Source organism: Streptomyces sp. NPDC001292 (genome assembly GCF_042896465.1).
Lineage (GTDB): Bacteria > Actinomycetota > Actinomycetes > Streptomycetales > Streptomycetaceae > Streptomyces.
The window spans coordinates 57,151-99,291 of sequence record NZ_JBIAXG010000034.1; the positions used below are offsets into that span (position 1 = coordinate 57,151).

The window sequence follows — 42,141 nt, forward strand, 5'->3', positions numbered from 1 at the left end:
GAGGCGCCCGCGCGACCCGACCGGCTCGTCCCGCAGACGGTGCGCCCGAACGGTGCGGTGGCGCTGCTGAACTGCCTCGATGCGTTGTCCACCCCGCAGCAACGGCGCGCGCCGGAGCCGATGGAGGCCCTGGGCCAGTCACTCGGGCTGATCCACTACCGGACACGGCTGCGCGGCCCGTTCCCCGACGCGACACTGCGCGTGCACGGTCTGGCCGACCGGGCCCAGGTGTTCCTGGACGGTGAGTTGCTCGGCCTCCTGGAGCGTGACGGACCGTTGGACGCGCTGCCGGTCAGCGTCCCCGAGAGCGGCGCTGAGCTCGACTTGCTGGTGGAGAACATGGGGCGGGTCAACTACGGCCCCTGGCTGGAGGATCGCAAGGGTATCAGCGGCGGCGTCCGGATCGACACCCAGTACCAGTTCGGCTGGGAGATCCGTCCTCTCCCGCTGACCGATCTGGCCGCCCTGCGGTTCGGGGCCGCGGAAGCCATGGAAGGTCCGGCCTTCCACCGGGCGGAGGTGGAGGTCCCGGCTCCGGCCGACGCCTTCCTCGCCCTGCCAGGCTGGACCAAGGGCCAGGTCTGGCTCAACGGCTTCGCTCTCGGCCGCCATTGGGATCGCGGCCCGCAGCGCACGCTCTACGCCCCTGCGCCGGTGTGGCGGCCCGGTCGCAACGAACTCGTGATCCTCGAACTGCACCGGACGGGCGAGCGGATCGAGATCCTCGACACGGCGGATCTGGGCCCCACAGGCTGAACTGCCGCCCGACGGCGTGGCTCCGGTCCGCCCCCCTTCCGGGCCGGAGCCACCGCGCCCCTGAGCACTCAGTGTGTCTGCGTGTGCGCTGTACGTCGCCACCAGGGTCGCCAGCGCCCCGTCGGCGGGCTCACCTCTGACCGTGAGCGAAGTATGCGGCCACTTCCGGGTCCACGGGAGCCACGTCGAGGGCCCTGCCTCCGTCCCGCAGCGACATGGTGGCCGCGTAGCCGGCGGCCACCGCTTCGCGGGCCGCGACCGGCGAGGTGACGGTGGCCCCGCCCTCCCGCACGAACCGCAGGAACTCCGCGGCCAGGAGCGGATCGGCACCACCGTGGGTGCCGGTCGGTGTGTGGACGGGGACCACCAGATCGGCGTCGGCGCGGTATTCGCCGCGGCGGTTCCACACCCGGACCTCCGCTCCCTCGGAGTCGCCGAAGTTCTCCAGCCGCCCCTCGGTGCCGATCACCGTGTAGCTGCGCCAGTAGTCGGGTGTGTAGTGGCACTGCTGATAGCTGGCGAGGACGCCGTTGTCCAGCTGCATCTGCATCATGCTCAGGTCCTCCACGTCCACCACCGGGTTGAGACCGGTCAGGCTGAGGGGCGGCCAGTTGTTGGTGGACAGCCAGTCGGTCATGCGCTGCCCGCTGCGGTCGCGGCGCGAGGTGATGTCGCCGTAGACCGTCAGCCCGCCCATGGCGTTCACGCGCCGGGTGTAGCCGCCGGCCAGCCAGTGGATGACATCGATGTCATGTGCTCCCTTCTGCAGCAGCAGACCGGTGGTGCAGCGCCGGTCGGCGTGCCAGTCCTTGAAGTAGAAATCTCCGCCGTTGCCGACGAAGTGGCGGCACCAGATGGCTTTCACCTCGCCGATCGCCCCGCTGTCGATCAGCTCGCGCATGGCCACCACGACCGGCATGTGTCGCATGTTGTGGCCGACGTACAGCGGGGTTCGGCACGCGCGGGCCGCCGTGAGCAGCCGGTCGCAGCCCTCGATGGTGATCGCCATCGGCTTGTCCAGGAACACCGGGACACCGGCCGCGAGGAAGTCCAGGCCGATCTGCTCGTGCGTGTGGTCGGGGGTCAAAACGAACACGCCGTCAAGCCCTGCAGCGAGCAGTTCGTGGTGGTCCAGGGCAGTCCTCACCCGGGTGCCGAAGCGTTTCTCGGCGAGCGCGAGCATCCGCGGATCGCGGTCGCAGGCCGCGACCACCACGGAGCCCGAGCCCGGCCGATGGGCCAGCTCGACCAGATCGCTGCGATTGCCCAGGCCGATGACGCCGACTCTGATGTCGTCCAACGCGCTGTCCTTTCGAGGGATTTCGACACGTTACGGTTGCTGCTGGTGAAGGCGATGCCCTGGATGAAGTGCCGCTCGGGCAGTACGAGGGCCACGCTCATCGGCGCGGAGACCATCGGCGATCCGGTGGTCAGCCCCGAGTGGCCGGTGAAGGGCTTGCCCCGGAAGCTGGTGAGAGGGGCCGTTGGCGGCACCGTGGAGCAGGTGGTGGATCACCACCGTGCTGCGAGGCTGGTTGCTGGTCCCGTAGGCCGGCTGGACCGGCAGGCGTGCCTACGGCTACGCCGAAGGTACATGGAGACACCCCATCTGCGCTACGATGGAGAGGATATAAATCAGATACATATCGAATCCGCGAGACTGAACTGCGCTGGCTTTCCTGGACGCCATGCGCCGTCGCGAGGGTTCGAAGGTGGCAGTCCGGGGGTGACGCCGCGGCCGGGCCGGGGTGGTATCGCCTAGCCATGGCCGGGTGGTGCGACGCAAGCGGTACGGGGGAGAGTCTTGTGGGTACCGGATCCTGGCGTCAAGGGTTTGAGTGTGATTCACTGATTGTGGGACTCGTTATGTATCTGAAACATATGGGCCAGAGTCGAGGCGGCGGTCAGCGGACCAGCGGCCTCAAGAGGGAAGCGAGGGAGAGTCGTTGACCCACTCAGAGAAGATCTCCGCGCCCGCGCCTGCGTCGACAGGCATGGTGCGCGGTTACCGCCCCGGGTACGAGGTCGCAGCCGAACGGATCCTCGAGTACGTCGTCCGGGCGGGCCTGCAGCCCGGCGACCGGCTGCCCACGGAGAAGGACCTGGCCGACGAGGTGCAGATGAGCCGGACCGTGGTGCGCGAGGCGGTGAAGATCCTCTCCGCCCTGGGACGGCTGTCCGTGCAAAAGGGCCGCGGCATCTACGTGGCCGAGCCCGAGCAGTCCTCCTGGCAGCAGTCGCTCGCCAACTTCCTGCCCGCGGACCTGCGGCAGGTGGACGAACTCTTCGAGTTCCGCCGTCATCTGGAGACCACCACCGCGAACCTGGCCGCGCAGCGAGCCACCCCCGCGCAGGTCAAGGCGGTACGCGAAGCTGCACAGCAGTCCGCGCATGCGGCACAGCAGGGCGACATCGATGCCTTCACCGTTGCCGACGAGGCCTTCCACACCGGCATCGCGGCCGCTGCGGCCAACATGTTCTTCGCCTCTACCGTCGACGCTGTGCGACGTCTGCAGCGCCAGGTCATGACGATAGGACTGGCCGGCATCGCCGGCGGATCCCTGCAAGTGGCCGCCGAACAGCACGAGGCCATCGCTGAAGCCATCGCCGCCGGAGAGACCGACCGTGCCGAAACGCTGATGGCCGAACACATCGACATGACCGCTCAGCAATTCCAGCAGGAGATCTGGCGCCGGGTCGTACCGGGCGACGACAGTCACGCCTGAAGCTCAGGCGGACGCCGAGGCGGAACAGCCGTGGCTTGCCACCGAGTACGTGGAGGGGCCCGACCTCGGACGCCACGTGAAGTCGCACGGCCCGCTCCCCTCTCTCCTCACGGCCGCGCTCGGTGCGCTCCCGAGACGCTGTCGGCCGTGCACACGCCGGGCCTGCTCCATCGCGACCTCAAACCGGCGAACATCCTGCTCGGGCCCAACGGCCCGAAGATCATCGAACTCGGTCTGGCGGCGTTCGTCGAGCCGAACGTCTCGCTCACCGTCCCCAACGAGGCGGTCGGCACCCCGGGGTGCATGGCGCCCGAGCGGGCGGCCGACGTGAACCCGCTGACGCCCGGCGTGGAAGTGTACGCGCTGGGCGCGGTGCTGCTGTTCGCGGAGACCGGCCACTATCCCCACGAAGCGGCGACCCCGTACATGGTGTTCCGTCTCGTCACCGACCCCGCCACCGCGCCGCATGTGTTCCGGGGCGCCCGCCGAGCTGGTGCCGCTCCTGACCGGCATGCTCGCCCACAGCGCCGACGACCGGCCTTCGCTGGGCGACGTGGTGCAGCAGTGCCGGGCGGTCGTCGAGGCCCAGGGTATGAAGATCGCCCAGGCTCGTCGGCGGCTCACCGCGCACACGGCGACGCACCCCCGACGTATACCCGCCTTCCCGACGACGGTCCTGCTCATCTGTACGGCGTCCGCCAGACCCTTCTCCGCCGGCAGGCGGGCGCCGGGCTCGAGTCGCTCGCGGACGACGTATCCGAGGATGCGCTCCGCTGCGATCTCGTAACCGGGGCGATAGCCACCGCTCGCCGCGCTGGGCTGCTGCGGGACGTGCGATGACGGGTCGGGTCAACCTCTGTCCCGATCTCCTCTGGCGACTCCTCTCGTGGTCCCGAGAACGGACACGCCAGCGGAATCTACTTCGCATCTATTGCCGTGGCATACATAAAGTGAATCACACCTACGGGCTTGACGAGATGGGTTGCCGCATCCAGACTCACCTCACTTGCGTCGAGCCATCGTGGCGTACCACGACCAGTACGTACCATCCGAGATCGGCCTCGGTCCGAACCGGTCCCATGGACCGGGGAGCTGTGCAGGCTGGACGCCTCGGGAGTGCCTCAGCCACAGACAGCAACTGGAGAATCAGATCTATCTTCGGAAGTCGCAGGGAGGGAGAGGCGGCGCGTAGACAGGGCGCGCTCGACGCCGAGATAGGCGCCTACCGTCACGCCCGCGCCGCTCCGACGGCCGCCGCACGCGGACTCTGAACACGCGCCTTCCCATGGCGCAGAGGTAGTAGATCTCTGACCAAGCTGTTTGCTATTAATCAGATCTATCCCTTGACGGCTCGGAGTTATGGCTCTCATACTCGACCGTACTTGAGCCGCCGGCGGGCTACCTGATGGGGCGCGCACCTCCCTCGATGGCACGCTGCTAGACCACCGACGAGCGGAGATCTCATCCGTGGGAAGAGTGTGAACTGTATGCGGATCACCCCTGCCCGCCGGGCGGTTCCAGACACGATGCTCGGCCAGCCCTCGCGTACGGGGTCTACGGCTGCGGAGCGGCACTCCTTTGAAGACGCCACCGCCGCCCGGTGGATCCAGGCTCTCCGCGGACTCTCCAGTGCGTGCGTTTCGAGATCTGGTCCACACACCACGAGCCTCATGTCGGGGCAGGTTATTCCTTCTTGGCCCGCAAGGGTCTCGGCCTTTGAAGGAATCGTGTGCCTTTTAGGTGATCAAGCATGCACGTGCTTTGCCGGCATCCAACTCTGTCGAGGAGAAGATTGTGGGCAGACATCGTCTTCTGCTCTCTCTGCTCGCCGGCATCTTGAGTTCACTCATGGCGATGGCCGTCGCCGTCGCTCCCGCCATGCGACGCAGGCGTCCAAGCAGTTGGGGATCACCGCGGGGTTCCTGGCGGTAGGGGTGAGTGAGGCCGACCGGGTGACCAGCCTTGTGGACCCGCGCAGCACTGACCCTGGCTCGGCGGAATTCTCCGGGCTGAGGCCCGGCGAGATCCTGACCCGTTCGTTCCGTGTCACCGCCAAGGATGACGCCTCGCTCGGTGAGGCCATGCTCACGGCTCATGCCCGGGTGGCCGGGAAGCCGGTGGCGTCGGCTGAGGTCCCGCTGACGATCGTCAAACCGGTCGAGATCACCGGTCCGGCGAGCCCGGACCTGGTCGCAGGGCGTCCCACAGCTGTCGCGGTCAAGGTCACCAGCAACCTGGCCGACACCTCGACCACGAAGGTGCAGGCGGTCGTTGCGTCCGGATGGACGGGGAACCAGCCGGACCTCATCACCCTCAATCCCGGTGAGACCAAGACCGTCAAGATACCCATCACGCCCGCCAAGGACGCGTTCGGCAACGCCACCGTCACACTGGCCGCGAAGGGTGAGTTCCCCACCGTCAGCAGCACCCTGCCGGCAGTCGTCAGCAAGCCGGTCACCATGGTGGGGGAGGCCGATCTGAGCACCCACGAGTTCGCGCTGAATCCGGATCGGAACAACGACTACCCCTCCGTATTCCCCAACGACGTCACGTTCACCGCAGGCAAGAGTGACCCGGCCACCAACTGGAGTTACGTCCAGCCCGGCCCGGCCGACGCCTGGGCCGGAAGCAAGCAGCACACCTTCAGACTGACCTTCAACCTCGGCCACGCCCCCAGCAGCGATCTGACGTTCACCGCCTGGCTGTACGACACCCACGACGCCCTCCCACCCGCGCTCACGATCGGGCTCAACGGCGCCACCGTGCGCAACGTCCAGACCGCGCCAGGCGCCGGCCGCGGCCACCGAGGGGCCGACGGCATCAAACCATCCACGCTGAACGTGACCCTCCCCGTCGCCACCCTCAAGTCCGGCGACAACACCCTCACCGTCACCACAACCAGCGGGTCCTGGATGGTCTACGACGCCTTCGGCATCCGCCAGCTCCCCTGACCAACATCACCACACCCGTCGAGATCCGACCGCGCACGGCTGCCGGCAGGCACCACGGCCAGTCGACAGCCGCGCCCGGCGGGACTCATGACGAGCACCCATGTCCGTACTTCTGGCCGGCCCACCGGGCTGGATGAGACAAAGGAGAATCCACATGGCTCCACGAGGGATTGCGCGCGTTGGCGCGATGCTCCTCGCGGTCGCGTCTCTAGTGACGATGAACGCGTGCAGTCCAGGCAAGGAGAGTGGCGACAGCGCGAGCAGTGGCTCGAGTTCGGTGAGCCTCGACTTCTGGGGTTGGGCGCCGGGCTATGACAAGTCGGTGGCGCTGTGGAACAAGACCCACCCGAACATCAAAGTCAACTTCAGCAAGGTGCCGTCCGGCTCCTCCGGTGGCTATACGAAGATGCAGAATGCGGTGACGGCGGGTAACGCACCGTGTCTTGCGCAGGTGGGCAACGAGTCCTTGCCGACATTCGTGGTCACCGGCGCGCTGGAGGACGTCTCCGCGTACGCGAATGCGAGCAAGGATCAGTTTGTCGAGTGGACGTGGAAGCAGTCCAGCTTCGGGGACAAGGTCTTCGGCATCCCGGTGGATACCGGTCCGACGGCATTGTTCTACCGCACCGACCTGTTCGCCAAGTACAAGCTGTCCGTGCCGAGAACATGGAAGGACTTCGCCGCAGCCGCGGAGAAGTTCCATGCCGCAGACCCAGCGAACTTCCTGATCAACGCGCCGGTGGATTCCTATGACATGGCCGGTTACGCCTGGCAGGCAGGCGGACACTGGTTCGGCACGGCGAACGATCGGTGGCAAGTAACGATCGACGGTCCTCAGACGCAAAAGGTCGCGCAGTACTGGCAGGGCCTGCTGGACAAGAAACTGCTCAAGACCGGTGCCGCGCCGCTTGACACCGCGTGGTTCAAGGAAGCGCAGGATGGACACATCGCCACGGTGATAACCGCGGTGTGGGCGGCGCCGCTGATCGAGCAGAACCTGCCGAAACTGTCCGGCAAGTGGGCGGTCGCGCCCATGCCGCAGTGGAACGCGGGAGAGCAGGCTGCGGGGAACAACGGGGGGTCCACCACGGCGGTGCTCAAGGGCTGCAAGCATCCGAAGGAGGCCGCCGAATTCGCGACCTGGTTCAGTACGAACACGGACAGCCTCACGAATCTGATCAAGAACACCGGTATTTACCCGGCGGCCAAGAGCGGTCTGGGCCTGCCGGCCGTCGACAAGCCGTCTCCCTACTTCGGCGGACGGAACATCTACAAGGTATTCAAGACCGCGGCAGAGAACACCAGCCCGAACTGGGTGTGGGGCCCGACGATGACCCAGGTCGAGGCGGACTTTGTCGACGGGATGAAGAACGCCGCACAGGGCAAGGGCTCGATCTCCGATGTAGCCAAGACCGTACAGACCAAGACGGCCGCGGCGATGAAGAGTCAGGGATTGTCCGTCGGCTAGGCCGAATCAACGGCGTTGCCGCCCCATCGCACGCCGCAGCGGACCAGGACCGCGAACGATCGGGCCACGCTGCGGCGGGCGACCGGGGAAAACACCCAGGAATGGTTGCGTGAGCGACGTCGGCCGTGAGGAGCGGCGCTCCATCGCGTTCGGCGCGGACGAGGAACCAAAATGACGATCAACATGGTTGAGCAAGACCTCCCGGTCACGAAACACAGGGTCAAGGCCCAGCGGTCGTCGGCCGGACGACGGCGCACCCTCTCGGCGATTTTCTTCCTGTTGCCGTTCGGGCTGTTGTTCGCGGCGATGATGCTTGCGCCGATCGGCTACGCCGTATACGAGAGCTTTTTGACGTTGCACCGTTCGGGACTGGGGCTGTCACAACCCACAGCGATATTTGCCGGCTTGTCGAACTACACGACGGCACTGCACGACAAGAACTTCCTGATGTCGATTCTGCGTGTTCTCCTGCTCGGGGTGGTCCAGGTGCCGGTCATGCTCGGGCTCGCGTTGCTGCTGGCGTTGCTGCTCGACTCGCGGTCTGCCCGGTTCAAGCGGATCTTTCGGGTGATCTTCTTCCTGCCTTTCGCGATGCCCGGCGCGATCGCAGCGATCATGTGGTCGTTTCTCTATGCACCCAGCGTCAGCCCGTTCACGGCCGCGCTCAAGCACATCGGTATGAACGTGGACTTCCTGTCCGGCGGACTGGCGCTGGTCTCGATCGGCAACATGCTGACCTGGGCGTGGACGGGCTACAACATGCTCATTCTCTACTCCGCGCTGCAGGCGATTCCCGGGGAGCTGACCGAGGCGGCGGTGATGGACGGGTGTTCCGGGTGGCGGCTGGCCTGGCACGTGAAGATCCCGCTGCTGCGACCGGCACTGATCCTGACGACGGTCTTCTCGATCATCGGCACCGCGCAGTTGTACACCGAGCCGGCGATCCTGCAGCGAGAGGCGGCCGCGGTGACCGCCACCTACACGCCCATTATGGCCGCCCAGTACGCCGCCAACATCAACAACTACAACTTGGCGGCAGCCGAATCCGTCATCTTGGCGGTGCTCACCTTCGTGGCCTCCTTCGGATTCATGAAATTCACTCAACGCAGGGGGCTCGGCGCATGACCACCATCAGGTATGCCACTCGATCCGGCACCGCACGTAAAGTGCCGCTGGCCAGCCGATCCGGCGTCTTCCTGGTGCTGCTGCTCTTTGCGATCTACACGCTGATTCCGCCTTGGTGGCTGCTGGTAAGCGCCACCAAGAACAAAGGCTACCTATTCACCACCAATGGCCTGTGGTTCTCTCACTTCGATCTGTGGGCGAACGTCCGCGACGTCTTCCATGAGGAGGACGGTGTCTTCAGCCGATGGATCGTCAACAGTGTTTTGTACAGCGTCGGTGGCGCTGCTGTCGGCACCCTCATATCCGCGATGGCCGGCTACGCGCTGGCGAAGTACTCCTTCCGTGGACGCGACCTGATCTTCGACATCGTGCTCGGCGCGGTACTGATTCCCGCATCGATGTTCGCGCTTCCGCTGTATCTGATGTTCAGCTCGCTCGACCTGGTGAACACCTATTGGGCTGTCTTCCTGCCCAGCATCGTCAGCCCGTTCGGCGTCTACCTCGCCAGGATCTACGCCGCAGCGGCGGTGCCCTACGAGTTGATCGAGGCCGGCCGGATCGATGGCGCCGGCGAAGCTCGCATCTTCTGGCGGATCGCGATGCCGGTCATGTCACCGGCCATGGTCACCATCTTCCTCTTCCAGTTCGTCGGCATCTGGAACAACTACCTTCTCCCGGTGTTGATGCTCAGCGACAACAAGCTGCAACCCATCACCGTGGGGCTGGCGAACTGGCGCGCGGAATTCAACAACGGCGTGCCCTACAACGTCACCATTACCGGCGCTTTCCTGTCGGTGATTCCACTGGTGATAGCTTTCCTTGTGCTGCAGCGCTTCTGGCGTTCCGGCCTGACTGCGGGGAGTGTGAAGTGACACTGGCGATCGGGTCGGACGGATTCCGTCGCGATGGCAGGCCGCACCGGATCGTGTCGGGGGCGATGCACTACTTCCGGGTGCACCCGGAACAGTGGCGGGATCGGCTGCTGCGGCTCCGCGCGATGGGTCTCAACACCGTTGAGACTTACGTGGCGTGGAACTTTCACGAACGCACGCCGGGCGAGTTCGATTTCGATGGATGGCGGGATATTGCCGGGTTCGTGAGACTGGCCGGCGAAACCGGCTTGGACGTGATCGTACGCCCCGGCCCGTACATCTGCGCGGAATGGGAGTTCGGCGGGCTGCCGGCCCGGTTGCTCAGCGACCCGTCGGTGCGCCTGCGTTGCGGCAGCCCGGCCTACCTGGACGCTGTGGATCAGTGGTTCGGCGCGCTGCTGCCACAACTCGTGTCGCTGCAGGCCACGTCCGGCGGTCCGATCGTGGCCTGGCAGGTGGAGAACGAGTATGGAAGCTTCGGCGACGACGCCGCGTACCTTCGCCATCTCTTCGAGGGGTTGCGGGCCCGCGGGGCAGTCGGTCCGTTCGTGACATCGGACGGGCCGGCCGACTCGACGCTCAGCGCGGGAATGGTCGACGGGGTCCATGCCACGGTGAACTTCGGATCGCGCACTGACGAAGCGTTCGCCGTGCTGCGACGCTTCCAGCCGGTCGGTCCGGCGATGTGCATGGAGTTCTGGAACGGGTGGTTCGACCACTGGGGTGATCCGCATCATGTCCGTTCGGCGGAGGGCGCAGCCGCCGAACTGGACGCGATTCTCCGCACAGGGGCGTCGGTGAACATCTATATGGCGCATGGAGGGACGAACTTCGGGCTGTGGAACGGCGCGAACTGCCAGGACGGCGTGTACCAGCCGACCATCACCAGCTACGACTACGACGCGCCGATCGGCGAATCCGGGGAGCTGACCGAGAAGTTCCACCGGTACCGCGAGGTGATCGCCCGACACCTGCCCGTCCCGGACACGCCGCTGCCGACGGTGCCGGCGCGGCTCGCCCCGCAGTCGGTTCCGACGCGAGCGGTCGGCGCGCTGCTGGGCGGTCCGGCTCCGCTGCGAGACCCGGTCGAGTCGCCGACGCCGCTGAGTATGGAGGAACTGGGCCAGTCCACTGGGCTGGTCCACTATCGGGCCCGGGTGTCCGTACCACCGGGGGACACCACGCTGGCGATACGCGAGTTGCGTGATCGGGCCCAGGTGTTCGTCGACGGCGCGCTGGTGGGCGTGCTCGAACGCAACGCGCCGCAGCAATGCCTGGCGATCTGCGGCAATGGAGCCGAAGTAACCCTGGATGTGCTGGTGGAGAACCAGGGACGAGTCAACTTCGGCCCGGACCTGGCCGACCGTAAGGGGATCCTGGGTGGTGTGCTGATCGGGCAGCGGTACGTGTTCGGCTGGCAGCACCGGCCGATCCCGCTGGACACCCCACCGGCGCCGACCGGCCAGAACAGCCCGGGGCCGTCGCTGCACCGGGCACCGATCATCATCGATGAACCCGCCGACGGCTTCCTCGCCCTCGAGGGCTGGACGAAGGGATTCTGCTGGATCAACGGATTCCTGCTCGGCCGGTACTGGCGCATCGGCCCACAACGCACCCTCTACGCCCCGGCCCCGCTGTGGCAGGCGGGCGCCAACGAGATCACCATTCTCGAACTGGACAAGCCGGGCAAGGTGGTCGAACTGCACGCCACCTCGGATCTCGGCTCACCGGCACATCGGCCTGAGCCCTGAAATGCCGCACGGTCAGCGTCCCGTAGTGCAGTGGGGCCAGAGCATGGAGGACGACAACGGGCAGATCATCGAAACCGAAGTGAGCCTCAATCACGGAAACTCAGGCATCCGTTCTACTCCACCTTCACGGCCAGCCAGGTTCGACTCCGCAGCGTCGTCTCCAGTGTGGGGGACTTCCACGGCGACCGGGACAACTCACTTGCCACCGGTGAGGACATGATCAGCCAGATCAACTGGGGCCTGATCTACTTCTCGCCGCCTTTGGGGAGCATGCGAAACATCCTCGCATCCCTGGGTGCGGCGGTGTGGGCAGGCAGGAGGCTTCGATCCCGCGACTTGAGGACGGCTGTATGGGCGGATGGGCTGCTGAAGATCTGCAACGGCGGGACATCAGCTATCTCGACAATTACAAGGACGTAGCATGAAAAGTTTGCGCAAGATCCAGTGCAGCGTCGTGGCGGCCGCGCTCGCGCTCGCCTTTGCGATTGGCGGTGTACTCACGGGGCCGCAAGCCCACGCAGCTCAAACCGGAGGCACGGCGCCGTACCTGAACCAATGGGTGGTCTCCGGTCCCTACACCAATCCGGTGGTCGAGCGGTCTCCCGTACCCGTTGTCCCCTCCATCGGCACGTCTCTTGCGGACCCGAGCAGCAACGAGACGTCAACCTGGCAGTACTTCGACGATCGCATCTTCAATCGGAACTACGACGACTACAACGATCTGATGGGCTACTTCGACGTCAAGCAGGGCCAAGCCACAACCAACAAGTGGGTTGTGGCCGCAAGCTACGTCTACAGCCCGACCACGCAAGACGTTCAGTGGCAGGTTGGCGGCTCGGGTGTGTACCGGCTGTTCGCAAACGACGCTCAGGTTGGTCAGCAAGGCAGCGTCGTGAACAGGGTCAACAAGAACGGCACGAAGTATCCCATTCAGCTGAAGCAGGGCTGGAACAAGCTTCTGATCGAGATTCAGCACAAGAACACCAGCAAGAACAAGAACTTCCTCGGCTTCTACACGAGACTGTGCGACGGCAACGGAGACCTCATCCCCGACCTAACGCACTCTGTGGCCGGACCGAATGTGTCCAACAATCAGCTCTCTGTTGTCACGACGGGCCTCAGTGTTGATCGGGGTGCCTTCGAGGAACGCAACGCGAATGTGCCGGCGAACGACTATCCGTCCAACAGCTTGCCGTACGCCTACGACGAGAACCCGTACGTCGGAATGGTCGCAACGATCGACGGCAAACGAAACACGTCGAGTATCGCCCCTCAGGCTGCTCCGTTCACCTTCCAGGCCGCCGGTGGAGCTCCTGGTTACTCGTGGACCGTCGCCGATGGCCAACTGCCGCCCGGGCTCACACTGGCAGCCGACGGTCACATCGACGGCACGGTCTCGGACGGTGCGCAAGGAAAGACACAGAAGGATTACACCTTCACCGTGAAGGTGACGGACGCTCAGGGCGGCTCCGCGACGAAGCAGTACACCATCACGGTCAAGAGGAACCCGGTCGATTGGTTCATCAACGGGAAGATGGCGGCCCTGTCGCACACCACAGGGACCATGCCGAACCTGTACGACCCGAACTACAACTACGACGAATGGGCCCAAAAGGCCAAAGAGATGGGCATGACCATGCTTTCGACGGAAAGCATCCAGAACACCATCTACTACTGGCCGTCGCCGAATGCGAACCTGACCCCGAGCGACAGCAACAAGCTGTACAAGTACAACGCGCTGTACAAGGCCGATGACGGCACCTGGCATGTGAAGGACCGCGTAAAGCAGGCCAAGGAGGCTGCCGAGCGTTACGGTTTGAAGTTTGGTGTCTACCTCTCCTCGCTGCACGAGGGATCCGAGATTCTTGAAAGCGACATCCAGGGCTTGGTCGCGCGATATGACCCGTGGTATGTGTTCGCCGATGGTGGCCCCGAGTCCTATTCCAACATCGACCTCGCCTGGAGCTCGGCCCGAAACTACAACGACCGGGTACTCATCGACGCGAACCCGAATGCGCAAACCGGCGATCAGGACATCACTCTGCACGAGCGGCCGTTCTGGAACAGCGAACCGTACACGGACGGCGGCTGGCGTACCGGAATCCTGCCGCAAGGCAGGAAGGTCGCCCATGAGGAATGGAATGACCCCTACACCACGGCCCTGGACGTCTGGACCATATACGCCAAGGGCAACGAGCGGGACAACTGGGCCGAAGCGACAAAGGAGCTGATCAACCAATACGGCCACGGCTACGTCATGAACTATGACTCCTCGATCACCGTGACCCGCGGCATGGACAACCTGAGCAGCAACCTGGACAACACCAACATCTTCTCGATGGTGCCGATCTCCTCACAGCAACTGTCGGACATGCGCGCGTCGATCGTGAAGTGGATGGACAACAGCGCCGGGCCTGATCTGCGCGAGTCCATGTACGGCACCACGCCGTACACCATGGACTACACGCTCAAACCAGGATGGTACACCGATCCGCAGAAGGCCATCGCTCACGGTCAGGGGCCCGAGTGGGGCTACGCCATGGCTCGCGACCAGTACGTCTACATGCACATGATCAAGAACCAGATCTCCGGCGTGGCGAAGTCGGGCTTCAGCGGCCAGGATCAGATGAACCGGATCGGTCCGTTCGACTACAAGGTCGACGCCGTGGAGTGGCTGAACAAGGGGATCGCGTTGCCGTTCACCATGGAGCGGGACGGCAATAAGCACTACATCAACATTGACACGTCCAAGGTGACCACGGATCCCGTCGACACGATCATCAAGATCAGGACGAAGAGCCCGGTCAGGGACTACAAAATGACGAGCGTCAAGCTGTTCAGCAGTCAGACCTCGACAAAGGCCCTGCAGCTCAGGGCCGAGAGCTACATGAACGACTACACCAACGTCTTCGCGCCGGCGAAGCTCAAGTTCACCAGCGACAACGAGCGGGTCGCAACGGTGGGCGGCTCCGGTCGGGTCAGGGCTGTCGGCGACGGGACCGCGACCATCACGGTGACCGCAACCTACGACGACGGTGTGAACGATCTCCAGGTCAAGACCGACACGTATCCGGTCAAGGTTCGCAACGGCGCGATCTCGGCGGCACTCCCGCTTGTCGGCGTGAACATGTTCACGAAGGGGTCGTCGTTCTGGGGTCAGTTCTCGACGAACAAGGACGTCCCTGTGACCTTCAAGGCCTTCACCCGCAAGGGCGGCACGGTCGACATCCTCAATGCTTCCAAGATCAGGTACCACTACGCAACCGTCGACGGCAAGCGCGACAACGCTGCCGGCAAGATCGTGGTCACCGAGGTACCGGCCGACGAATCGCCGTTCGTCGTCGAAGGCAACACCATGAAGTTCACCGGCAAGGTCGCCAAGCCGACGATGTACAGCTACTGGGCCGACATCACGGTGGATGGGAGGACCTACACCTCAACCCGTAACTACGTCACGCTCGTCCCCGATTTCAATGTCACGCAGTTGATCACGCCGGAGGTGTCTACCGACAGCGAGCACGCCGGCATGTTGTCCGACGGCACTATCAACGATGCGTCGGGAGGCAATTTCGAAAAGTGGGTCGCGCCGGCCGGTGATGAATCTCCGAGCATCACCTACGACCTGCGGAAGATGCAAGAACTCACTCGCGTCAACGTCTTCTTCAACCATCGCATGCCGAATGCCGACAATGTGACCTACCACAACGTGCCGAAGAAGGTGAAGATCGAGTACAGCGAAGATGGTGTCAAGTGGGCCACGGGCAACGAAACGTCGGTCCTGTCTGGGGCGGGTTTGCCCACGTCGAGAGACACGCAGGCCGTTCCGAAGAGTGACACGACACTGTATGCCTGGGAACAGGAAGGCCTCTACTACAACTATCCGGTCGATCCGGACCAGTCCAGCGTGCAGGCGCGTTATGTGAGGGTCTCGTTCCCCGGCGGTGGCCAGAACGGCAGCCAGATCGACGTGCTCGAAGTCCAGGCCTTCTCGTCGAGAGATCTCACCGCACTCGGCAGCATCAAACTGGATCCGAAAGTCGATGCGGATGGCCGCACCGCCGCGATCGGTGTGGCAGGCTTCTCCTTCCTCGGTCAGCCGATCGACCTGGGGGATGCAAAGCTTGCTTTCACCAGCGACGATCCGTCCGTGGCCGAAGTGGGGCCGGACGGCGTGGTATCGGCCGCCGGGACGGGGCGTACCAGAATCAACGTGACCGCGGACTTGGATGGCTACCGCGCAAGCGGTCACTTCTACGTCGACGTGGATGCATCCGGCCGGCTGTCCCTTCCGGCATTCCTCAAAGAAGTGAAACTGTCGCTCAACAAGAGCGACATCAAGACGAATGAGCCGATTGTCGGAGCGGTTGAGGGAACCATGAGCACCGGCGAGAAGGCAAATCTGTCGAAGGCGACGGTCGCCTACGAGTTCAGCGATGACCGTCTGGAGAACGTGCCGGGCAGTAACACCATCGTGCTGAAGGAGCCGATCTCCGGCACATTCAAGGCGACTGCGGAATCGGCCGTGACGTTGGATGGGGTGGAGGTGCGGTCGAACCAAGAAGCGATCGTTGCGCGCAGCACCAACATTGCCGATCAGGCAAAGGTGACGGTCTCCTCGGTCCGAGATCGAAACGGCGTCCCGGACGGCGACAATCAAGACGACCGCTATCTCGGGACGAAGGCGATCGACGGTTCCAAAGCCACGTCCTGGGCGGCGAAGAAGGCTGACCGGACTCCGTGGATCAAACTCGACTTCCCCACTGCGGTGGAGATTGATCGCATCAATCTGATCGATCGCGGAGGATCTGGTGACCGGATCATGGAAGGAGTCCTGGAATGGGAGGGTGGCAGCAAGCGGGTCACCGATATCCAGTGGGATGGTCAACCGGACAATGTCGTGACGCTTGATGTGCCCGTCAAGACCAGCTGGCTGAAGTTCACCATCGATCCCGATGGCAAGTACGAAAACCCAGGCGGTGCGGAGTGCGGTTTGGCCGAGTTTGAGGTTTACGAGGCGCAGAAGGTGACGTCCATCGTCGACTTCAAGACCGTTGCCGTCGATACGAAGGTCGGCGTCGTGCCAACGCTGCCTGCACAGACCGAGGCCGTCTACAGCGACGGCACGACCAGGTCGGTCGATGTGACCTGGGATCCCATCTCGGAGGACAAGGTGGCCAACGAGGGATGGTTCACCGTGGCTGGAGCGGTCGCCGACACGTCGGTCATGGCGCGAGCGGTCGTCACCGTGATCGACGAGTAGCTGGCCCGATGGCTCAGTAGGTGTTTTTCATCTCCGATTTGGCAGCGGTGCATCCCGTGGGCACTACGCAGCCCACGGGATGCGCCGCTGGTGAACTGGGTGCGAGGTGGTGTCACGCAACCGGTGTGTCGGTCATGCGATTTTGGTCAGACGCCATAGAGACGTGGTCTCGGCACTCCGTGCGGCGTGGAGTGGGTCGGTGGTGTCCTTGGACCGCGGGTGCCGGGGCTTTGTGTCGATCTTGTCCTCGACCTGGAGGTGTGCTGTCTGGATCGCGTCGAGCAGTTGCGGGCGTGTTCTGAGGCCGAAGTGCTCTGCCAGGTCCGAGAGGATGAGCCAGCCCTCGCCGCCCGGCCGGAGGTGGGCGGACAGCCCAGTGAGGAAGCCCCGGAGCATGGTGCTGTCTGTGTCGTAGACGCCTTGCTCGATGAGGCTGGCTGGACGGGCGGGGAGCCAAGGCGGGTTGCAGACGATCAGGTCGGCGCGGCCCTCAGGGAACAGACCGGGACCCGTCACGTTGATGCGGTCGGTCAGTGCGAGTCGGCGGACGTTGTCCTTGGCGCATGCCAGAGCGCGTGGGCTGATGTCCGTGGCCATGATGCGGGAGATGCCTCGGCGGGCCAGGACGGCAGCCAGGACGCCGGTCCCGGTGCCGAGATCGAATGCGGTACTGGTGGCGGTGCCGATTCGGGTCACTGGCGGCAGCGGTGTATGGGCGACCAGGTCGACGTACTCGCCTCTGATGGGGGCGAACACACCGTAATGGGGGTGAATGCGGGTTCCCAGCGCTGGCACATCGACTCCGTTAACCCGCCACTGGTGCGCGCCGATCACTCCCAGCAACTCCTTGAGGGAGACTGCCACGGGTCCGTCGGGCGGGCCATAGGCTTCCCGACACGCCTGGCGGACGTCGGGAGCCCGGCGCAACGCCAGGGTGTGGTCGTCGTCCAGCAGCACCAGGAGTTTGCCGAGGACACGGGCGCGCTGGCTGCTGGCTCGTCGGTGCAGGTGGAAGGACTCGCTGGTGGAGGTTGCGGTCCCGCGCCGTTTGCGGTCGATGCGGCGGCCCATCGCCTGCAGAAGTTGCCGGGCGTTGTGGAAGTCGCCTCGCCAGAGCAGGGCCGTTCCTTCACATGCCTGGCGGTAGGCGTCGTTGGCCCTCATCCGGTCGTCAGCGACGATGACGCGCTGTGGAAGGGAAGCGCCGTTCTCGGAATGCCAGCGGGCGGTCTGGTGGGTGGGGCCTTCTGTCCAGTGGATCGTGGACACCACGTACTCCTCGTGGTCGAACGTGCAGGGGCACGAAGAGCGCTTCTACGAGGAGCAGGCTGAACCGACACCTGTCCGCCGGACAGGCGTGTGAGTTGAGGCAGGTGGCCGCTACCGCCCTCGCGTCGAAGCGCGAGAGCAGACGTCCCAAACGACCATGCCAAGCATCAGGGTCAGTCCTTTCAGATGAGAGTCAGTAGAGTCGCACACGTGTTGCCCGGCTGCCAAAACACGCTGTCCCGGGAGATCTCCAACGGGGAACAAGACAGCATCGGTCCTATTGCTCCCAGGCCAGGTCAGCGGGCTGCCGGAGGTTTCTTGGTCCACTGGCTGGTGCGGGGGCTTTTGCGGGTGAAGCGTCGCGTCATCATGGTGATGAGTGCCCAGTTCAGGTGGGCTTCGGAGCGCTGGGGCAGGCGTTCGTAGTCGCGTGCGTTGCGGCGGGCGTTCATGCACCAGCCGATCGTGCGCTCGACTTTCCACCGGCGGGGCAGGACGACGAAGCCCTTGGGGCCGTGTGGGGTGCCATAACTCTCGTACCTGCTTCGACCTGGGACTGCGAGGCCCGCGTCCGATCATGGCATGCTCGAGCGCCGTGGCGCTCCGCATGGTCTATCTCGCCTTTGTCCGCATCCTCGGGCTGCTCCTCCTGCTCTCCCGTTCCCAACGAGCCAAGGACGTCGAGCTGCTGGCGCTGCGCCACGAAGTCGCCGTGCTGCGCCGCCGGCTCGTCACCCGGCCACGGATGTCCTGGCTGGACCAGGCCATACTCGCCGCCCTCGCCCGACACCTCCCCGCTTCGCTGCGCCGCACCAGATTCATTGGCAGCATCCGCGCCGAGTGCACCGATCGGATCCTGATCTACAACGAGCAGCCCGCCCGGCGGGTCCTCGCCGAGTACGCCGAGCACTACAACTCCGGAAGGCCGCACCGGGCCCTGCAACTGCGAGCCCCTGCCGACGACCCGAACGTCATCCCGTTCCCGGCGCAGCGCGTCCAGCGTCACGACGTCCTCGGCGGACTCATCCACGAGTACAGCGATGTAGCCTGACGGAGATCACGAGGAACTGGCGAACGCCGAGGTCAGAGGACATGCGGACTTATGGCACCCACAGGCGTTCGAGCAGGCTGGGGAAGAAGCTGCCGGTGCGGACCTTGGGAATCGCCAGGTCGAGGTCCCCGGCCGGCGTGGTCAGCGTCTTTCCACGGTGGCTGTTGCGCAGGTTGGTACGGGTCTCGGTGTGCTCGCCGGGCTCCGCCCCGATGAACGAGGTGGCCTCCGCCTCGATCAGCTCCTGCAGGATCCGCTGGGCCAGGACCCGGACCAACTCGATTCCGTCAGCCGTACGCAGTGACTCCATCAGCCGGAGTAAGTCATGCTGGGACAAGGCCATCGCGTCACCTAAGCGGTGGCGAGCTCGTGGCCGTGCGTGAACTCATTGATCGTTCCCTCGATCCTGACCGCCGGCGATCACCAGCCCGGTCGTCGCCGAGCTGGTGATCGTGTAACTGGTTCCCTTGAAGACGAGTCCCGACAGTGTGCCGCCGAAGCCGCGGGTGACGGCGGCGTCGCGCAGTTTCGGGTGTGTGCCGTCGGGAGCGAAACCGAACAGGTCACTGATGATCACGTCAGCGAACTTGCCCGCGCCCACGAGGTTGAAGGTCATGACGTCCCCCGCGGCCACCGCGGTGGCGGAGGAGGCGGAGAACGTCAGGGCCTTGCCGAAGCCCGGCCTGCTACTGGCCCAAGCGGCCCCGTTGATCGGGACTGTGGTACCCGTGACGCCTTCGCGGGTGGTGGTCCCGGTGCCTTCGTCGAAGGCGAACCGGAGCACCAGGCCAGGGTCGAGCGTGCCGCCCGAGGTGACGCCGACAGTAGGGTCGGTCGCCGCAGCGGCCGCGGAGATGTCGCTGGCGGTGAGCGCGCGGTTGTAGACGCGCGCCTCGTCGATGCTGCCGAGGAAGGCGCGGGTCGAGTCGGCCGGGGAACTGCCGACGACGGCGGGGATGCCGGTCGAGGGGGTCAGCGCGCCGGTCTGGGCGCGGGTCGCCTGGAGCGCTCCGTCGATGTAGATCTTCATGGTGTCGCCGTCGTAGACGGCTGCTACGTGGTGCCATCCGCCGGTGGGGACGGTTGCCGTGGTCTTCAGTTCGACCCAGTTGCCGTCGATCACGAGCGCGAAGGAGATCTGCCCGCCCGCGCCGCCGCGCAGGACGTAGCCGGCGTTGCCGGAGGCCCAGGTGTCCTTGGCGATGATGCTGCCCTGGAAGATCTGGGTCGGCCAGCTGGTCGCGTTCACCCAGGCCGAAACGGTGAGGGCGGAGGCAGGGTTGAGCGCGGGCCGGTCGCCCAGCGCGACGCCCAGGTATGCCAGCTCCTCGGCCTGGCTGATCGGCCCTTGGGTGGTCACCCCGGCGAAGGAGGTGAGCTGGCTGAGGAATGACGGATAGTCGCCGAAGCGGGCGAAGGTCTGTGCGGTCAGGGCGGGCCAGGAGGCGTAGGCGCCGATCGTGCCGTGGTCGGGGCGTGCAACGGGCGCCTCGGAGTCGCTGAGCGACAGGGCCCGCATCCAGTCCGCGACGAGCAGCTCGTTGGTGACGAAGGTCTTCATCTCGGCCTGCTGCTGGGCCGTCAGCTTGTCCGCGAGGAGGTTGCCGCCGATCGCGAAGTCGAGGACCGTCCGCACGGGCACCAGGGTTCCGTCGGCGTGGCGGCAGTTCCACACGCCCTGTCCGGCCACGTACAGCTCCAGCACGTTCGGTAGCAGCTTGTTCGCCGAGGCGGTGAGGCTCTTCGCGGTCGAGGCGTTGCCCGCGTTCTGCTGAAGGGTCGCGGCCCGGTTCATCATCCAGACGTTCGCTGCGTTGAACGACGCGACCTGGTTGGTGTACTTGGGCAGGACTTCCAGCAGGTTGTGGTTGGCGCCGTAGTCCGCCAGCGTCTGGCCTGCGGGAACGAGTGACTGCCAGTGGGTGGCGTTGTCGGTCAGGTGTTGCAGGACCGTGGCGGAGCCCACGGTGGTCTGCAGGAAGGCCGTGTCGCCGCTGTAGTTGACGTAGTTGTCGACCGTGGTGAACACGGTGAGGTCGTTGGCGGAGTACCACGGCCCTACGCCTTCGCCCTGGACCTGGTCGACCGCGTAGCAACCGTAGATGTTGCGGCCGAGCCAGTCCGTGGTCTGGGCGCGCATCACGGCTGGGTCGAGCAGGGCGAGCATGACGGACGCGTAGGAGGTGTCCCAGAAGTAGGTGACTGTGTTCGAGAACTCCGGAGCGCCGGTGACGTAGACCCGGTCGTAGCCGCTGAACGAACCGGTGCGGCCGAGCAGGGCGTTGAACGACGGTCCGAGGTTGGTGCGCTCGCAGGCCAGGACGGACAGGACGCTCATGTAGTACAGCCGGGCGACGGCGTTGCCGGTCGGACTGTTCTCGGGGGTCAGGACCGGCAGGCAGCCCGAGTAGTGGGTGTTGCCGGCGGTGAACGCCTGGGCCCAGCGCTTGGACCAGGCCTGCCCGGCTTTGCCGAAGACGGAAGCGAACGACCGCAGGGTCACGTTCGCGGTGTCGACGACGTGCTGACCCTCCGCGACCGCGGCGAGCGGCTTGCCGGTCGAGGTGTCACCGACTGCCATGACGAGGTTCACGGTCCGGGTCGCGCCAGGGGCGACTCTGAGGCTCCAACTCGCGGTGCCGGAGGCTCCGGAGGCGGTGAACACGACGTCGGAGTCGGCCGCGAACACGGTGACGGCGGCGCTGGAACCGTCCGAGACCATGACGTTCACAGCGGGGGAGCCGACGGTGCGTGCGGTGAAGTTCGTATCGCCCGGCCGAGGGGCGGCCCAGGACCAGTCCGTCGTCGCCTTGCGGATCCGGGGGCTCAGACTCATGGACAGCGTGGTGGACACGGCCGCCGAGGTCGGGTTGGTGACTGTGATCCGCACGAGCAGTTGGTTCGACTCGAACGCCAGCCGGGTGGCGGTCTGCACGGTCAGCCCGGATTGCGTCGCGGCCTTGCGGAGGATCTCGTAGGCGGACCAGCGGGACGTGACCGTGGTCAGCGTGGAGCCGTCGACGGTGAGGTCGCCGCAGCGGCCGTCCTGCACATAGGGGGCGAGGGTGAAGTTCTCGAAGCCCGCGACGTTCGCGTCGACGTTGACCGCGCCCCAGAAGTTGCTGACGGCGGGCAGATGACGCAGGTTCGTCTGCGGGATCCAGTCGCTGGTGAGCGACTCGAGCGACGGGATCGTGCCCGTGGCCGCGTTGGCGAGGGCTGCTGGCAGGGCAGGCGCGAGCCAGGCCGCGGCAGCGGTGACCGCCGACCACTTCAAGACACTGCGACGGGTGGGGTGATGAGCCACGACGGGCCTCCTCAGGGCTGGGTGGAGCCGGGACGGGTGGGAAGGGAGTCCCCTTGCCCGCACCCGGCCTCACTCGTCGGTTGAGGCCGGGCACGGGCAGGGGGTTGCGGGGTTCTGTCGCGATCTGCGCCCGCGGTGCTCACGGACGCCGGGGTGGTGAGAGAGCGGCGGTGCGGTTCACCGAACGAGGGCAGCCGTGAAGGATTTGGCGCGCCGGGTGACATCCGCCCAGTCGCTGTTCGCGACCGCGTCCGGGGGACCACGTCGGTGCCCGCACAGACGGCGGCGGCGCCGTGCGCCAGGTATGCGGCGGCGTTGTCGGCGTTGACGCCGCCCGAGGCGATGAGCGGGACGCCCGGGTAGGGGCCCTGCAGGTCCTTCAGGTAGTGGGGCCCGAAGCCCCCGCCGGGAAGATGTTTCGGTCTTGGTTGTGTTTGCTGGTTATGGGGTGGTTTCGCGGATGGCGATGGCGTCGTAGACGTGCCATGAGCCGGTTTGGGTGGTGATGGTGATGACGTTCTGACCGGTGCGGAGTTGGTTGGTGGGCAGGGGGAAGTCGATGATGGTGGGGCGGATGGTGCCGCCGCGTCCGTCGCCCCAGTGGTAGCCGTCCCCGCCGCCCGCCGGGAGCTGGATGGTGGTGGCGGTGTGTTCGTTCAGGCTGAGGGCCAGTTTCGGAGGGCTGGCCTGTTGGGTGTCGACCAGCCATGCGGTGAGGGCGAGATCGTTTTCGGGGGTTTGGGGGAGGTCGAAGCGCAGGGTGAAGGTGTGGGATCGGTTTCCGGCCCAGGCGTCGTCGGGTCCGGGGTGGATGTAACTCCACGCGGATGCGGGGTCGCTGCTGCCGACGGTGAAGTCGACACCGTTGGGGAAGGTGCTGGGGTAGGCGGAGTAACGGTTGGGGGTGAGAGCGAATCCCGCCGTCGCCACATCGACGGACCCGACCAGAGCGATCGCGTGGTGGACGGTGGCGGAGACCTCGTGGTGGGACGTGCCTGTCCCATCCTTGACCTTCACGACGAGGGTCTGCGCCCCCGAGGCGTTCGCCGGCGGGGTGACGGTGAAGGTTGGGGTAGCAGTCGCAGCGGCGGCGAGTTGCAGCGGTCGGGTTGCGGGTTCGACCTGCCAGCCCTCAGGTGCTTGCAGCGAGACTTCCGTGTCGCGGGCTTGGCTGTCGTTGTTGACCAGCCGGACCTGGAACGTGGCCGGGGTGTCCTGCAACAGGCGGAGTTCCGCAGGCGCGGTCGACACCGAGATCGCCGGCACGCCGTGCACGTAGAGCACGCCGTCGGGGAGTTCGGTTCCGTCGGCGGCGTTGGCGGTGAAGGTGATCCGGTGAAGCTCTTCGGGAGTGTCCTCGGCAACCCGCAGGGTAAGGTCCTGGCCGGTTGTGCCGTTGGCTGGGACGTTCAGGGTGCCGGTGGCCGGCTCGGTACGCAGGCCCGCGGGGGCGTTGGTCTGCCAGTTCACTGTGACCGTTTTGCCGGTGAGGTTCTTCGCCTCCAGCCTGACCGTGCCGTTCTCGCCGGGACCGACCCGAACCTGATCAGGCGTGGAGTAGATGACCGCGGGTGCCTGCGGGGACTGGGAGAACGGCAGTTGCTGGACGCCCCACGCCTTGTTCGGCTGGTCGCCCATCCACAGCTCCAGCGTTCCGCCGTCGGTCAGCTGGTCGTGGTAGAACCAGGCGTTGTCCAACTCCTGCCCGTTGAGCGTGGCGCGCTGGATGTACATGTTGGCCGCGGAGTTGTCGTGGGTGACGATGCGGAACTGCTTACCTGGATAGTAGTCTCGGTTCAGGCCGATGGTGACCTTGTCGAAGATCGGTGAGGTGATGTCGTAGACCGGCCGTTGCAGGCTCGCTCCGGTGACTTCGAACAGGCCGATCGCCATCAGTGCGCTGAGCGATCCCATCTGGCCCTGGTCCTCGTCATGGTGGCCGTACCCATCAGTGGTGGCAGTAGAGGAGTAGACCTTCTCCTTCACCTGCCGCACCCAGTACTGGGTCAACCACGGATAACCCACGTAGTTGAACAGGTGGCCCGTTTGCAAACTTGGCTGGTTGCCGTAGTTGATGTAGGCGCCCTCGTTGCCGTTCTGCCCTTCGCCAATAAAATTGCTCTTTCTGGACTGCTCGAAGGCGTAGTTGAGTTTGTCGGCGTAGGCGGCCCTGCCGCCCAGCCGGTTCGCCAGACCCATCACATCGTGCACGCTGTACCAGGTGGCCTGCCAGGCGTTGGCCTCCACGAAATCGTCCTCGGACAGCGGGTTGAACGGCGACAGCCACCGTCCGTCGGCACCCCTGGGGCGGATCAACCCGGTGGACCTGTCGAACAGGTTGTGCCAGTTGCCCGACCGCTCGATCAGGTAGGCGCCGGCGTCGGTGTCGTCCCACACCTCGATCTCGTTCAGGCCCACGTTCTCGCCGGTGCCGCCGGTGGCCTCGAACCGTACCCAGCTGACCCGCCTCGGCCGGAAGGCCACCACCTTGTTCCTGCCATCGGTGGGGATGTTGCTCACCGCGATCGTCGACCCGTCGCTGAACGTCAGAACGCCGGAGTTCGCGTTCGACCTCGGGTCCACCCGATCGCTGATCACCACCTTGTGGACGCGCTTCTCCTCACGCCAGCTCAGCGTGATCCATGGGTTCCGTTCCGTGGACACCCACTCCACATTCTGAGAAGGCACGATGCTGGAGCGGATCGGCCGACCGTCCACCGCCCGCACACCGGCGAAATTAGAATCGTTCACCTGCGAGGACACCGACACCTCAGCAAACTGCGAGACGTTGAGCCCCGACTTGCCCAGCCGTCGGGCCAACTGCCCCAACGTCCAGTCCTGGAACGCGAACTCCAGCGTCTCCCCAGCACCACGCGACTTCCAGGAACCCTGCAGGTTGTGCGGCACATAACCGTGATCAAGATAAGGCCGGGCATTGCCACCGTCTCCCAACCAGGACGCGTACCCGTACGGGCCCTTGTCGAAGAGGCCGCCGATGGACTGGGCGTCGAGCATGGCGTCGTAGGCCAGGTCGATGTCGAAGTCGCGGATCCCCTTGTTCCAGGCGCCGGTGATGAACGACGTCACCGCCGAGCCAGTCATCACGAACGAATAGTCGCCAAAGCGCGGGCCGCGCGGCAGCAGGCCGCCGTCCCGGTACATCTGCAGTTGCGAGTGGACGAAGCTGCTGTAGATTTCCGGATAAGCGAAACCGAGCACGGTGTTGAGGTTCCACTGGGTCAACCACACCGCGTCGTAGTTGTACATCGCGAACCGCGGCACGCCGCGATCGTCCAGCGGGATCTGCTTGACCTTGCCGTGCCGCCAGGTGTTGTCCAGGTACTTGCCGTCCACGTCGCTGATCGTGCTGCGCCCGCACAGCACGTGGAACAGGTCGGTGTAGAACTTGACCTGCTGCTGCTCGGAGCCGCCTTCGACGTCGATGCGCCCCAGCATCGCGTTCCAGCGCTGCTGTGAGGCCTGCTTCACCGCCTCGAAGTCCCAGCCCGGCAGCTCCGCTTCGAGATTCTTGCGCGCCCCCGCCGCCCCAGTGAACGACAACCCCACCTTCATCTGCACGACCGCCCCGGCATCCAGGTGCTCGTAGCAGGCGTACACCCCCATGTTGTCGCCGGACAGCTCCTCGATCGCGGCACCGCCGTTGGCCAGGCTCCCACCCGCCCAACCACGCAGCGAATCAAACGGCTTGTCGAACCGAATATTGAAGAACAGTCGGTTCTTTTCCGGCGGCGTTTCGGGCCAGTAGAGGCCGTCGGTGAGCAGTCCTCCTTGGTCGACGTAGCCCTCGATCTCGTGGTCGCTGACCTTGGTGACGTGGGCGTCCTTCATCTTCGCTTCACCCAGTACACCGCCGAGGTTGATGATGATCTCACTCCGGCCGGCATTGCCGTAGGTATAGCGGTGCAGGCCCACGCGATCGGTGCAGGTCAGCTCGGCGGTGATGCCGTACCGGTCCAGATGCAGCCGGTGGTAGCCCGGCTCGACGACTTCACCGACCTCATGGTTCACATACGACTGCCAGCCGGTATCGCCCTGCAGCTTCGACACACCCGCCCCGGTGGTGGGCATCACCTGCACGCCGGCGATCTGCCAGCAATGGAGATGACTGAAACCCTTGACGTTGTTTTCACTCTGCCGGTAGCCCGTCCCCCAAAGAGTGTTGGTGCTCGTGTCCGGCCGCAGCTTGATCATGCCGAACGGGTTGCTAGCCGACTGGAAAAAGAAGAACCGGCCCCGATCCGCTTCCACCCACGGATTGACCAGGCGGACATAGTCCCGGCCCGCCTCGGCTGAAACCGCATCCCCTGGCGCGGCTGCCCAGGCAAGGCCGCCGGAACCGCCAACTCCTGCAACGCCCGCGGCCAGCACTCCACCGGCGGACAACAGAAGACGACGACGGGCCAACTGACCACTTGCCTTCGGCTCGGTCACTGCGCGCTTCCCTTCACTTGCCTTTGGCTCGGTCACTTCGCGCTTCCCTTCGCGATTGATTCGGGTCATGAGGGCGTGATCGGGGCCTGCCTCACACGCCGGCAGGCTCTCGCTCGGGAGAAGCACCCCGGCGGTTCGGGGCGCGGTCGTAGCTGTAGCCGCCGAGCCGTCGGTACAACTCGGCGTACTCAGCGAGCTCGTCCCGGTCGAGGGGGACGCCGAGCCTGGGACCGGTCAGCACAGGCCTGCCCCCGCGGGCACGGCTTGCCTGGCCAAGTGCAGCCGATGGTGCCCGGCGCGTTGGGACTACCGGGTGAGGGAGTCCATGAACGCCGCGGCTCGGTGTGTGATCTCGTCCCGGTTGCCCTCCGCGACGGCTGTCGGGGGGACGACCTCGGTTCCGGCGCAGACGGCGAGGGCTCCGTGGGCGAGGTATTCGGCGGCGTTGGCGGCGTTGACGCCACCGGAGGCGACGAGGGGGATGTCCGGGTAGGGGCCGTGGAGTTCCTTGAGGTAGCGGGGGCCGAACCCGCTGGCGGGGAAGATCTTCACTGCGGCTGCGCCGAGGTCGACGGCTTGGGCTACTTCGGTGGGGGTGAGGGCGCCGAGGACGGCGGGCAGTCCCGCCTCGTGGGCGGCTTCGGCTACTTCGGGCCGGCAGCCGGGTGTGACGAGGAAGCGGGCGCCGGCTTCGATGGCGAGTTCGGCTTGGCGGCGGGTGAGGACGGTGCCGATGCCGACGTGGGCGCCGGAGGCGGCTGCTTGGGCGAGGTGCCGGGTGACGTCGGGGGTGGTGAAGGTGAACTCGACGTGGTGGATTCCGCCTTCGGCGAGGGCCGCGCACAGGGCCGGCGCGTCTGCGATGTGGGGTGCGCGGACGACGGCGATCACTGGGCTGGCGGTGAGCTCCGCCGGAAAGGACAGGGGCGTGGTCATGGTCTGGTGCTCCCTGGTCGGGGTTGTCGTGGTGCGGGTGCGGAGGCCGATCAGGCTGTGCGGTCAGGACAGGGCTGGTGAATGGATTCCGGCGGCGGTGACCCGGGTCGCGGCCCATTCGTCGGGGGAGGCGGCGAGAAGGGCGGCGGTGAGCTCGGAGGAGGGCAGGACACCGTGGTCGCCGTGGGTGGTGAGGGCGGCTGCGGCGGTGAGGTGGCCCAGACGCAGGCGGGCGCGCTGGTCCAGGCCGCGCAGGGTCGCGGCGAGGTAGCCGGCGGCGAACGCGTCGCCGGCGCCGGTGGGTTCGACGACCTCGACGACGAGCGCGGGTTCGCTGACGGTGCTGCCGTCCGCGTTCAGCACGGTGACCTGGTGCTCGGAGTCCTTGACGACCACGGTTGCGGGGGCGGGGAACGCTGCCCGGATGGCGGCGTGGCTGCTGAGGCCGAAGGCGGCTTCGGCCTCGTCGGCTCCGAGGAGGAGCAGATCGGCGGCGTTGCAGAGTTCGAGCAGGACGGCCGGGTCGCGGTCGTGCCAGAGGGCGGGCCGCCAGTTGAGGTCGAAGCTGACGGTGTGGCGGGGGCGGGGGGCGGTGAGCAGGGCCCGGATCAGGCCGAGGCAGCTGTCCGACAGCGCGGGGGTGATGCCCGACAGGTGCAGTAGTCGGGCGCCGGAAAGGAGTTGGTTGAACACGGGGTTGGTGAAGGTGTCGGGGCCGAGGGCGGAGGCGGCGGACCCGGTGCGGTAGTAGCGCATCCGGCTGTGCGGGTGGGTTTCCTTGAGGTAGAGGCCCGTCGGCCGCACGTGATCGATGGTGACGGCCGAGACATCGACCCCGCGTGCGGTGAGCTCGCTGATGATGCGTCGGCCGAAGCCGTCGTCGCCGACGCGGCTGATCCAGGCGGTGGTGATCCCGTGCCCGGCGAGGCCGCAGGCGACGTTGGACTCGGCGCCGCCCACGCCGACCCGGAACTCTCCGACGGACTCGGTGGGGCCGGGGTGTCCGGGCAGCAGGACGGCCATGGTCTCGCCGAGGCACACCGCTTGCGGGTTGTGGGCTGCTGGTTCGGTGCCGACGTAAGCCATGGGTCTGTGGTCCTTCCGTGTCCGTCCGGTGCCGGAGGGCGGTGTGCTGCGTGCGGCCGCCGGCTTCAGCGGAGGTCGGTGATGCTGAGGGTGATGTCGCTGGTCCAGCTGGTGCCGGCCGGCAGCAGGGGTGCCTGGCCGCGGGTGGGGCAGGCCGGGGAAGGGTCGCCGGGCAGGACGTTGGCGGGTTCGATGGCGACCACGTAGGCGCGGCGGTACCAGGGGAAGCCGCTGCTCGCGTGGCACTCCTGCCACAGCCAGGCATACGGCAGGACGGACGCGTCCCACTCGACGCGGATGCCGAATCCCGCGCTGGGACTTTCGATGGCGAAGGAGCCGGTCCGGAAGTCCATGAGGCAGGCGAACACGGCGCGCCCGCTGTCCGGTCCGGGGCACTGCCGCAGGTCCAGGACGTTCCCGTCGACGGCGGGCGCGAGCGGGAACGCCGCGCGGACATCGGGCGGCAGGACCGTGCCGGGTTGCTCGGCGTCGGTGAGGACGGTGCGGGCCGCGGCCGTGATGGTGCAGTGCTCGTCGATGAACGGTGCCCCGAAGCCCGGGTGCTGGACCCACATCACCGGTACCGGTTCCCCGGAGGTGTTGTGGACCGTGTCGCGAACGTGCAGGGCCGGCCCGTCCAGGCGCACGCTGCGGGTGAGGCGGAGCGGGGCGGTGATCAGGTCGGTGGCGAGACGGACTTCGGCCTCGTCCGCGCTCTCGACCGTCCAGGCGACGACGGCCGCCTCGCCGTGGTAACCGCGGCGGACGCCGTCGACGGTCCGCTCGGCGCCGGCGTTGGGCACGAGCTGCTGCCAGCCGCCGCCGTAGCGGGCGAGCCAGTCGGTCCGGCTGTCGCCGGTGACGGGCGCCCCGGCCAGGTCGCGGCGCCCCCACGGCGTGCGCCACAAGACGTCGATGCCGCTGGTGCGTTCGGTGACGGATGTGATGTCCGCGCCCTTGCCGGGTCGTACTTCGACCGACAGGTGGTCGCCGTGCAGCAGCACAGAAGAGGTCATGGCCGGTCAGCCTCCGAACCGGTGGGCGGTCAGGCCGCGGACGCCCAGGCCGCGCACGGCCAGGACGGAGCCGGCCGCCCCGGCGGGGCCGGGTCGGAGGCCTTCGCGGGCCGTGGTGACGTAGAGGACGTCGAGGTTCGGGCCGCCGAAGGCGCAGGAGGTGGGCTGGTCGACGGGAAGGGGGACTTCGGCGAGGACCTCTCCGTCGGGGGAGAGGCGGATGAGTCGGCCGCCGCGCCACAGGGCGATCCACAGGCAGCCGTCGGCGTCGACGGCCATCCCGTCAGGTTCTCCGGCGGCTTCGGGGAAGCGGGCGAGGGTGCGGCGGCGGGCGGGGGCGAGCCGGTCGGGCAGCACGTCGAAGGCGTTGACCTCGTGGGCGACGGTGTCGATGAGGTAGAAGGTGCGGCTGTCGGGGCTCCAGCCGAGGCCGTTGGGCTGTGTCAGGCCGTCGAGGACCGGTTCCGTCGCCCAGTCCGGGGTCAGGACGTGGAGAGCCCCGCGGCCGGCGGCGAAGTCCATGGCGCAACTGCCGGCCCACAGCCGTCCTTGCGGGTCGCACTTGGCGTCGTTCATCCGGCGTCCGGGCGGCAGGACGGCCAGGCGGGTGGTCCAGGTGCCGTCGGCGCGGACATCCGTGAACCCCTCGGTGGTGGCGGCGACGTATCCACCGGACGCCTTGGGGACGGCGGCGCCGACGAAGGTCGGCAGGGTGAGGGTGTGCGGGCGGGGCGCGGCCGGGTCGGCGGTGTGGACGCGGCCGGCGAGGATGTCCACCCAGGTCAGCTGTCCGGTCTCACCGTCCCAGAACGGTCCTTCTCCGACGCGGGCCTCACCGGGTATCGCGACGGTGATGTCGATGCTCAACTTCACTGCTCCGATCGCGGGTTGAAGAATCGGTGATCAGTCGGGGAGGGCCACGGCGACCTGGGCGAGCAGGCCGCCGTCGACGGGCAGGGCGATGCCGGTGATGAAGGCGGCGCGGTCGCTCGCCAGGAAGGCGATGGCCTCGGCGACCTCCTCGGGACGGGCCACCCGCCCGAGCGGGTGGCTGCGGCCCCACGTGGCGACGAGTTCGTCCGCATCCTCCGGGCTGCCGGCGAACCCGGCGGCGGCGGTGCGCAGCATGGGGGTGTCGACGGAGCCCGGGCAGACGGTGTTGGCGCGGACGCCGAAGGCGGCCTCGTCGACGGCGAGAGAGCGGGCGAACGCGTTGAGGGCGCCCTTGCTGGCGGTGTACGCGGCGACGTTCTTCTGGGTGACGAAGGCCTGGACGGACGAGACGAGCACGATCGAACCCGCGCCGCAGGCGCGCAGGGCGGGCAGGGCGTGCTTGGCGGCGAGGAAGGCGCCCTCGACGTTGACCGCCATCACCTCCTCCCAGGTCGTGCGCGGGGTGTCGGCGGCGGTGCCGTAGCGCTGGATGCCGGCGCAGGCGACGAGGACGTCGAGTCCGCCGTGGTGCCGGACGGCGTGACCGACGGCGGCGGCCACCGAGGACTCGTCGGTGACGTCGGTCTCGACGTAGGTGATCGCATCGTGGACGGCGGTCTCCGGCGGTGTGACGGACGCGCACACCACCCGCGCGCCGCGGGCGGCCAGGAGCTCGGCCGCGGCCAGGCCGATGCCGCTGGATCCGCCGGTGACCAGTGCGGACTTGCCCTCGAATTCCATGGGTGTGCGGTCCTTCTGCGAGGAGGCTGCGGGAGGAGGTTCCGGGGGCCGACGGGGGCGGCCCCGGGGCGGAGCGCGGGAGGCGCGGTGTTACTTGTACAGGCCGGTCTGCGAGGCCGGGTCGTCCAGGTTGTCCTTGGTGATGACCAGCGGGACGAGCGGCTGATCCTTGGGGATGCTGTGGTCGCCCTCTATGTACTTCAGCGCGTTCTTCACGGCCAACTGCCCGATCTGGTAGGGGTTCTGGGAGACGAGGGCGGTGAGGGTGCCGTTCTTGAGGTGGGTGGCCTCCTGCGGGCTCGCGTCGTAGCCGAGCACGGCGATCTTGCCGGTCTTGCCGGCGGCCTTGACCGCGTTGGCCGCGCCCTCGGCGGTGATGACGTTCGAGGCGAAGATGGCGACCAGGTCGGGGTTGGCGCTGATGGCGGCCTGCACCAGGCCTGCGGCCTGCGTGGCGGAGTCGTTGCCGGCGTACAGGTTGGGCAGCACCTTGTACTTGGGCTGACCGTCGAAGGCTTCGCGGAAGCCCTTCTCGCGGTCGTCGATGGAGCTGATGCCCGGCTTGATGTGGACGAATACCACCTTGCCGCCTTCGGGCTTCTGCTTCATGAGCTCCTGGGCACCCAGCTTGCCGCCCTGGACGGAGCTGGCCGCGATGGCGGTGAAGATCTTGTCGCTGTTGACGTTGTTGCCGGTCGTCATCACCGGGACGCCCTGGGCGACGGCCGCGGCGATCGGGGCGGCGAGCGCGGTGGCGTCGGTCGGGTCGATGACGATGGCGTCAGGCTTCTTCTGGACGACCGCCTGGAGGACGGGGATCTGCTCGGAGGCCTGGAAGTTGGCCGGGCCCTGCACGATCGGGGTGACCCCGGCGGCCTTGGCCGCGGCCTCGAAGCCGGTGATCTCGGTCGAGTAGTACGGGTCGCAGGTGCACCCGGGGATGAAGGCGATGGTGCGCTGCTTGCCGGAGCCGCCGCCGGTCGCGCTCGCGGGGGCTTCGGAGGAGGAACAGGCCGACAGGGCGAGGGCGGCGGTCGCGGCCGTGACCGCCAGCGAGGCCCGGGTGATTCTGCGGGACATGGGATGATCCGTTCCGTGTGTACGGGGAGTGCGAGGTGGTGCGAGGGAGGTCAGGACGCGCGCAGTCGCTGACGGCGTTTGATGTCGTCGACGGCGACCGCGACGATGAGGATGGCGCCGATGGCCACCGTCTGCCAGAACGGCTGGACGTCGACGATGACCAGTCCGTTGTTGAGCACGGCCGGGATCATGACGCCGACGGCGCTGCCGAAGATGGTGCCGCGGCCGCCGAAGAGGCTGGCCCCGCCGATGATGACGGCGGCGATGGCGACGAGGTTGTCGGCACTGTGGCCGCTGACCTGGGTGGTGGTGTACCGGGCGACGTCCAGGACGCCGGCCAGGCCCGCTAGGGCGCCCATCATGGTGAAGAGCACGACCTGATGGCGGGTCACCTTGATGCCGCTGCGGCGGGCGCCTTCGGCATTGGAGCCGATGGCGTAGGTGTACCGGCCGAACTGCGTCCTGGCAAGGACGAGGCCGGCCACGACCGCCACGGCGGCGGCGATCCACACAGGCAGCGGCAGCCCCAGCACCTGGCGCATACCGATGCCGGTGACCATCTGCGGCGGCAGCCCGGTGACGTCGGTGCCCTTGGTGATGACCTGTGCCAGGCCGAGGCCCATGCCGAGGGTGCCGAGCGTGATGATGAACGAGGGGATCTTCAGCCGGGTGACAAGGACGCCGTTGAGCAGGCCCCACGCCGCGCCGACGGCCACGGCAACGGCGATGCCGAGCGTGATGGCGGCACCGGCGTTGGGGTAGCCGCTTTCCGCGGACCCGCTGACCGCGACGATCGTCTTGGCGGCGATCACCTGGCTGAAGACCAGCACGGATCCGATGGACAGGTCGAGTTGGCCGCCGATGATCAGATAGGCGGTGCCGACGGCCAGCAGCATCGTCCCGGAGGCGTTGAACAGGATGTTGCGGAAGTTGTCCGCGTTGAGGAACGTCCCGCCGGCCTGAACCGAGAAGGCCACGACGAGGACGACCAGCGCCAGGAAGACCCAGTTGCTCGTCAGTGCGGCGGCTGCGCGGCGCACGCGGTTCGCGGTGTCCGGACCGGACACGTCCGCGCCGACCGTGGGGATGGGGAGATGGGGAGTCATGGCGTGCTTCCCTGCGGGTCGGTCGGGGTTCCGGTCACCGCGCCTGTGATGGCGGCGACGATCTCGTCGTGCGAGGCGGTGGCGGGCGACAGCGTCGCGGCGCTGGAGCCCAGACGGAGCACGACGATGCGGTCGGCCACGTCGGTCACGAACGGCACGCTGTGGCTGATGACGACGACGGCGATGCCCCGGTCCCGGGTGCGCTTGATCAGCTGGGCGACCTGCTCGGTCTGGACGAGGCCCAGCGCGGCGGTGGGCTCGTCCATGATGACCAGCTCGCGGGCCCAGATACCGGCCCGGGCGATCGCCACGGTCTGGCGCTGGCCGCCGGAGAACATCCGCACCGGAGCCTGGTAGTCCGGAACGCGGGCGCCGAGAGTGCGCAGGTAGTCCTCCGCCTCGGTCTGCATCCGCTTGTTGTCGAGGACGCCCAGCCGGCCCAGCAGTCCCAGCTTGCGGCGCTCACGGCCCAGGAACAGGTTGGCGGGGGCGGACAGGTCGTCGGCCAGCGCGAGGTCCTGGTAGACGGTCTCGATGCCGGCGGCACGGGCGTCCGAGGGGTCGGCGAAGTGGACCTGTTCGCCGCGTACGCGCAACTCGCCGCTGTCCGGAGCGAGGGCGCCCGACAGGATCTTGATCAGCGTGGACTTGCCCGCGCCGTTGTCGCCCATCAGGGCCACGACCTCGCCGGGGGCCACCTCCAGGGTCACGTCGGTCAGTGCCGTGACGTGGCCGAAGCGCTTGGAGATCCCGGTGGCCGAGAGCACGGGGACGTCCGGGCCGGAGGGGACGGGGGGTGGTGTCGTATTCGATAGATGCATCAGCACGAGTCTTCCTCTCTCATTGGCGACTCAGCTGCTCTCCGCAAGAAGTTCCAGGTGCATCCGCTGGTAACCCGGAGACGGCCTGGCGGTAACCGGGATGCTTGCATACAAGTTCTTCAGTATGCAAGGATCATGTCGTGAAATCGGATCGAAACTTCCCAGGCGGCCCGCCGGCCCTCGCATCGGTGGGGCGGCTGCGTGTCCGCCAGCGCACCTCCGACCGGGTGTACGAGGAGTTGGCCGCGGCCATTCGTGACCTGCGGATCGAGCCGGGTGCGTCGTTGTCGGAGACGGATCTGGCCGAGCAGTTGCAGGTCAGCCGCACGCCGCTGCGCGAGGCCATCGCGCGGCTGGTGGACGGCGGTCTCGTGTCGGTGGTGCCCCAGGTGGGCACCCGGGTGGAGCCGATCCGGCTGCACGACGTGGAGCAGGCGCGCTTCGTCCGCGAGAGTCTGGAGCTGGCCGCGTTCGCGGCGGCTTGCGAGAAGCCGGAGCGGGACGTCACTGGGCTGCGCACCCTTCTCGCCGAGCAGGAACGCTGTCATGAGGCCCACGACCTCGGTGGTTTCTTCGCCGCCGACGAGGCGCTCCACCGGCAGATCTTCGAGATGAGCGGTTATCCGGGCGCCTGGCAGTTGATGCAGCCGATGAAGATGCACCTGGACCGGTTCCGGCGGCTGAGCCTGCCCGACCCCGAGACGGTGCGGGTCCTCATCGACGAGCACACGGCGATCGTGGACGCGCTGGAGTCCGGCGACGCGGTACACGGCCACGCCCACATCAGCAGGCACGCCCGCAGGGTGCTGGAGACCGCCCCCGGACTCCAGGCCCGCTACCCCGGGTACTTCGCCGGATGAGCCGGACAGGCCCGACCGACAACGCCGGCCGCCGACGGCGGGCTCCGCACGGGGCCGGCCTTTCCTTCCTTGCGGAAAGGACATCATGAGATTCCTGCGCATCGGCTCGCCCGGCGCCGAGACGCCCGTGGTGGCCACCCCGGACGGCGAGTACCACGACCTGCGCTCCGTCACCGCCGACATCGACGGCGCCTTCCTCGGCAGCGGCGGAGTGGAACGCGCCCGCGCCGCGCTCGCGGCCGGCGCCCTGCCGCCCTTCGATGTCACCGGCCTGCGCATCGGTCCGCCCGTGGCCCGCCCCGGCGTCGTGCTGTGCGTCGGCCTGAACTACGCCGCCCACGCCGCCGAGTCCGGATCGCCTCAGCCGGAGCACCCGGTGGTGTTCTACAAGGCCCCCAACACTGTCGTCGGCCCGTACGACGACCTCCTGCTCCCGCGCGGATCGGACCGGACCGACTGGGAGGTCGAACTCGCCGTCGTGATCGGCCGGAAGGCTCGCTACCTGGAGTCACCCGAGCAGGCGCTGGTCTGCATCGGGGGATACACCGTCTCCAACGACGTCTCGGAGCGCCGGCTCCAGCTGGAGACCAGTGGTGGCCAGTGGTCCAAGGGCAAGAGCTGCGAGACGTTCAACCCGTTGGGCCCCTGGCTGCTGACGCCCGACGAGGTCCCCGACCCCCAGGCGCTCGGGCTGCGGTCCTGGGTCAACGGCGAGCCCCGGCAGTCCTCCTCGACGTCGGACATGATCTTCGATGTCGCCACGCTGATCCACCTGCTCAGCCAGGTCACGATCCTGGAGCCCGGCGACATCGTCAACACCGGCACCCCCGAGGGCGTCGCGCTCTCCGGCCGGTTCCCCTATCTCACCGAAGGCGACCTCGTCGAGGTCGAAATCGACGGCCTCGGCCGGCAGACCCAGAAAGCGGTACGAGCATGACGCTGAGGCTCTCCCTCGGTCACATCGACGTCTACGACGACAGGACGGCGACCTTCGCCCATCAGCTCGGGCTCACCGGCGTCCAGCTCCACACCCCCAACCTGCTGCCCGGCGAGGCGGGTTACTGGAGCCTGGAGGAGCTGCGGGCACTGCGCGAGCGCTGCGACGCCGACGGGCTGCGGATCGACGGCCTGGAGAACGTCCCCCTGGCCCACTTCTGGAAAGTCCAGCGCGGCCTTCCCGGGCGGGACGAACAGATCGAGAACTACCGCACGACCATCCGGAACATGGGCGCGGTCGGCATAGACATGCTCGGCTACAACTGGCTGCCGACGTTCGTGTGGCGCACCGACATGGACGTGGCCGGCCGCGGCGGCGCCAAGGTCACCTCCTTCGACCTGGCAGGTGTCGGCGCCGGCAACGCGCTCGCCTCCTACCGGCTTTCGCCCACCGAACTGCTGTCCGAGCCGATCACGGCCGAGCAGATGTGGGCCAACCACCAGTACTTCCTCGACGCTGTCCTGCCCGTCGCAGAGGAAGCCGGGGTGCGGCTGGCACTGCACCCGGACGACCCGCCGGTGGACGAGCCGCTGGGTGGCGCGGCGCGCATCTTCAACTCGCCGGCCTCGCTGTCCGCAGCGCGCGAGCAGGCGAAGGGAAGCCCGGCCTGGGGACTGGACTTCTGCCTCGGCACGGTCTCCGAGATGGGCGGCGAGGACGCCGTCAACGAGGTCATCGACACGCTCGGTCCGCTCGGTGCGATCTTCTACGTCCATTTCCGGGACGTCCAGGGAACCGTCCCGTCCTTCCGTGAGTGCTTCCTCGGCGAGGGCAACTACAACCCCGCCCGTGTCATACGCCGCCTCCACGACGTGGGATTCGACGGCTTCATCATCGACGACCACGTGCCGGCCATGGTCGGCGACCCAGACACCTGGATCGACATTTCCTCCGGTGCCTACTGCAGCCGCGGCCGCGCCCACGCGATCGGCTATCTCCAGGGCGTCCTCAACGCCCTCGGCCTCGACTGACGCGCGATCTCCCCCCGGAAATTCCAGCGGAAAGCTCCGGACGCGCACGCGAAAAGATCGTCTGCACGTCCGGCGCTTCGGCAGTTCGGTGGCAGGAATTCTCCGGAAGGATTCGGGAGTCTTGCCCCGACTACGAGCGGCTGGGGAACCGATCCGGACGCGGCAACTCTCCAGGGGCCGCGTCCAGACCGGCCGGGCACCCTCAGCCCGCAGGCAGGGATACTTGCATACAAGTTGGCGGGCGTGCGATGATGATCGACGTGAAGTCGGAGCGTAGTGGTCTGAACACGGTGTCGGCGCTGGCGGCGGTCGGTCGTCCCCGGACGCGCCAGCGCACCTCCGACCGAGTGTACGAGGAGTTGGCCGCGGCCATTCGTGACCTGCGGATCGAGCCGGGTGCGTTGTTGTCGGAGACGGATCTGGCCGAGCAGTTGCAGGTCAGCCGCACGCCGCTGCGCGAGGCCATCGCGCGGCTGGTGGACGGCGGTCTCGTGTCGGTGGTGCCCCAGGTGGGCACCCGGGTGGAGCCGATCCGGCTGCACGACGTGGAGCAGGCGCGCTTCGTCCGCGAGAGTCTGGAGCTGGCCGCGTTCGCGGCGGCTTGCGAGAAGCCGGAGCGGGACGTCACTGGGCTGCGCACCCTTCTCGCCGAGCAGGAACGCTGTCATGAGGCCCACGACCTCGGTGGTTTCTTCGCCGCCGACGAGGCGCTCCACCGGCAGATCTTCGAGATGAGCGGTTATCCGGGCGCCTGGCAGTTGATGCAGCCGATGAAGATGCACCTGGACCGGTTCCGGCGGCTGAGCCTGCCCGACCCCGAGACGGTGCGGGTCCTCATCGACGAGCACACGGCGATCGTGGACGCGCTGGAGTCCGGCGACGCGGTACACGGCCACGCCCACATCAGCAGGCACGCCCGCAGGGTGCTGGAGGACGCCCCGGCCTTCCGGGCCCGGTATCCCGACTACTTCGCGGACTGAGTTCCGAGAATTCCCGCACTCTCCCGGTCGATCCGACCTGTACGTGCCCGGCCGGCAGCGCGTCATCTCCCTCCCCTCGGTCGCAACGCGGCCGAGGCTGCCCACCGTCGTCTTCGATGGGGCCACCGCCAGCCACGGACGTCCCGTCACCGGCCTGTGGGACCTCAACGTCCCACTCGACAGCTGCGGTTGGAGCCGCTCCCGCCGCGTGGGCCAGTTCCCGGCCAGCGTCGATCTCCCGGTGCATTCGTGACTGCCGGAGCAACAGAGACTTGCTGCACCCCTTGAACGCGACCATCACACCCATCGGCTTGTGCCTGGCGCGGAAAACCTCGCCCTGACCGCCGCCGTCGAGCTTGAGCCGCTCAAGGGCGTAGCCCCCGCGCTGGACTTGGACTGCCTCGGCCACCTGCTCGTGTCCGGGCCGTTGACTGCACTGCGACTGGCTACGTAGGTGACAACGAAGAGTGTTTGTCGGTAGGCACGGAGAGCAGCCGCTACGTCCAGAGCGCTCCTATGTTGCCGAGTTCCTAGAGCACCCATGCGGCGTGGCGCCCGGAGCGCCTGGCCTTTTTCCTGGGGCGCAGTGCCCTGCGGACGGTCGGCCAGCCGTCCAATATCAACTGGAACTCACCGCCTGGATGTGGCGCGGGCTCACGTGATCCTGGGGTCCACGCAGGACGCCATGGACGAGCTGGTCCGCGTCCGGCCGGACGACGGGCACGTGGATGCAGCACCAGCCCATTGCCCGGTACGTGATGGGGGACATGACCGTGCACCTCAACGTGCACGCGCAATGGGAACTGTCCGGTCGTAGAGACTCGGTGCGTAGCCGCCAGCAGGTGAGTACTTTCACCGCCTGAAGCACGTTGAGCTGTCCCGAGTTTCGCAGAGTCCGGCGGTCTTTTCAGGCGGACCGCGGGGTGACTTGCTGTTGTCGCCACCAGTCGCGTTCGTACTCGGCGGGCGGTACGTAGTCGAGGACGCTCTCCCGAATGCCAACCTCACTGGACTGACCTGTTCGGGGTGCTGTCCTGCTTGATCAGGTAGTACGCCTCGCGGGCGACGTACCGCTTGAGACAACGGATGATCTCCATCTTCGACTTGCCTTCGCTGATGCGGCGTTCGACGTACTTCTGGGTGACCCTCGTCGTAGTGCAGGCGGCAGACCACCGCCATCTGGAGAGCAGAGTGGGCCTGGCGGTCGCCACCGTGGTTGAGCCGGTGACGCTGGACCTTCCAGGAGGAGGCCGGCAGCGGGGCGACGCCACAGAGTTTGGCGAAGCGGGCCTCGTCGGTGACCCGCTGAGGGTTGTCACCACAGGTGACCAGCAGCTGGGGCGGTGTTCTTGATCCCGAAGCCGGTCCGCTCCAGCGGTTTCCGCCTCGGACCCACCCCGGGCCTGGCGAAGCTGGAGGGCGTCCAGTCGATGCTGTGGGCGGTCGACCTGATGGAGAAGGGCTACAACCCGGCCCCGCCACATCAAGGGCGGCGACGCCGTCCTGGACGAAGGCGACTAGCACCGCCATGAAGATCCACAACGCACTGGAGCGCGCCGACCAGGAGGCGTTCACCCGGGAGCCGCCCAAGACGTTGAAGGGCCAGATCGGCTTCCTGCTCAAGCGGATGAAGTCCGCGAAGGCCGTCGCGGCAGAACTCGGCATTACCGCCGACTCCGTCAACCGCTACCGGCGCGGCGCCCGCAAGTACCCACCCAAGGAAATCCAGCAGAAGATCGACGCGGCTGTACGGTCCCGCTGGCAGCCGCAGGTCCGCAAGCGCCGTCGCAAGCAGGCGGCCAGCACGGGCGGGATCACGGTGGAAACGAGAGCCCGTTTCTGCTACACCGCGCCGATCGGCACGACCGACGACGGCCGCTTCCGCCGCCTCACCGTGCACCTCCCCCCGAGCTACGCGCAACGCCTCTTCGATGCCCGCGACGCCGGGGCCAGCGATCAGCACATGCGCCAGATCATCGCCGACGTGCTCCGGCTCTCGTAACAAAGGAGTTCTGGCGCTGTGGGCAGGCACTACAGACGGACGACGATCAAGGCGATGTCGTCGTCTCCGCCGCCGCTGACGCCGAGGCGGGACAGCAGGGCGTCAGCAAGGTGTTCAGGGCTGAGGTTGGTGTTTGTCGACGACGGCTTTGACCGCGGTGGTGGCCAGTGCTCCTTCCACCGAGCGGGACTGGGTGTGGCAGCGAACAGCGCCCAGTAGTCGATCCGCGGTGCTGTCACATGCTCTCCCTTGCCGTCCATGGGCCACGACCGACGGCGTGGCTGGAGGCGATGCACAGGTGCCCACCGAAGGGCACTGCACGCCGCTGGTCGGCAAAGCCCCCGCCGCGGGCGGCAGACAGTGAGTGTGTGCCGCCCCTGCGCCACCTTCAGCAGCAGCTCATCCTGCCGCGTCCCCGGTCGGTTCGCCTGTTGCCGGATCCGATCGGGGGATTACTCCTCCTGAGCAGCTCGCCCGATTGCGGGCCGAGCGACGGCGTCATAGCTTCAGCGCGTCGGAATCATCCGAAAAAGCCAACATCCTCCCTTGTGTTGGCTTTCCCGTGGCGTCGAATGGAGCATTCATGTCGGTCATGACCGGTACCCCGCCCCTGCAGCAGTTCGGCCAGCTCGCCGGCGGTCAGCAGCAGATCGCTCAGGTGGTCCAGCAGGCGATCCAGCAGGCGTGTCAGCAGGCGAGCCAGCAGGTCGCGCAGCGCATGCAGCAGACGCTGCAGCAGATCCAGCAGGTCCAGCAGCAGCTGCAACAGCAGGGCATGTCCCACCAGGCCCACCCGTACCTGGCCGTCGCGCTGCACACGACGCTGCTGCAGGGCGTGCGCAGCGCGGTGGAGCAGTCCGTGCAGCAGGCGCTGCCGACCGCGATCCTGACGCTGGTGCAGCAGAGCCGGCAGGGCGCGCAGCAGTGGGGTGGCGGCTTCGGCCAGCCGTCGTTCGGCCAGCCTTACCCGCAGCAGTACCAGCAGCCCGGCTTCGGCCAGATGGGTCAGCCCTTCGGCATCGGCTGACCTGAGGCGGCGCGCTGTGCGGTGTGCCCCGGGAGCGATTCCCGGGCACGCCGCACAGCCGTGGAGGCTGGAGCTGCCCGTCATCCGGATCAGAAGCACAAAGACCGACGTAGGCGTGGTGAAGGTGGACGTGATGGTCAAGGACAGGCCCGGAAACAAGCCCGGAAGCAACCGCGAGAGCCAATCCGAGGGCGCGGGGGCCGGCGGCCCGGGCCCCGAGGAAGAGGCGGTGCCACGCAAGAAGGGTGCGCCGTCACCGATCGCGGTGCAGCCGCGCCGGCAGCGGTTCATGGTGGCCCCGCTGCCGCAGCATCTGCTCCCGCCGGGAGTGCCTGAACTCGGCATGGACGCGGTGTGTGACCGGCTGGAGCGGATGCCCGAGGTCACGGTGGTCCGCAGACTCACCCCGTCGGGGAAGCTGCAGTCGGCTGGAGTGCAGCCCTCCTGCCCCGAACTCGTGGTCGTCGAGGCGGCCGAGGCCCAGGTACCGGCGATGCGGACGCTGCACGTGCACATCGAACCGGACCTGCCGCTGTCCGCAACCGGACCCGCCGCCGTGCCGGCCGCAGGGATGCTGCCGCTGCGCGACCCGGGGCT

The 42,141-nt window shown here is 67.0% G+C and carries 32 protein-coding genes and 3 pseudogenes (1 of these 35 only partly in view); 18 read left to right on the forward strand and 17 right to left on the reverse strand.

Annotated features, from left to right (window positions below):
* Positions 1-756: the final stretch of a beta-galactosidase family protein gene (locus ACFY4A_RS29845; RefSeq protein ID WP_390832480.1), read on the forward strand. 936 nt of this gene lie to the left of the window's left edge; only the last 756 of its 1,692 coding nucleotides appear in the window; its start codon lies off the left edge, out of view; the stop codon is at positions 754-756.
* 130 nt (positions 757-886) lie between these two features.
* Here ACFY4A_RS29845 and ACFY4A_RS29850 read toward each other — a convergent pair whose 3' ends face one another.
* Positions 887-2,056, reverse strand: coding sequence for a Gfo/Idh/MocA family protein (locus ACFY4A_RS29850; RefSeq protein ID WP_390832449.1), 1,170 nt, complete (start codon positions 2,054-2,056; stop codon positions 887-889).
* Positions 2,057-2,702: 646 nt separating this feature from the next.
* Between ACFY4A_RS29850 and ACFY4A_RS29855 the strand changes: the two genes are divergently transcribed.
* From ACFY4A_RS29855 to ACFY4A_RS29890, 8 genes are all read left to right on the forward strand, one after another.
* Positions 2,703-3,482, forward strand: a complete 780-nt coding sequence (locus ACFY4A_RS29855) for a FadR/GntR family transcriptional regulator (protein ID WP_390832450.1) — start codon at positions 2,703-2,705, stop codon at positions 3,480-3,482.
* Between the two features lie 147 nt (positions 3,483-3,629).
* A complete protein-coding gene (locus tag ACFY4A_RS29860; RefSeq protein ID WP_390832451.1) occupies positions 3,630-4,322 on the forward strand; it encodes a hypothetical protein in 693 nt (230 codons plus the stop codon).
* 1,112 nt (positions 4,323-5,434) lie between these two features.
* A complete protein-coding gene (locus tag ACFY4A_RS29865) occupies positions 5,435-6,433 on the forward strand; it encodes a polysaccharide lyase family protein (protein WP_390832452.1) in 999 nt (332 codons plus the stop codon).
* A gap of 154 nt (positions 6,434-6,587) precedes the next feature.
* Positions 6,588-7,901: an ABC transporter substrate-binding protein gene (locus ACFY4A_RS29870; protein WP_390832453.1), complete on the forward strand. Its 1,314-nt coding sequence runs from the start codon at positions 6,588-6,590 to the stop codon at positions 7,899-7,901.
* Between the two features lie 171 nt (positions 7,902-8,072).
* Positions 8,073-9,026 carry a carbohydrate ABC transporter permease gene (locus ACFY4A_RS29875; protein ID WP_390832454.1) on the forward strand — a complete coding sequence of 318 codons (954 nt, stop codon included), beginning with the start codon at positions 8,073-8,075 and terminating at the stop codon, positions 9,024-9,026.
* Positions 9,023-9,898 carry a carbohydrate ABC transporter permease gene (locus ACFY4A_RS29880; protein WP_390832455.1) on the forward strand — a complete coding sequence of 292 codons (876 nt, stop codon included), beginning with the start codon at positions 9,023-9,025 and terminating at the stop codon, positions 9,896-9,898. Before ACFY4A_RS29875 ends, ACFY4A_RS29880 begins: the two co-directional genes overlap by 4 nt.
* Positions 9,895-11,649 carry a beta-galactosidase family protein gene (locus tag ACFY4A_RS29885; RefSeq protein ID WP_390832456.1) on the forward strand — a complete coding sequence of 585 codons (1,755 nt, stop codon included), beginning with the start codon at positions 9,895-9,897 and terminating at the stop codon, positions 11,647-11,649. Before ACFY4A_RS29880 ends, ACFY4A_RS29885 begins: the two co-directional genes overlap by 4 nt.
* Before the next feature lie 430 nt (positions 11,650-12,079).
* Positions 12,080-16,909 (forward strand): discoidin domain-containing protein, encoded by a 4,830-nt coding sequence (locus ACFY4A_RS29890; protein WP_390832457.1) that lies wholly within the window; start codon positions 12,080-12,082, stop codon positions 16,907-16,909.
* A 132-nt stretch (positions 16,910-17,041) separates the two neighbouring features.
* Here the strand turns inward: ACFY4A_RS29890 and ACFY4A_RS29895 are convergent, their stop codons facing one another.
* Both ACFY4A_RS29895 and ACFY4A_RS29900 read right to left on the reverse strand, forming a co-directional pair.
* Positions 17,042-18,178: a methyltransferase gene (locus ACFY4A_RS29895; protein ID WP_390832458.1), complete on the reverse strand. Its 1,137-nt coding sequence runs from the start codon at positions 18,176-18,178 to the stop codon at positions 17,042-17,044.
* Between the two features lie 296 nt (positions 18,179-18,474).
* Positions 18,475-18,687 (reverse strand): annotated as a pseudogene (locus ACFY4A_RS29900) (IS5/IS1182 family transposase); the annotation flags it as partial.
* A gap of 86 nt (positions 18,688-18,773) precedes the next feature.
* Between ACFY4A_RS29900 and ACFY4A_RS29905 the strand changes: the two are divergent.
* Positions 18,774-19,229 carry an integrase core domain-containing protein gene (locus ACFY4A_RS29905; protein ID WP_390832459.1) on the forward strand — a complete coding sequence of 152 codons (456 nt, stop codon included), beginning with the start codon at positions 18,774-18,776 and terminating at the stop codon, positions 19,227-19,229.
* A gap of 49 nt (positions 19,230-19,278) precedes the next feature.
* On the opposite strand, the gene ACFY4A_RS29910 is transcribed toward ACFY4A_RS29905, so the two are convergent.
* From ACFY4A_RS29910 to ACFY4A_RS29960, 11 genes are all read right to left on the reverse strand, one after another.
* Entirely contained in the window at positions 19,279-19,539 is a 261-nt protein-coding gene (locus ACFY4A_RS29910; protein ID WP_390832460.1) for a transposase, read from the reverse strand.
* A 75-nt stretch (positions 19,540-19,614) separates the two neighbouring features.
* Positions 19,615-22,536 carry a LamG domain-containing protein gene (locus ACFY4A_RS29915; RefSeq protein ID WP_390832461.1) on the reverse strand — a complete coding sequence of 974 codons (2,922 nt, stop codon included), beginning with the start codon at positions 22,534-22,536 and terminating at the stop codon, positions 19,615-19,617.
* A 441-nt stretch (positions 22,537-22,977) separates the two neighbouring features.
* Positions 22,978-27,057 (reverse strand): glycoside hydrolase domain-containing protein, encoded by a 4,080-nt coding sequence (locus ACFY4A_RS29920; RefSeq protein ID WP_390832462.1) that lies wholly within the window; start codon positions 27,055-27,057, stop codon positions 22,978-22,980.
* A gap of 237 nt (positions 27,058-27,294) precedes the next feature.
* Positions 27,295-27,924: a bifunctional 4-hydroxy-2-oxoglutarate aldolase/2-dehydro-3-deoxy-phosphogluconate aldolase gene (locus ACFY4A_RS29925; RefSeq protein ID WP_390832463.1), complete on the reverse strand. Its 630-nt coding sequence runs from the start codon at positions 27,922-27,924 to the stop codon at positions 27,295-27,297.
* Positions 27,925-27,987: 63 nt separating this feature from the next.
* Positions 27,988-29,010 carry a sugar kinase gene (locus tag ACFY4A_RS29930; protein ID WP_390832464.1) on the reverse strand — a complete coding sequence of 341 codons (1,023 nt, stop codon included), beginning with the start codon at positions 29,008-29,010 and terminating at the stop codon, positions 27,988-27,990.
* Positions 29,011-29,075: 65 nt separating this feature from the next.
* The gene (locus ACFY4A_RS29935; protein WP_390832465.1) at positions 29,076-30,026 is read right to left on the reverse strand and encodes an aldose 1-epimerase; all 951 of its coding nucleotides are present in this window, start codon (positions 30,024-30,026) and stop codon (positions 29,076-29,078) included.
* A gap of 6 nt (positions 30,027-30,032) precedes the next feature.
* The gene (locus ACFY4A_RS29940) at positions 30,033-30,893 is read right to left on the reverse strand and encodes an SMP-30/gluconolactonase/LRE family protein (RefSeq protein ID WP_390832466.1); all 861 of its coding nucleotides are present in this window, start codon (positions 30,891-30,893) and stop codon (positions 30,033-30,035) included.
* Between the two features lie 36 nt (positions 30,894-30,929).
* Positions 30,930-31,700, reverse strand: coding sequence for an SDR family oxidoreductase (locus tag ACFY4A_RS29945; protein WP_390832467.1), 771 nt, complete (start codon positions 31,698-31,700; stop codon positions 30,930-30,932).
* A 90-nt stretch (positions 31,701-31,790) separates the two neighbouring features.
* Positions 31,791-32,780, reverse strand: a complete 990-nt coding sequence (locus tag ACFY4A_RS29950; protein WP_390832468.1) for a substrate-binding domain-containing protein — start codon at positions 32,778-32,780, stop codon at positions 31,791-31,793.
* Positions 32,781-32,830: 50 nt separating this feature from the next.
* The gene (locus ACFY4A_RS29955) at positions 32,831-33,886 is read right to left on the reverse strand and encodes an ABC transporter permease (protein WP_390832469.1); all 1,056 of its coding nucleotides are present in this window, start codon (positions 33,884-33,886) and stop codon (positions 32,831-32,833) included.
* Positions 33,883-34,707, reverse strand: a complete 825-nt coding sequence (locus tag ACFY4A_RS29960) for an ATP-binding cassette domain-containing protein (protein ID WP_390832470.1) — start codon at positions 34,705-34,707, stop codon at positions 33,883-33,885. Before ACFY4A_RS29960 ends, ACFY4A_RS29955 begins: the two co-directional genes overlap by 4 nt.
* A 140-nt stretch (positions 34,708-34,847) precedes the next feature.
* Between ACFY4A_RS29960 and ACFY4A_RS29965 the strand changes: the two genes are divergently transcribed.
* The 5 genes from ACFY4A_RS29965 (at position 34,848) to ACFY4A_RS29985 (ending at position 38,969) form a co-directional block, all read left to right on the forward strand.
* The gene (locus ACFY4A_RS29965) at positions 34,848-35,567 is read left to right on the forward strand and encodes a GntR family transcriptional regulator (RefSeq protein ID WP_390832471.1); all 720 of its coding nucleotides are present in this window, start codon (positions 34,848-34,850) and stop codon (positions 35,565-35,567) included.
* Between the two features lie 85 nt (positions 35,568-35,652).
* A complete protein-coding gene (locus tag ACFY4A_RS29970) occupies positions 35,653-36,504 on the forward strand; it encodes a fumarylacetoacetate hydrolase family protein (RefSeq protein ID WP_390832472.1) in 852 nt (283 codons plus the stop codon).
* Positions 36,501-37,535, forward strand: a complete 1,035-nt coding sequence (locus ACFY4A_RS29975) for a mannonate dehydratase (RefSeq protein ID WP_390832473.1) — start codon at positions 36,501-36,503, stop codon at positions 37,533-37,535. Before ACFY4A_RS29970 ends, ACFY4A_RS29975 begins: the two co-directional genes overlap by 4 nt.
* A gap of 251 nt (positions 37,536-37,786) precedes the next feature.
* Positions 37,787-38,515: a GntR family transcriptional regulator gene (locus ACFY4A_RS29980; RefSeq protein ID WP_390832481.1), complete on the forward strand. Its 729-nt coding sequence runs from the start codon at positions 37,787-37,789 to the stop codon at positions 38,513-38,515.
* 313 nt (positions 38,516-38,828) lie between these two features.
* Entirely contained in the window at positions 38,829-38,969 is a 141-nt protein-coding gene (locus ACFY4A_RS29985; protein ID WP_390832474.1) for a hypothetical protein, read from the forward strand.
* A 165-nt stretch (positions 38,970-39,134) separates the two neighbouring features.
* Here ACFY4A_RS29985 and ACFY4A_RS29990 read toward each other — a convergent pair whose 3' ends face one another.
* Positions 39,135-39,284, reverse strand: a complete 150-nt coding sequence (locus ACFY4A_RS29990; RefSeq protein ID WP_390832475.1) for a hypothetical protein — start codon at positions 39,282-39,284, stop codon at positions 39,135-39,137.
* Positions 39,285-39,519: 235 nt separating this feature from the next.
* Positions 39,520-39,890: pseudogene (locus tag ACFY4A_RS29995) on the reverse strand (transposase); the annotation flags it as partial.
* Between the two features lie 153 nt (positions 39,891-40,043).
* On the opposite strand from ACFY4A_RS29995, the gene tpg reads away from it, so the two are divergent.
* Positions 40,044-40,517 (forward strand): telomere-protecting terminal protein Tpg, encoded by a 474-nt coding sequence (tpg, locus tag ACFY4A_RS30000; protein ID WP_390832476.1) that lies wholly within the window; start codon positions 40,044-40,046, stop codon positions 40,515-40,517.
* A gap of 29 nt (positions 40,518-40,546) precedes the next feature.
* Here the strand turns inward: tpg and ACFY4A_RS30005 are convergent, their stop codons facing one another.
* Positions 40,547-40,756, reverse strand: a complete 210-nt coding sequence (locus ACFY4A_RS30005; RefSeq protein ID WP_390832477.1) for a hypothetical protein — start codon at positions 40,754-40,756, stop codon at positions 40,547-40,549.
* Positions 40,757-41,100: 344 nt separating this feature from the next.
* On the opposite strand from ACFY4A_RS30005, the gene ACFY4A_RS30010 reads away from it, so the two are divergent.
* Complete coding sequence (locus ACFY4A_RS30010) at positions 41,101-41,544, forward strand: hypothetical protein (protein ID WP_390832478.1); 444 nt, start codon at positions 41,101-41,103, stop codon at positions 41,542-41,544.
* A gap of 229 nt (positions 41,545-41,773) precedes the next feature.
* A pseudogene (locus ACFY4A_RS30015) lies at positions 41,774-42,141 on the forward strand (Subtilisin, serine endopeptidase); the annotation flags it as partial.

Bases quoted from the DNA above. Each gene is read 5' to 3' on its own strand.
- ACFY4A_RS29955 (WP_390832469.1), bottom strand. From the start codon at position 33,886: ATGACTCCCCATCTCCCCATCCCCACGGTCGGCGCGGACGTGTCCGGT.
- ACFY4A_RS29870 (WP_390832453.1), top strand. From the start codon at position 6,588: ATGGCTCCACGAGGGATTGCGCGCGTTGGCGCGATGCTCCTCGCGGTC.
- ACFY4A_RS29875 (WP_390832454.1), top strand. From the start codon at position 8,073: ATGACGATCAACATGGTTGAGCAAGACCTCCCGGTCACGAAACACAGG.
- ACFY4A_RS29960 (WP_390832470.1), bottom strand. From the start codon at position 34,707: ATGCATCTATCGAATACGACACCACCCCCCGTCCCCTCCGGCCCGGAC.
- ACFY4A_RS30010 (WP_390832478.1), top strand. From the start codon at position 41,101: ATGTCGGTCATGACCGGTACCCCGCCCCTGCAGCAGTTCGGCCAGCTC.
- tpg (WP_390832476.1), top strand. From the start codon at position 40,044: ATGAAGATCCACAACGCACTGGAGCGCGCCGACCAGGAGGCGTTCACC.
- ACFY4A_RS29975 (WP_390832473.1), top strand. From the start codon at position 36,501: ATGACGCTGAGGCTCTCCCTCGGTCACATCGACGTCTACGACGACAGG.
- ACFY4A_RS29925 (WP_390832463.1), bottom strand. From the start codon at position 27,924: ATGACCACGCCCCTGTCCTTTCCGGCGGAGCTCACCGCCAGCCCAGTG.
- ACFY4A_RS29910 (WP_390832460.1), bottom strand. From the start codon at position 19,539: ATGGAGTCACTGCGTACGGCTGACGGAATCGAGTTGGTCCGGGTCCTG.
- ACFY4A_RS29945 (WP_390832467.1), bottom strand. From the start codon at position 31,700: ATGGAATTCGAGGGCAAGTCCGCACTGGTCACCGGCGGATCCAGCGGC.
- ACFY4A_RS29880 (WP_390832455.1), top strand. From the start codon at position 9,023: ATGACCACCATCAGGTATGCCACTCGATCCGGCACCGCACGTAAAGTG.
- ACFY4A_RS29980 (WP_390832481.1), top strand. From the start codon at position 37,787: ATGATCGACGTGAAGTCGGAGCGTAGTGGTCTGAACACGGTGTCGGCG.
- ACFY4A_RS29935 (WP_390832465.1), bottom strand. From the start codon at position 30,026: ATGACCTCTTCTGTGCTGCTGCACGGCGACCACCTGTCGGTCGAAGTA.
- ACFY4A_RS29990 (WP_390832475.1), bottom strand. From the start codon at position 39,284: ATGTCCCCCATCACGTACCGGGCAATGGGCTGGTGCTGCATCCACGTG.
- ACFY4A_RS29970 (WP_390832472.1), top strand. From the start codon at position 35,653: ATGAGATTCCTGCGCATCGGCTCGCCCGGCGCCGAGACGCCCGTGGTG.
- ACFY4A_RS29920 (WP_390832462.1), bottom strand. From the start codon at position 27,057: ATGACCCGAATCAATCGCGAAGGGAAGCGCGAAGTGACCGAGCCAAAG.
- ACFY4A_RS29950 (WP_390832468.1), bottom strand. From the start codon at position 32,780: ATGTCCCGCAGAATCACCCGGGCCTCGCTGGCGGTCACGGCCGCGACC.
- ACFY4A_RS29930 (WP_390832464.1), bottom strand. From the start codon at position 29,010: ATGGCTTACGTCGGCACCGAACCAGCAGCCCACAACCCGCAAGCGGTG.